Below are 57,671 nucleotides of genomic sequence, written 5' to 3'. Positions count from 1 at the left end.
GATGGCTTGAAAAGATTATCATTAAATCCTTAATAGGTAGGCCAAAGATATTACTTCTCCAAAGAAAAAAAATTTAATTTTTTCAGAAAAAGTCATAAGAAACCCGGTATATATATAGTAGAGGGTTTTCTATCAAAGACATCATTATGAATTATATAGCAGAAAGAAACATTAGTTTTTTTAATTTATTTTAAATATATCAACAGAATAAAAACTAAGTGGTTGACATGGTGAGTAAAATGTAGTAGAATTATAATAGAGTATTTTTTCTTAAAAGAAAGAAGATACTAAAACCTCACTTTTCACCTGAACTGACTTCCTTTATTTCTTAATACAGCCTTGCCAAAAGAACCCCCACCGTAGTTTTTACTTACACAATGAAAGAGTAAGACCCCAACCTTACTCAAAAACCTTTCAAACGCTTAATCTTAAAAGGAGCTCCAATTTATGGTACAAGATTTTTTAACTGATGTCAAACAAAAAAATACTTTAAATGATGAATATTATGATTTTAACAATACTGTCTCACATTTAGAACCATTAGAGCAATTTGATGTAGAAGAGATAAAAAGACAACTATTATTAAACATAAGATCATGCCTTTCTTATTTATTCCCAAGGGGAACTTTTCATGGAGATGAATTCAGAATAGGTGATGTGCATGGTAACAAAGGACAAAGCCTCAGAGTAGCATTAACTGGTGGAAAAGCTGGACTCTGGCAGGATTTTGCAACTGGGCAGAAGGGTGATGTTCTTGATATTTGGGCAGGTGCACAGGGAAAAGATACAAAGAGAGACTTTTGTGAAGTGATGGCCTCTATAAGTGAATGGCTTGGCAAAAAATGCGCAAAGGCTGACGAAGATTTCGAGAAATTTATTACCCACAGTTGGAATTATTATGATGAAAATGGTCAGGTCATTGTAAAAGTTTATCGTTCCGATCCTCCTGGAAAGAAAAAAGTATACAAGCCTTTTGATGTAAAACAATCTAAGTTTGCTGCACCAAAAATAAGGCCTCTATACAACATCCCAGGAATTTTAAAGTCTGATAAAGTTGTTCTGGTTGAAGGAGAAAAATGTGCTGAAGCGCTGATAGAACAAGGGATTGCAGCTATAACAACAATGTCTGGAGCAAACGCAGATGTTGATAAAACAGACTGGTCACCCCTAAAGGGTAAAAATATTATTATTTGGCCAGATAATGATGAAGCAGGTAATAAATACGCCAAAAATGCTGAAAAAAAGCTTTTAGAGATCGGAGTTGCATCACTTGCTGTTCTTGAGATTCCGCAAGGTAAACCTGAGAAATGGGATGCTGCTGATTGTGTAGAGGAAGGTATAGATGTCAAAGAGTTTTTAGCTTCAACTCTGTTACTTACTATTGATACTCCAGCTACTGATACTTCAAATATGAAAAGTTTAGAAAGATCCACAAAACAGCCACTTAACATTTTAGATTGGAGTGCAGAGCGCTTTGTAGGTCCGGTACCAGAGCAAAAGTTTCTTGTTGAAGGGATATTTCCTTTAGGTGTTACTTCAATAATAGCAGCAATGGGAGATACAGGCAAAGGAATGCTACTTCTTGATTTAGCACTTAAAGTTGCAAGTAATAGAGATCAAATGTGTGGCTTTGGTTCACTTGTTACTGAACATGGATCAGTAGTGATTTTTTCAGCAGAAGATGATGCAAGTGAGATACACCGCCGCTTAGAACGACTCGACCCTAAGTGTGAAAGGTTGAAACATAAAGATAAATTATTTATTGTACCACTGCCAAACGTTAGAGGATCACTTACAATACTCAGAAATGTTCGTGGTAAAATCGTCGAAGTTTCTCCTGAATTCGAATCCGTAATGAAACAGCTCGAGGAAATTAAAGATCTGAAATTGATAGTATTTGATCCACTTGCTTCATTTATCCATGCAGATATAAATGCTGATCCTGCTGTAGGGGATTATCTAATGTGCTTATTATCTGATTTAGCATGTAGTACTGGAGCTTCGATAATTACTGCTCATCACATGAGCAAGCCAAAAGGAGAAAAACCGATATTAACTGCTGAACAAGCACGCGATGCAATTAGAGGTACCTCTGCTCTTGTTAATGGTGTTAGATGCTCATACGCTTTTTGGCCAATAGAAAATACAGCTAGGCTAGAAATCTTTAAGGCAGTAGGAGAAACACCAAGACAGAATGCTTTGTTTCATGGGGCAGTTGTGAAGGCCAATGGTTTAGCTGATCGCACTGTAAGAACTTACCTAAGAAATCAGGAAACAGGGCTACTAGAAGATATAACAATACAACTAACAGTTAAAAATGCTAGTGAAAAAGACCTTAAAATATGTCTTACTGATGCAATTACACGATCTGCTGTTGCAGGACACCCATTTACTCACACAGGAAGCACAGGAGTATATAAGCAACGGCATAGACTACCTGAAGTTTTTCACAGCATGGGAAGGGATAGACTAGAGCGTATGGTACAGGAACTTTTACAGGTAAAGCAGTTAGTTAAAGTGATGTCTACAGGTTCAAAAGAGGATAAGTGGCTTGACATTCCAACTGGACCATTTGCTTGTGGTATAGGAAAGTTCACTCTTGGAGCTGAAGATTTTAGCTATAGGCAAAATTTAATGTTAGGATAAGTCTTTTTTTATGGGTAAAAATATTTTAGAGTTTACCCAGTTTTCTCTATTGCCCTTTCAATCTATAGCTACTATCAATTTACATCCACTCAACTAAAACGCTAATCTTAGCACTGAAGATTACGATATAATTTTCAACTAAAGATAGGTAGAATATATAAGAAATAGCACCGCCAATGATTGTATTACATTCCTAATTCCTAGGTTCCTAAATCAGTAATTAGAAATCAGGGATCTAAATTCTGCGTGAGAGCTAGCTTTTTTACCTACATTCCTAAAAGCGTTCCTAGAAATCATGTATCTAAAGTCAGCCATTATAGCGGATTCTACGTTCCTAAAACCCTTATATATTATATATATATAATAGTAATAAATAATAATAGTAACGATAATAATATAAAATAATAGTAAAACACAAATAGAGTACAATAACTTAAACAGCAAAAAAAAGAAGTCCAGAAAGGTTGCCACAAAACATTATTAAGATATTTACATTTAATGAAAGATACAATTAGCGCGGTTTTAAAACGATTCTACGACTTCAGGGTACAATTATACCACCAAGACCTAAGTTGCTCATGTAGAGTAGCTTAAAACTCGATTACAAGGCATTTCTAAATTATTTTTTACTTTAAACTTTTACTTGTTATAAAAAAATCCCTGCTTTAGTTTATCACGTTTTTTATTCGTTGTAAAATATTTTTTCAAAAAAGTGAACAGTTTTCATAATTTCGGTATAGCAAAGTATGTCAGTAGAACAGCTTTTGTTTAAAATCTCTGAGCAATTAATTGCAAAACTCTCAGTGATGAAATCAGCAAATTGTAGAGGTAGCTCAAGGAAAAAAGTTTGAAGTTACTGCCATAGAAGAAGAAACACCGGATGAGAGGCTCATGGAATATTTCGATGATAACAACAACCCTTTTAATGCAAAAGCAATAACAGGTTTCTTTGCTTAGGCGTCTTATGTTCATTATGCACTCTTCAACTCATGATAAAGATTTAAAGCAACTTAGACAAGCTTTTACCTAAAAAAACTAAAGCTGAGACTAACAAATATGAGAAATCATGCAGAAAAGGAACTTAGACTTTTTGCGCGACAATATTGATGTTTTTAGACTTTTAGAAGAGGCTGAAATCTATGGCTATGTAGAAAAAAGAAAAGAAGCAACGATTGAGCTCATAAGGCTATTGACAATACAACCTGAGCTGAATTATAGAGGAGATAAATTTATACTAGATCTTATTTTGGATTATATAAAAGTTTTTGGAAAAGAGGTAGAAAGCTTAGAATCTGATATTAATATCTTAATCAACTTGCTGGAAAAAAGTATAGAGAGAAGAGAAATAGAAGAAAACTTAGATTCTGATATCGAAACCCGGATAAAAAAAAGGATAGAAGAAAGTAAAGACAAAAAAGAAGTGGAAAACTTAAAATCTGACACCAATGCCTTCATTGACCTACTGGATAAAAGGATAAAAGGATAAAAGGATAAAAGGATAAAAGAGTCAGAAGAAAACTTAGAAGAGATTGAAAAATGTAGAAATGAAGTGGAAAAGACTGAAAAAGAAACAATGGATAAAAGAAATAAGGTAGTGGAGCAACTATCAAGATTTAGATTATCTCAAACACCTTTACCAAATTGTGCAATAAAATGATAATTAATACTGAACAAAAAGTTACATTTACTGTATATAACTATTAGGGGGAGGAAACTCAGCTTATTGGGCATTAGCAAGTTTTTGATTGTCAAACAGGCTACTCATAGTTTTAAACAGTAAAATTATAGCAAATGCTAACACTCGACCTCGGCAAACAAACTGGCTGGGCTATTCTTACAGATGGAGTAATTCAAAGTGGGAGCAAAAATTTTCATGGTAGCCGTTTCAGCGGAGGTGGCATGTGCTTCTTAAGTTTTAGTAATTGGCTTAATTCCTTGAAAGACATTTCTGTAATGTATTTTGAAGAAGTAAGAAGACACCTTGGAACTGATGCTGCGCATTGTTATGGTGGTTTCTTTGCTGTTTTAGCTACTTGGTGTGAAAAGCATCATATACCATACAAAGGTGTTCCGGTGAAGACGATAAAACGTTTCATAGCAGGCAAAGGCAATGCAAGTAAGGGTGAAGTCATTGAAGCTGTGAAAGGCAAAGGTTTTTTTCCTCAAGACGATAATGAAGCAGATGCTTTGGCATTAATGTTTTACATAATGAGTTTTAGCGAATGCTGTGATATTAATATTTTACATAATGAGTTTTAATACTAATTCTACTATAAATAACGATTTTCATAACAAAGGACCAGAGTGAAATATGGGTCCTTCCCGCCAGCCAGGCTGACTTGGTAGCAAAAAGCCCAAACCTTCTCTAGCGTCAGACGTATTTTGATTATTAACTTTTTAATTAGTTGTTAAGAATTTAAATATAGCAATTTAATAAAATATTAAGAATATGAATTTAGCAATACACTACTATCCTATTGAAAATCTTGTCGAATATGATCGCAACCCTCGCAAGAATGACGATGTAGTAAACAGAATGTGCGCTTCAATTCGGGAGTTTGGTTTTCGTATTCCGATAGTTGCAAAAAGCGATGGAACTGTAGTTGATGGTCATTTAAGGCTTAAAGCAGCAAGGAAACTGGGTATGGAAAGTATTTCAGTGGTGCTCAGTGATAACTTAAGTGATGCCCAAACCAAAGCTTTTCGGTTACTGGCAAATCAATCAGCTAACTGGGCAAAGTGGGACGATGATCTTTTAAAGGTAGAAATTCAAGAGTTAGAAGATTTGCAGTTTGACCTCAAAATGACTGGATTTGAGCTAGAAAAAGTCCAACGCTTTCTTGATAACCTTGATGGAAGGGAAGAACAAGGGGAAAAGGGAGAAAAATTTTCTGATTTAGCTGGTGATGACAAAAAAGTGGAAATAACAAAACCAGGGGATCTGTGGATTTTAGGTGGTCATCGAATCTACTGTGGTGATAGTTGTCTGGTTGAATCGTTTAAAGCGGTATTAGACGATAAAATGGCAGATATTACGGTGTGTGACCCTCCGTATAATGTAGCATATGGTGACAGTCAAGAGAGAGAAGACAAGAAGATATTAAACGATGATCAAGGTGAAAAATACGAACTTTTTCTGTATGACATTTGTACTCACGTTTTAGCATACACCAAAGGGGCAATTTACATTTGTGCATCATCATCTGAGCTTTCGACCTTGCAAAAAGTATTTGAAGAAGCAGGTGGAAGATGGTCGACATTCATCATTTGGGCAAAGAATCATTTTACGCTAGGAAGATCTGATTACCAAAGACAATACGAAGCAATACTCTACGGTTGGAAAAACGGCAATAAACGTGAGTGGCATGGAGGACGCAATCAAAGTGACCTATGGTTTTACGATAAGCCAACGTACAACTCGCTGCACCCAACGATGAAACCAGTGGAGTTAATGGAGAGAGCGATAGTAAACAGCAGTAGACCAGGACATAGTTCTTGATCCATTTAGTGGTTCTGGGAGTACATTAATTGCCTGTGAGAGGACAGGAAGAATCTGTAGGACGATAGAGCTAGATCCTACGTTTGTAGATGTAACGATAAAGCGTTGGCAGGTGTATACGGGAAGAGATTCCACCCTTTTTGGTTCTGGTAAAACTTTCGCACAAATTCAAGAATCAAGACAGTAAGGGATGAAATAAGGGAAAAAAGAGGGGAAAGAAAGGTGGAAAGAGGAAAAATCATGCAGACGGAATGGGCAAGAGAACTGGGAGTTTCAAAGCAGTACGTCTGTTACTTAGTAAAGAAAGGAATAGTTGAGCTGGAGGATGGTTTGATTGACCGAGAACAAGCAAATAGAGCAATAGAAGCAATTAGAGATCCAAGTCAACCACTGAGGAGAAAAGGTGGAGAAGAAGGGGAAAAAAGAGGAAATAATGAACTTTCCACGATGTTGCTTAAAACCCGGATAAAAAACGAGATGGAGCGGGGAAAACTGCTGGAGGCAAAAGCAAAAGCTGAAATTGGTGAACTTATCTCAGTAGAGGAAGTAAAGACTGAAGCATTTAACGTGGCAAGAGTAGTGAGAAACAATCTCCTCAATATCCCAGACAGAGTATCAGCATTACTAGCATCGATGAACGACACAGAGAAGATCCATAAAACGTTAACAGAAGAGATTACCAATGTACTCGAAGAATTATCGAAAAATACATTTTAATGACTACTGTTAATTTATATTCAAATAATTTAAAATTATTAAAGAAAATTAGTAGACGCCTTATAATAATAGGCTCAATAGCTATAAGCATCTCTATTTCTACAGCATATGCAGGAATAATTGCAGTCATTATTCTAAGTTGTTTTGCTAAAGAATCAACAGATGTCCACTGTAAACAACCAAGTTCTACTTTTACCGATATGGAAGTAGAAAATGTAGCAAAATTTTGGCAGGCAATGGTGTGATATATAGCAGTAGCTTTTATACAGGGTTAAAGCCAGATCCGCTACTTAAAGTATCAGAGTGGGCAGATAGAAATCGTCAACTTTCAACGATAGCATCATCAGAGCCGGGGAAATGGAGGACAGAGAGAACGCCGTACCTTAGAGAAATAATGGATTCACTATCTTCGTCTTCACCGGCTGAAAAGGTGGTATTCATGAAAGGAGCGCAAATTGGAGGAACAGAAGCTGGAAATAACTGGATCGGTTATATTATCGACCAAACACCAGGCCCTATGCTGGTAGTACAGCCAACAGTTGAAATGGGCAAGCGCTGGTCAAAGGGAAGATTTGCGCCGCTCATTGAAGATACCCCATGTTTAAGGAGTAAAATAAAAGATCCAAGGTCGAGAGATTCAGGCAATACTGTGCAGAGCAAAGAGTTTCCAGGAGGAACGGTAGTAGTAACAGGTGCCAATAGTCCAGTGGGTCTGCGTTCAATGCCGGTAAGATATCTTTTTTTAGATGAAGTAGATGCATATCCAGGAGATTCAGGAGGAGAAGGAGATCCAGTTCTTCTCAGTATCGCGCGAACTAATACTTTTGCTCGTCGAAAGATTTTTTTGGTATCGACACCAACAGTTCACGGAATAAGCAGAATAGAGAAGGAATTTGAGAGTTCAGACAAACGTTACTTTTTTGTACCTTGTCCACATTGTAATTACTATCAGGTGCTAAAATGGCCACAGATAAAGTGGGAAGATAAAGAACCCTCAACAGCCCACTACGTTTGCATAGAGTGTAGGGGAGAAATAAAAAATCATCAGAAAACGGAGATGCTAGCTAGAGGTGAATGGAGAGCTACAGGGAAAGAAGGAAAAAAAGAGGCAAAAATAGGATTCCACCTTTCAAGCTTGTATAGCCCAGTAGGCTGGTATAGTTGGAAACAAGCAGTAGAAGATTATCTACATGCAAAGGAAAATGAACAATTACTGAAAGTTTGGATAAATACAACACTCGGAGAAACTTGGGTAGATAAAGGAGAAGTACCAGACTGGAAGCAACTATTTGAGCGTCGAGAAAATTTTCCGATAGGTACGGTGCCAAAAGGTGGAAAAATAGTGTTAACGGCAGGGGTTGATGTACAAAAAGATCGTCTAGAGGCAGAGATTGTAGCATGGGGAAGAAATCGAGAAAGTTGGTCAATAGACTACCAAGTATTTGAAGGAGATCCGGGAGGAGAAGAAGTATGGGAAAAACTTTCAGAGCTTTTGAATCATCATTTTATCGGTGAAAATGGGCTTGAATACATGATAAGTATGATGGCGGTAGATGCTGGGTATGCAACACAAGAGGTATACAACTGGGTAAGGAGTCATCAAGGTAATGGCAGTGAAAGGAGCAAACAAAGCGCTAGTGCCACTTAGCAGCCCAAGTAGAGTAGATGTAACAGTTAGCGGACAAAAGCTAAAGAGAGGAATGAAGCTGTGGCCAGTTGGGGTATCGATATTAAAGTCAGAGCTTTTTCAGCTACTTAATGTTTTAACAGAAGGGGCGCCGGGGTATTGTCATTTTCCAGAGTATCCACCTGAGTATTTTAAACAGCTAACCGCAGAGCAACTAATTACCAAAGTAGTAAAAGGATATACCAAACAAGAGTGGCAAAAGATAAGAGACCGAAATGAAGTACTAGATTGCAGAGTTTATGCAAGAGCTGCGTCTATTGCCCTGGGAATAGATAGATGGCCAGAAAGTAAATGGGAGAGTTTAGCAGGTGAAAAAGCTAAAAAGTCAAAGAGAGTGAGAAGAAGTCAATGGTTGAGTGAGAAAAGTTGATGTACAACCAAGAATATTTAACTCAAGTAGAAGAAGCGATAAAGAAGCTACAGAGCGGAGAGAGAGTAGTATCAATTGCGTACGGCGATCATGTGGTTAGGTATGGGGAAGTTCAGATAAAAGATCTATTGGATTTAAGACAACGAATCAAAGCAGAGTTAAAAGTTGCAGGTGTGAAGCCAAAGAGAAAGATTGTTATTTCAACGAGTAAGGGGATTGACAAAATTGTGTAAAAATGTTATAGTCTATAGTTGATGTTTTCTGGTTAATCATATGGCTCAAAGTCAAAAAAAGCTCAATATTAATGTAAGTTTCGAGGGTGAATTTGCTCAGTATCTTACAGAGGTCGCAAAAGCATGGAATAAAACTATACCAGAAGTTTTAGTGTGTCTTGTGAAAGAAGAATTTGAAGCAGAGAAAGAGATGGCTGAAATTATAAAAGAACGTGATGTGCCAGATGCAAAGACGGTCAGAAGTGAGGATGTCGATTGGGATAAAATATTATCTGCAAAGACAATTAAAGATGAGTGAAATACAATATTATCTATTCAGAAAAGGTTCTTGAGAGAGATTTCCTTACTTTACCACCAACAATAAGATCAAGAATTAGAAGAGCTATAGACGAGCGGCTTACAATTGATCCAATTAATCTTGGTAAACCATTAAGTGGTAGATTAGTAGGAAGTAAAAGATTAAGAGTAGGCGATTATCGGATTATTTATAAAGTAGATAAATTAGAGAACACAGTAATCATCACAGAAATAGGACACAGAAGTACCATTTATTAAGAGGTAAAGGGAGTGTTAAATAAACTGTGTCAAACCGAAAAAAAAGTAATAAATTGATATAAAAAAATGGAGGTTTGACAATGAGTCAGAAAGTAGTAAACAGAACTACCGGTTTGGTAGATTATAAAGAATTAGAAACAAATATCCTGTCGTCTATACGAGAAGGAAGACCGTTGACAGGAAGAGATGGAGCATTAACACCGTTTATAAAAAAGTTGCTGGAGGTAAGCCTGGAAGGTGAAATAGAAAACCACTTGTCGGCTGAAAGCGAAGAGAATAATCGAAGAAATGGGAGGAATGCAAAGACTTTACGTACAAGCGCAGGGTCATTTGAGCTTTTGACGCCAAGAGATAGGGAAGGAAGTTTCGAACCACAAATAGTCAAAAAAAGGCAAACAAACTTACATCCAGAGCTTGAAACGAAGATTTTGAGCACATTTGCCAGTGGTATGGGCTATAGAGATATAGTGTCACATGTTGAGGAAATTTATGATCACAAAATATCGGTGGCAGAGATATCAAGTATTACTGACAAATTGCTACCAGTAATCAACGAATGGCGTAGTCGCCTGCTGCAGTCTGTATATCCGATAGTTTTCATGGTTTTTTAAAGTCAAAGAGGACGGGCATTGCGTAAGTAAATGCATGTATAACATATTAGGCATAGATCAAAATGGCAAAAAAGAAGTATTAGGTTTTTATTTGGCTGAAAGTGAAGGAGCTAACTTCTGGTTGGGAGTGCTAAATGACCTCAAAGAAAGAGGAGTAGAAGATATCCTTATTGCCTGCGTTGATGGGCTGAAAAGCTTTCCTGCAGCTATAAACAGTGTCTTTCCTAATGCGGAAGTGCAGATGTGTATAGTGCATCAGATACGCAACTCACTGAAGTATGTGGCCAGTAAAGATGCGAAGAGTTTTTTGAGCGATTTAAAGAAGGTATATCAAGCTTCAAGCAAGGAAATTGCCGAGAATTATCTGTTGGAATTGGATGAAAAATGGGGCACAAAGTACCCTATGGTTATAAAATCTTGGCAGAATAATTGGGAAAACTTGTCTGGTTATTTTAAGTATTCTGGTCCAGTTAGGAGGATAATCTACACCACCAATCCCATAGAGGGGCTACATAGGCAAATTAGGAAATTCACTAAGACCAAAGGCTCATTTACCAGCATAAATGCCTTGTATAAGCAGGTATATTGTGCTATAAAGAAGGCAGAGGAAAAGTGGACGATGCCTGTACATGATTGGGCATTAACTATCTCTCAACTTGATGTTTTCTTTCCTGGCAGATTGAAAATTGAGTTGAACTAAAAATGCGGTTTGACACAGTTTATTTAACACTCCCGAGGTAAATGCACTATAATGACCAAATTCTCCAGCAGCTTGCTGAAATTTCTCAATATTAAACTATAAATTTGTGCAACAACCTGCTGCATAATTAAAACAATCAGAGGCTAAATGTTATTGAAATCATTCAAACAATTATTCCGGAAACCAAAAATCAAGAGCTCAGCGTGGGATGCATCAGGTTCAGGAAGGAGATTATTGCACTTTCAACCAGAGTCAGGAAGTATAAACAATTTGCTGTCTCAAAGCCTTGAGCACCTACGTAGTCGGTCTCGTGATATGGTAAGAAAGAACTCCTATGCAGCAAACATAATCGATACGATAGTGAGTAATTGCGTTGGAACAGGGATAAAACCGCAGTCAAAGGCGAAAGATGCAGAATTTCGGAAAAAAGTCCAAGAGTTATGGCTGAGATGGACAGATGAAGCAGACAGTAGCGGAGTGAGTGATTTTTATGGATTACAAGCTTTGGTTTGTAGGAGCATGATAGAAGGAGGAGAATGTTTTGTAAGACTCCGAACAAGAAAACGAGAAGATGGACTTTGTGTGCCGTTGCAACTGCAAGTACTGGAATCAGAGCATTTAGACAATAAGAGCAATCAAACCCTTGCCAATGGTAATGTAATTAGAAACGGCATTGAGTTCAATAGACTTGGGCAAAGAGAAGCATATTACCTATTTAGAGAACACCCTGGAGAAGGATCATTTGGCGAATCAGTTCGTGTACCAGCAAATGATGTTTTACATATCTATAGACCACTAAGACCTGGGCAGATTCGAGGAGTACCGTGGTTGTCCAGTGTACTGTTAAAGCTCTATGAACTTGATCAATATGACGATGCGGAATTAGTGAGAAAAAAGACTGCAGCAATGTTTGCGGGATTTATTACCAGACTTGATCCTGAAGCGAACATCATGGGAGAAGGAGAGAGTAATGAACAAGGAGTAGCGCTGTCAGGCTTAGAACCTGGGACTATGCAATTACTTGATCCCGGAGAAGATATTAAGTTCTCGGAACCATCAGATGTTGGAGGAAGTTATGAAGCATTCATGAAACAGCAGCTCAGGGCAATAGCAGTAGGCATGGGAATAACTTATGAGCAGCTAACAGGTGACTTAACAAATGTCAATTATTCATCAATCCGAGCCGGGTTAATAGAGTTTCGCCGGAGGTGCGGAATGTTACAGCATAACATAATGGTATTTCAATTTTGCCGGCCAGTATGGGATAGGTGGTTAGAGTTAGCAATACTATCTGGAGAACTAGACATAGGTGAAAAGTGGGTAAAAGAAGCGGCGAAAGAGGTAAAATGGATACCACAAGGATTTGATTGGGTGGATCCGCTAAAAGACCAGCAAGCACAGCAAATGGCGGTAAGGAATGGGTTTAAGAGCAGGTCAGAAGTGGTATCAGAACTTGGTTATGATGTAGAGGAAATAGACCAAGAAATTGCCGAAGATCAAAGATGTGCTAGTTCACTCAACTTAAGTTTTGACTCGGACGTCAGTAGTTTTAATTCTAATACTGAAATAATATAAGTGAGCTGGCTCAATAAACCGATGATGATAGAGCAAAGAAGCTTTGATTTATTGTCATTACATGTAGAGAAGCATCCAACGTTTAAAAACATAAAACATGCAGTAAGAAATAGTGAAAGGGGAATAAAAGTAATACCAATACATGGAATCTTGACGAAGAATTCAGAAGCTTTTGATGATGTGTTGGGGATGACATCGTATGAGAAGATACGTAAAGAGATAGAAGAAGCTTTAATAGATGAAGAAGTAGAAATAATAATTTTGGACATAGACAGCCCCGGAGGAGAAGTAAACGGTTTATTCGACCTTGCTGACTTTATTTACGAAGCAAGGGCATTAAAAAAGATCATAGCAATAGCAAATGATGATGCGTATTCTGCGGCGTATGCAATAGCGTCAAGTGCCGAAAAAGTATTTGTAAGCAGAACATCTGGGGTAGGAAGCATAGGAGTAATAGCAAGTCATATAGATCAAAGTGGGTTTGATGAAAAACAAGGGATAAAATATACCACAGTATTTGCAGGAAGTCGAAAAAACGATTTAAACCCGCATGAGCCAATAACATCAGAAAGTCTGGAAAGCTTACAAGAGGAAGTAGACCGCCTTATATGTTAAAAACAAGTTCATAAATATTACAAAGTGGTAATATTAAGAACATGCAGAGAAGAGGAACCGTAGATCGCCTTGGTCATAAAGGACCGTAATTTAGCAAGGTTCTCTTCCCTGATTATTTACTGAAAAGTTCCGAACAACTGATTGAGCTTTTAGGCTCGTATATAAGTGTGGAAAATGCAGTATTACATGTTATTCTATGGAGGAATTATGAATTTATCAAATATCATTGCTGGCATTGATGTTAGCAAAAATAAACTAGATATCCACATTCATCCACTTGGACATTATAAAGTATTTGAAAATAACGTTCAAGCTATTGATCAAATACTCGACTTTTTGCATTTACATAATGTAATCAAAGTTGGACTTGAAGCAACTGGTGGGTACGAAAAATTATGTGCTTATACTTTACTAAGCCATGGTTTCGAAGTATATGTAATTCAACCTAGATGGGTGAGAGACTATGCAAAAAGCCTTGGTATTGCTACTAAAACTGATAAAATAGACTGCAGCATTATCTCACGTTATATTAATAATACAGATATGCGCGTTACTCCTTTAAAAGTTAGTAATGTTGACTTCTTGAGGCAAAAGCTATCTCGTAGAAATCAACTAGTAGAAATGGCAAAAATACAAAAAACTCAAGCTCATCAAGTAACTGATATATCCATAATCAAACAAATGGAAGAGCTACTTGTCATATTACAGAATCAAATTCAAGTTTTAGAAGATGAGATGATTGAGTTGATTGAACAAAGTCAAGAGCTTAAAAAAAAATACATATCAATAACTAGTATACCAGGTGTAAGTAAAATCACAGCTATTACTATTATTTGTTATCTGCCAGAATTAGGAACTCTTCAAAGAAAGCAAATATCTAGCATTGCCGGAGTTGCACCTTTTAATCGAGACAGTGGTTTTAATAAAGGAAAAAGGTGCATTCAAGGCGGTAGGTCACAAATTAGAACAGTCTTGTATATGTGTATTCTTAGTGCGCGGAAATGGAATTCTTTCATAAAAACTTTTTTTGATAGGTTACATAATCAATATAAAAAACCATATAAAGTTGCTTCCACTGCTGCTATGAGAAAGTTACTTTTACTTGCTAACTCTTTAGTAAGAGATGACAGGGTTTTTACTGAGGAATACAGCCCTAAGTCTGCTTAGATCCAACACTAGCAGATTAGTGTGGATGTGGATAAGTGCGCTTACACAGACTGAAAGCACTTATCCACATCCACACTTTTTAAAAGAATTTAAATCAAATATTACAACTTATTTTTCCAACAGTTGCTGGTGCTCCTGGAACTTGAGTTGGAAGTAGTGCTAAAAAACCGTTTTGTTCTTCAATGGCAATATGGCGAAACCTTACTGATTTACTCGGAAAAAGTTTTAAACTTTCAGTTCGACCAAAACTAATTGGTAAAATATTAATAGCTCCAGTTAATGCTGTCATATTGAATGCTGGATTTGAAAGTGGATTTTGCATAATGTTTAGCTCCTATTAAAAATTAATATAAAATTCAGATTCCTTTACGGACAATAATACCCCTCTCTTCAAGTTGTTTTATTGCTGCTGTTTTTTGCTCTTCAGTTATATTTGCTGGCCAGACAATTGCATGATCAGCAAGTAAAGCTACGCGAGTAATGATTACTGCTTTAATATCTGCATCTTTACTATTTACATCGTTTATAATCACACCTATTGCTGTTTGAGTACCATCTGTGCCTAGCGGATTTAGAGCTCTTATAAAGCCCCCATCATCTGTCTTTTTGCTAACCACTGCTCCAAGCTTTAGGTTTTGTCCCTTAGCAACAGTAATTTGGTCACGTGAGTATAGATTTGATGCCTCATATTTTAAGAGGTCACCAAGATTATTTGGTTCAGTTATACAAGACATGTCTTTCTCCTGGAAATTTTGGCTGATAAAGTTATTAATTTTGTTTTTTCCGCTGAATTTGTAGTTGCTATAGTCCGCGGAATAGCTTTAGCTTTGTAGGTTTATATATTTTGTCGTGCCTTGGCTGCCTGCATCAATAAATCCTCCGAAATTACGTAAAATATGTTAAAAGCATCTTTGGCTTTATAGCCCACCAAGTAAAAATTATTTTTCAGTATTTTTCATTTCTCTATTGACTTTTAACACAACTGCTTATATGTTAAACTAATTTTGCTTGCTAATTTTGCCTGAGTATACCCTTGTACTATCCTACAACCTTCTATTTTTTTCCCCAGCTCGTAGCTTACTGAGCCAATATGCTCTGAATTATCATAGATAAATCCTCTAAAAGCTGTTTTTCCTACAGAAGCAAACATATATTCTATCACAAAAAAATCCACTATTGGCTAAGTTTTTATGAAATCACAAAAATTTCTCAATCATATAATTTGATAAGCCTGTCGTTTGCAAGATAATATCAACAGAAATTCCTTCTTTCACTAAATTCCTTGCAACTTCAATCTTCTTTTCCTCTCTGACCTTTTCTCTATAAACATGTATACCTTCAAATAAAGACTTGATTAGCATATCGCGTAATTCCCGACTCTCAATCTTTTTGTATTCTTCTATCAACTTTGATAGCTTTTCTTCCGCTTCACTATCCTCATCTGATTCGGGAAGTAGATCTATGATACTGATTGATAATACCTTTGCTATTTCATCTAACATTTCAAGTGAGACAGCAGCTCTCCCTTGTTCATATTCGTATATTCCTTGATTTGTTATGCCAACTTTATTCGCTAAATCTTTTTGTGTATATCCTCGTATCAATCTCCACTCTTTTATCCTTTGCCCTACTTTGTATGGAACCGGAATTTTGTTCTCCTCATACTCACCAATAGATAAGTTAGTTGTTCGAGAGATAACATGAGCAGAAACTCCTACTTTCATCAAACCCCTTGCTACTTCTATTTTTACCGCTTTTCTGCTTCTTTCCTCACTCAAACGAATAAATTTGGTTAATAAATAAAATACCTCGCTTAATTCTTTATCTTTATAACCCTTTACTAAATTTAATATTTCTTCATCTTCAAAATATCTTTTTTCATTTGGTAGCGTCTCTCCACAAACTAGACCTTTAACATTTACTGATAATGCTTCTGCTATAGCATATAATTTCTTAATTGGAATTTTACGACTCCCTTTTTCATATTGCAGTATTGCCCAGTACTTTACACCAACCTTCTCCGCTAAATCCTTCTGAGTATACCCTCTCTCTAACCTCCAATTTTTTACTTTTTGCCCTACCTCACAGTCTAGACTTTTTTCCATACAAAGAACCATACATATAATATTTTCTACTATAGCTCAAAGGCTCCAGATATAATGGTAGACTCTGGAACCTTAAAATAAATGAATTAAAGCCCCCTAAAAGTTTCTTTACTATTTTCACGTACTTTATCTACCCATGAAGACAATTTTTCACTTGGGCTATCAACCTCCTTCATAAGCTGCTTGCTATTCCATATGCCACATCTCATAAAACTTCCCTTTTCTACTGCTTCTTTAAGTTTTACTCCAGCAAAAAGACAATTTTTTCCTATTTCTTCGCCTCTTTCTTGTAATTTAGACCACATTTCCTTATTTTCTACTCTGACTTGTACTTGATCATATTTTTTTACATCGTGGTACAATATAATATCTAGCTTACCAATGCTTGTAGGAAATTCTAATATAATAGAGCTTCCATCTGACATATCGATATAGTTTCTTATACCTCCCTTCTCACTTTTAACCTCAACTGCATCATTGCCAATTTTTAAAATATTACTTCCTAGCTCTCTTTTTGCTTCCAGTATTTTGGCTACCTCTACCTTGCTATCCCCAGAAAATTCTATATACGATGTTGTATTATCTATTTCAACATCTATTAATTCTCCTTCTTGCACAGCACTTTCGCCAGCTTTCTCTAGTTCTTCTAGTCTCTCATCTATATGTGGCTGAACTTCTGGTTGTAGCTCATTATAGATTTCACCTATCAATTTATTCTCCAATAAAGTATCATGAAACTCTGCACCGTTTAGCATTAATTTACGTATTAGCTTTTTACGATCAGCCTTATCAAATTTATGAAAATGTGTGCCCAGTATCACATATTCCGCGAGGCTCCACTCTCCATCATTACATGCATTTAGCCTTGCTCCAGCAGCTAGTGCTTCGTCTACAACCTTGTGCAGTTCATTTGGACTTTTTGCTCTTACCACAGCACTCTTAAACCAGCTCAACTTTTCTGCACTTGGCTTTATTTTTTTCAAAGCTGAAGCAAATGGATTTTTATCTTCTTGATCACTTACAGGTTTTGTGCCATAAACATAGTCAAATCCTTTCCCATAGTTGATTTTGTTTTCGCGAACTTCTCTACCAGGGAAAGGTGCTATTTCTTCAGGCTTTTTAGCCTTATTAATTTTGCTTACAAAGGTGGATTGCTCCTTAGTACGACCAATTCCTACAATAGCATTTAACACCTCACCTTTTGATAATCTATCAAGATCAATGTTTAACTCGTAAGTACCTCCTTCTTGATCATCAAAAGGTACAATTATTTTATTAACCATATTAGCCTCCGCTATTAAATATACTTTACTAAGTCTATAACCGACTTTATTACTTTATTATTAATTCAATATATACTTTCTCATTAATTATAAGCAATGATTAATGTGATTGCAAATACTTTCTTCATTCAAGTAGTTAAACAACTCATGAAAATCTTCAAACATCTGCTTTATAACAGTCCTTGCTCTTTAAAGCTAAAATACCCAACACTTGTGATGATAATGTGATCCAGCAACCTAATCCCTATAGTCTGACAAGCTTTAGCCAAGTCTTTAGTTACAGCTTCATCCTCATCAGATGGCTTTAACCTTCCTTCTGGGTGGTTATGCGATATTATTATTGACGTCGCTTTTCTTATTAATGCCTTTCTTGTTACTTCTCTTATGTAAAAAGGTACCTTATCCACTGTACCAGTGAACACTTCTTCCCCCTTTAAACGGCACTTTTGATCAAAATATATTATTTTCATCTTTTCCTCCTCTGAATAACCAATACTCACCCTCAAATATTTTACTATGGTTTCCAAGTTATCCATTACAGGTCCTTTCTTTAACTCTTCTCTTGGTACTCTCTTTGCAGCTTCCTTTAGGCATAAAATTACTGCTACTGTAGAGTCAGTTATCCCTTCTATAGTTTTCAAGTCATCTATTTCCTGGCCTAAAACTCCTCCTATTCCAAAACTATCTATTAGCTTTCTAGCAATAATTCGAGCTTCTTCCCTGTCATGCACTGCACTTAGAAACGTTTCTATTACTTCACGATCAAGTAGTGCTTTACCGTTGCTTTCTAATGCTCTGAATTCTATTTCTTCTCTACGATCTTTACTGTTTTCCTTATTATTCATAAAAATTACCCTTCACTAATAACAAAATGTTTTTATATATTTACTGCTGTTTTTTGTCAGCATTGGCATAAGGCCATAGCTTTTGAGTGAAGTCAAATCAATTTTTCAATCTTTTTTACTTATTTTTTCATCAAAAAGTAAAGATATTAATAGATACTGATTTTTTATTTTAAATTTGTTGAATTTCGTCTAAAGAGATGCCCACTGTTTTTAAAATAATATTGATAGAAATTCCTTCCTTAACTAAATTCTTTGCAATTTTCATCTTTTCTACTCTCTTCACTTTCTCTTTGCAAACTTGTATGCTTTCAAACAGAGATTTTATTAGTACATGACGTAATTCTTGGCTTTTAATCTTTTTGTATTCTTCTATTAACCTTGATAGTTCCACTTCACTATTCTCATTTTCTCTTGTTTCTGGAAGCAGATCTGTAATATTAATTAATAGCATCTTTGCTATTTCATCTAACATTTCAAGTGAAACAGCAGCTCGTCCTTGTTCATATTCATATATTCTTTGATTTATTACGCCCACTTTGCTTGCTAAATCTTCTTGAGTGTATCCTCGTATCAATCTCCATTCTTTTATTCTTTGACCTACTTTATACGGAATAGAAATTTTTTTCTCATCATTATCATATTCATCAATAGATAAACTGGTCGTTTGAGAGATAACATGAGCAGAAACTCCTTCCTTAACTAAACCCTTTGCCACCTCTACTTTTACTGCCTTTCCACTTTCTTCCTCACTAATACGGATGAATTTAGTTAATAAATAAAACGTTTCACGTAATTCTTGGTCCTTAATCTCTTTATGTCTTCTTACTAGATTTAATATCTCTTCTTCCTCATACCTTTCCTCATTTGATACTTCTTGTCCGCAAGCTAGATCTCTAGCAGTTGTTGATAATGCTTCTGCTAATTCATATAACTTCTTAATTGAAATTCTGCGTGTTCCTTTTTCATATTGCAGTATTACCTGATATGTTGTATCGATTTTTTTTGCTAAATCTTTTTGAGTATATCCCTTTGCTAACCTACGATTTCTTACTTCCTGTCCTATTACTTTGTAATCTAAAAAATTAGAGCATTTATTCTCTTTTTTCACATTTTATACTCCATAACCAGAAGAGCTGTTACGTATACTTAATTGGGAACCTTTTTGACAAACTGAACTCATCTCCTTTCAAACAATTTTTCTATATCAATTAGTTTCATTTCTATATAAGTTGGTCTTTCATGACCAGAATATGGAGTTTTCTCAATTTGTCTTAGTATCTCATTCATCTCTTCCAATTTCATTTTTCTTCCTGCTCCATGGCAAGCGATTGTGGCTGATATTTTATTCACCTTATCCTCTATTGGCAACGTATCTTCCATTTCCATTAACTTATCTACTATATCAACTAGCATCTCTTTTATATCTATTGTTCCCAAGATTGCAGGTATTTCTTTTATCGTTACTTTATCTTCTGATTGTATTTCAATATCAAAACCCATTTCAAAAAGCTCATCTTTATAAGTTTTAACCATCCCCATTCCAGCTTGGTTTTTAATTTCAACTGTTTCAGGAAGAAGTTTTTGTCTTTTTATGCTTGATTTTTGCTTTAAGCACTCGTATATCAACCTCTCATAGGCTGCATGTTGATCTACTATAATCAGCCTATCTCCAGCCTCAGCAATAATGTAAGTATTGTGGACCTGACAACGTGCATATCCTAGGGGATGATCCTCTACCAAATCAATTTGCTTCCTTTCTAAAACCATCGTTCCCTTTTGGGGTGGGGATTCTCCATACTTAAAAGTTTCTGGTAAGCTTTGCCTTCTTTCATTTGGTGCATTGAATTCTTTCATTAGACGATTTTCTAAAAGACTTGGTCTCTTTTCATAAAACTCTTTTTGATCTTTTTTCTCTTGACTATCAACCTGCTCTTGGCTTTTACTATCATTAAAAATTAGCTCCTCTTCAATACCTTGATTACCCGCTGCAAATCTCGTTGATAGTGTTTTTATTATCCCTCTTCTCACTATTTCATATATTAGCCTTTTATTCTGAAATCTTACTTCCGATTTATTTGGATGCACATTTACATCTACTTGGTCATATGGTACTTCTAAATGCAACACTGCAAAAGGATACCTATTGTTTGGAATAAAATCGTGATACGCATATCTAATTGCACCAACAAGTAGATTGTCTTTTATTGGCCTTCCATTAACAAACGTATAAATCTGAGTTGAGTTGCCACGATTGACATTAGGTTTACAGATGTGTCCCTTAAGTTTGATGCCTTCTTCTTCCTCTTTAACTTCCAGTGAATTGCTTTGAAATTCTTCTTCTATTTCACATAATCTGTTGAACAGCGAAGTTTGCTTAACATATTTTAAGAGCTTTTTATTACCAGAAGTGAGAGTAAACCCAATACTATAATTAATCATCGCTAAGTTATTCACAATATCAACAATACTTTGTGTTTCTGCCCTTTCGGTTTTTAGAAACTTTAGTCTATTTGGTGTAGCAAAAAATAAGTCACGAACTTCAATATATGTACCTTGCAACAAAGAACAAGGGGTAATCTCTCTTATTTTTTCTCCTCCCTCATACCTTATAGACCATGCTTCCTTTGCTCCACTTGCCTTAGACGATAATTTCATTCTGCTTACTGCTGCAATTGAAGGTAAAGCTTCTCCCCTAAACCCAAGGTGCTTGATTTCTATTAACTCACTATCGCTTAATTTTGAAGTGGCATGCCTCATAAATGCTAGTTCTAAGTCGTCCTTTTCTATTCCATTTCCATCATCTGTCACAGTTATAAGGTTACGTCCACCACTTTCTATTTTGATCTCTATCTCTGAACTTCTAGCATCTATTGCATTTTCTACTAATTCCTTTACTACACTCGCTGGCCTTTCTATTACCTCTCCCGCTGCTATACGATTTATAGTTTTTGTGTCTAAAAGAATTATTGCCATATTTTCAACTCTCAGTCTGATCAGTTTAATATCAATTAAAATCAGATTGTCTATTAAATTCTATTCTAAGCCCTTTCATGAAGATCATTAGAATTATGTATAATTATTAATGCTTTTTAAGTGGATTTCCTATTGTTCTTTCTAAGTTCCTTGGTGCACGTAACGATTATTCTTTAAAAAGAATATTGGCTACTGAGAAGAATGAAGACATCTTCATCAGAAAAAAAAGGGGCAAAAACAGAGAAAATTGACGTAGCTACTTAAGGCAGGTGTCTCTATTGCAGCTGAGACAACTGATCTACTCATGATCAAATGAAAAAGTTATAAGCATACAGATTGGATTACAGTATCTTTTTTAAGAAGAAGATTTATCTTGCTTAAAAACTTGTAGATACTATATTTTACATAAATTCTTCATGCGAGGCCTTTATGTTTACTAATAGAATATCTAATAATCTGGATCAGCTGCAATTTTTTGTAGAGTTTTTAAATGAAAATTATGAAATTCAGAAACATCTTAGTCTTACACCACTACATTTAGCAGCAGGAAATGGTCAGTTGGATTTAGTCAACACTTTATTAGGAGAAGGTTTAGATATTAATTCAGAGATTAAGTACGATGGCTTTACGCCACTGTATTTTTCAATTGCAAAAAATCGCTTAGAGATGGTTAACTTTCTTATTGCTCATGGAGCAGATGTAAACCATAAGACCATTCTAGGCTTTACACCTTTAAGTTTTGCATCCCAGCAAGGATATTTAGATATAGTCAACACCTTGATTGCAAATGGAGCAGATCTTAGTACTAAAACAGATAAACTTAATACACCTTTACACCTAGCAGCAGAGAATGGTCATCTAGATATAGTAAATGTTTTTATTGAAAAGGGATTAGATGTTAATGCTGTAAATAATGATCAAGCAAGACCTTTGCATTCTGCAGTACAAAATGGTAACCTCGAAGTAGTTAAAGCTCTTATTTCACAAGGGTCTAATATTAACGCTGGATCTTCAGGCATAGGTAATCATAAAGTTGATGCAAACATTACACCTTTACATCTGGGAACACAAACTGGTAGGTTAGATATAGTTAAAGTTCTGCTTGAAGCGGGAGCAAACGTTAATGCAAAAACAGATGATAAGATTACACCTCTACATTTAGCGTCTCAAAATGGCTTTTTAGAGTTAGTAGACATTTTACTAAAAGCAAAATCTAATGTTAATGCTAAGGATTATGAGAATCTTACACCTCTACATTTAGCAGCAGAACGTAATCACTTTGGAGTAATTAAGTCTCTATCTTCTCGTAAGGGGAATTGATGTTAATGCTAAGGACCACGATAATTCCACAGCTTTACATATAGGATCTCAGAATGGTCACTTAGAAGTAGTGAAGCTACTAATAGAGAAAAAAGCCAATGTTAATGCTAAAAAAAACGAAGGTTTTACACCTTTGCATCTAGCAATTCAGCAAAGTCATTTCGAGGTGAGTGATTTTTTAATTAAAAATGGAGCAAACATTAACACCGTGGATGATCAGAATTGGACTCCTTTACATAATGCAGCATATAATGGTTTTTCTTTAAAAATAGTAGAGAGCTTAATTGTAAAAGGAGCAAATATAAATGCAAAGATGGATGATGGTAGAAGAGCTCTACATTTGGCAGCAGAACATAATCGCTTGGAAATAATGAATTTCTTGATTGAAAATGGAGCAGATATTAATGCTCTAGATAACAGAAGTTGGACTCCTCTACATTGTGCAGCATATGATGGTAATTTAGAAGTTGCTAAATCTTTGCTTGATAAAGGAGCAGACATTAATGCTAAAACAGTTAAAAGTACTACACCTCTACACTTTGCAGTAGACCATGATCATTTAGAGGTGGTTGAATTGCTCTTAGAAAAGGAAGCAGATATTAATGCTTTAGATCACACAAATTGGACTCCTTTACATTTTGCAGCAGAAAAAGGTTATGATCAGATAGCAACCGTTCTATTGAAACATGGTGCTGATGTAAATGTAAAAGAAAATCAAAATAAAGGCACAGCCCTACATCTTGCAGCTCAATATGGTCATCCTAAGGTAGTTAAAACTCTTATTATAAATGGAGCGGATGTTAATGCAAAAATGGATAAAAATGCTACGCCTTTACACTTAGGGGCACAAATTGGTAATTTAGATATAGTTAGGTCTCTACTTATGAGCGGAGCATACTTTAATGCTAGAGCTGAAGGAGGTAGATATGTTTTACCATTACACTTTGCAGAAAGAAGAGGAAACCCAGAAGTAATAAAATTACTAAAATTGGTTGAGAAGTTATTTAAGGCTATAGAAGATAATAATTATTTAGGAATTGAGAGTTCCATTAGAGATGGAGCAATCATTGATTCGAAGAACGTGGATGGAAGAACGCCATTACATTATGCTGTTAATAATGGGCACATAAAAGTTGTAAATATCTTGCTAGCAAATGGAGCTGATGCTACTCAAGTTACTAACAAGGGTAATACACCATTACACACTGCTGCTTCCAAAGGTCATAAAGAAATTATTGAAGCTTTGTTACAACGTGTAAGCCACAATAAATTGAGTGATTTTATTAATGCTAAAACAATAGTTAAAGGCACTACATCGTTGCATGTTGCTACTGAAAATAGCTTTTTCGAAGCTGTAAAATCTTTGTTGAAACATGGTGCAATTTATAACATCAAGAATAAAGAAGGTAAAACACCACTTGATCTTTCTCGAGACCAGAATATTACTAACCTATTGAAATTAGTAGAAGAGCTATTTGAAAATGCAAAAAATGGTAATGTTGAAATTATCAGTAAGCTGAGAGCAATAAAACCCGATGAGCGCGTAGCTGTAACAAATGCTCGTGATGATCAAGGCAAGTCATTAGTCCAGGTTGCAGTAATCAATAAACACTCAAACCTTGCAAGTAGATTATTAGAAATATTAAAAAGTCCAGATCAGAGTTTACAAGATGTCAGCGTAGAAAATCGAGTAAAGAGTTTAAAGTTATAGCTCTCTTAAATGAAACTCTAATGAGGGTGCCAAGATCTAGAAAATATACAAAAATTTTGTTACAAAATAGTGAAATTTAGGAAGATTTTAAAAATATGCTAAATAATAATATTAACAAAGAATTAGAAAAAGCAGTCTATGAGCGAAACTTAGAAAAAGTTAAAGCTCTTTTGTCTGCAGGTGCTAATGCTAACCTTAGAGTAGAAAGGAATAGAGATACGTTACTTCATACTACTAGTAGTGTAGAAATTACTAAAGAGCTTTTGTTAGGTGGTGCCGAAGTCAATTCAAGAAACATGTATAGTGAAACTCCACTACATTCTGCTATAACACTGGGGAAGGAATTAGAATTAGTTAGAGAACTTCTGAAACATGGTGCTGATGTAAATGCAACAAACCGTAAAGGCAATACTGCACTGAACCATGCTGTAAAAAAAAGTGGTAAAAATCTGGAAGTAGTTAAAGAACTATTAGAATATGGAGCTGATATTAATATAAGAAATCGTGAACGACGGCTTTATGATAATTGTTCCACATCTTTAGATAACGCTGTAAGTGATCTAGCATGCGCTAAATTGTTGATTAAATTTACTTTAGTAAGGAACTTCAATAAGGATTACGGAAAAATTATTGACTTATCTCCTTATAAAGGATGCAGTAATTACAGTAAATTATCAAGTTATCTAGATGACTGTGTTTGTGAAATTCTTCAAATGAAAACAGATGAAATAAAAGATAGCCTTCCACTATATGAATTTGTTACAAATAACTTCAACATACATGTACTATATAATAATCAATTATCTGTAAGACTAGCAAAAATTGATTATTCCATACGCTATCCTATATATAATGATATCATATTAGATAAGGTAAAACCTTTTTTAGAAAGAGCAGATTTGTTAAATAAGTTAAGTAAGATACAATTTTATACTAAATTAGATGTGGCAGATCAAGATGCCAAAGAAAAGAAAATTATTCTGGATCATGATTCTACATATAATATAACTGAATATCTATCTAATGATAACTTGTTAAACTTTATAGTAGCGTTTGATGATTCCAATAAACGTACTTTTCAATCTTTAAGTTCCTTAAATAATCTCGTAGAGCCTGGTACAAGACTTTATGAAACTTCTATAAGTAATGATACCAAACGTGCAAGATTAGAATAAATACATTTTTTGTCAGTACTAGAGTTTTTTATGAACAACAATTAGTCGTATGGTTCCAGAGAGGTGATACATAAGAGATTGCTATAATGCCAAAACACTAAACTTAGTGCTTTTTTATGTAAGTTGATCATCATTTCTCTTTGTTGTTTTCAAACGGGTTATTATTAGTAGGTGTTACTAAAAATTTAAACAACCAACACATTTCCCACACCCAAAATCAAATGTTGTGAAGGCTTTTCGTCCTGAAATTGCAGGATTAGTAGATATTCTCTCAAAAATATTTTATTAACAAAAGATGCTATTTTAATTTTTGCCATATTAAGTAAACTTTGCTATTCTAATACTGATGTAAATATATCTCAGAGAGGGTTTATGCATGTACCTAAACAACAAACCAGTTTTTATCAAGAAGATAAACAGTTTTTATCACGTTCTTACACATCAAAAGAGGAGTTTATTAGAGAATATAAAAAGCTCTACCGCAGAAAAGCAAAAGCTGAAGAACTTTATCTCCTGGTTTTAACTGAACTCGAAGAGGCAATATCAGATGGTAATGTCGACAGCTTAAAAAAATTAAGCAATTTTATTGATTACATAAGTGATGCAGAAGATCAAGTAACTTTGAGAGACTATTATGATAATGCTAACAATCCTGTTAAGAGTACTAACTTAGTTATCTTAGCTTGTAAACACAATAAGGTAAAGATTTTAGAATACCTACTTGGCAATAATAGTAAAATTCTCAGTAATTTATCTGTTGGCATCAGAGAAACTACTATATTACCAGATGATGAGGATGAAACATGCCATAATGCGTTTTATTATGCTATACGTTCAGGTAATGTTGAACTTCTTGATACACTCATTAATAAATGGCTAGGTAATTATTTTGCTGTTCATTTCAGGGAATTAGATGAAATTCTTTCACGAGCTTATGAGGAATTAAAACTAAAGAACGTATTCTTGTCAGAAGAGATAGAAATTTTTGTTGAAAATAAGTTGATAAACCTCCGTTTTTTCTCTAGTGCTTCTGGACAAGATCAGAATGTGAAGAGTTATCTTAATAACATAAGAGAGCGGATTGAGTTAGTACTTCAAAATATTAGCCTGTTAAAGGCAGAGTATTCAAACACAGAAAAAGTAGATGAAAAGTTTTTATTCATAGCAAAATTTATTGCACAAAATATTCATATATTAAAGCGGCAGTTGAAATCAACCTACGATAGACTACCTTGGGAAGAAATGGAATTTTGTTTGATCAGTTTTGTTTCTTCTCACATAAAACGACAGGAAATGAATCTATTCTATAATGCCACATTGAATAAAAGTAAAATACTAGACCACTTGGAAAATTTTGCAAAGAAACTTAAAGAAGAAAAAGATATTATAGAAGGTGTGGACATTGGTAAATTTGCTGATCTCCCGAAGTTAAAACGTGAGAGGGTTGTTGCAGAGATCGTTAGCAATTATCCTCAATTTGGAGAGTTGTATAGCGATTATCAACAAATTAGGGATATTCATTCTTTAGAGAAAATAAGTGATTATATAAAGTTGGCATTATCAGCTAATCCTAAAGAAAGGGAAGGAAAGTTAATTATTACAAGGGTTTTACAGGTTATTGGTGAATATTTAAAAAACACTCTAGAATCTCCCAAGTTATCTAGCACTACAAGCGAGCTTCTTCTACTATCATTACCAAAGAACACAAGAGAAGTCATTATAGATTTACGTAATTCACTATCACATGCTTACTCGCTCTCTAAAAGAACAGAGATTGAGGAAAATACAGATGTTAACTTTTTTATTGGTGTTCAAAATGATACTAAAAGAATCGATAATGTAATTACTGATATTCTTTACAATAACAAGATTAAAATAGTCATAATGTTGCTAAAGAAAATTACCAGTAGTGAAAACTTAGACGAGATAAAAGAAGTTGCTGGAATATTTAGTAACGTTGAATTAGATGAAATGATTACAGAGAGTTTTAAAGTGATGGAACATGATAAGCTTGAAAAACTCATAAAAGAATTAAGCAATAATATAACTGAAAAGACGAATTATGAAAAGGAGCTGTTTAATAAAATTGATAACATAATCAATTTTGCAAAAACTAAATCAAAAAATATCAGAACTGATTATGTTACGGCGTTTATATCATTAAAGAGCTTAGATGTTGGTTTGAATGACAATAAGATTGACCATAATGTTATTAGAGGAATAAAATTCTTTGCTAATAAAACACTAGAGAATATTCCTTCCCAAATAGAGTCTCACAATCTTAAAGAAATAGCCGAACTATCAATGAAAATTTCTCATAGTGTTAGGTCAAGAATACAGGATGACAACCTTGATAAAGTAAATAGATTAACTTGTGAGATTTTTTACATTGCTGAACTTGGAACAGGTGACCTTAAATGGATTGAGGAATTAAGAAACAAGTTGAATGAGAAAGGTTCGTTTATTCCTATACATAAACAAAGGAAGGCTTACAACATAACAGAAGAAAAATACAATAACCAGCTTGAACTGAAGTTATCTGAACTGAAAAGTATTTTGAGGAATAACGCATTAAGTGGCAAGTTAACTGAAAAGCTTCCTTCCTACAAGAGGAATAAAAAGTTGCAAGCAGTAGTAGAAATGCTTGTTCTGGATATAATGTCAATTTTAGGTAGATCAGAGAAGCATCTAGAAAACAATCTACTTTTTTTAGATGATAACACTCCTTTATTAACTGGAAAATGTTTGCGTAATCATTTAGCACACGATAATACCTTAGTTGATGTATTGTTATCTGATCCCTCAATAGCAGTTATCTTGAACGCTAAAAAACTTATTTCAGAAAATGTAATAAAAAGTAAGAAGAAAATTGGCAAGTCGGTAAGAGATGATCCTTCCAAGCTGAAAGATAAATACGATCAAAACCTTATCACTATTACTAATCAGGAAAAAATGTTTGCTGCGTTGGAAGAAGGAAATCTTGAAGACTTAAAGAGTTATCTCAAAAAAGGAGCAGACATCAATGCTAGAAGTATTAACTCATGGACTACATTACATTTTGCTGCTAAGGGACCTAGTCTTGAAATTATAAAATTTGTTCTTAATCAAAATTTAGACGTTAATGTTAAAGATATTAATGGTCAAAGCCCACTACATATTGCTGCTGCATATGGAAGGAAAAATATTGTGGAATTTTTTATAGGAAAAACAGGTGTATATGTTGATGATCTAGATAATAGTGGCAAAACATCACTACATATTGCAGCTAAAAATGGTCACAAAGATGCTGTTGAAATTCTACTAAAAAATAATGCTAATACTAATACCAAAGATATAGCTGGTTTTTCACCTTTACACTATGCAATAAAAAACAATCATATTGATGTTGCTAAGATTATGCTGGAAAAAGAAGCGAATGTTGACATCAACGAAACTATGGGTGGCTTTACTTCACTACATATAGCTGCAGAAAGTGGTTATCTAGGGCTAGTTAATTTTTTACTGAAAAATGAGGCAAATGTTAATGCAAGAAACGATAAGGAGGGAATACCATTACATACAGCAGCACTAAATGGCCACCTAGAAGTAGTGAATGCTTTAATTCTCAAAGGAGCCGATGTTAACTCCAGAGTTATAGATGGTTGTACACCATTACACTATGCAATAGAAAACGGTCATGAAAAGATAGCTAATATTTTATTGAAGCATGGAGCTAATGTTAATGTTGTTGACAAAACCTATAATAACACACCTTTGCACTACGCAGCAAAAGATGGACATGAGAAAATTGTTAAGGCTTTACTGACAAATAAGGCAAATGCTAGTATTGCCACTGTGGAAGGTATAACCCCACTACATTTTGCAGTGCAGAGTGGCCACTTGAAGATAGTTGTTGCTCTTCTCGAGCATGGGGTTAACATTCGCGCTAAAGATAAAAATAATGCTACGCCATTACACTATGCAGCAGAGAGTGGTCATAAGGCAGTTGCTGAGCTTTTAATAAAAAATGGAGTAGAAATCAATGATAAAGCCAATAATAATCTAACACCATTACATGTAGCTGCTCTGAAAGGTCACAAAGATATTATTGAACTCCTAATAAGAAATAAAGCTGAAGTTAGAGCTCAAGACATTAAGGGTAGTACACCATTACATGCAGCTGCGATGAATGGTAGCAAAGATATTATTGATCTTCTAATAAAAAATAAAGCTGAAGTTGATGCTAGAACTAATGATGGCATGACGCCATTGCATGTAGCTGCTCTAAGTGGACATAAAGACGCTATTGCTTTTCTAATCAAAAGTAAAGCTGAAGTCAATACTAGTGCTAATTATGGTCTTACACCTTTACATGCAGCTATTGTAGGGGGTCACAAAGATATTGTGAACCTTTTAATAAAAAATGAAGCCAAAGTTAATATGGAAGGTATTGCAGGTAGTACACCATTACATGTAGCTGTGGAGGAAGGTTATAAAGAAATCGTTGGAATTTTGGTAGCAAATAGAGCCAATGTTAATGTTAAGAGTAACAACCTAACACCATTGCTTTCTGCTATTAAGCATAATCATAAGGAAATCGTTGAAGTTCTTGTAGAAAATGGAGCTAGTGTTAATGCAGAAGGTGGTGAACCTTTATCATTAGCAGTGCTCGCTGGTTATAGGGATATTGTAGAGATTTTGCTAAAAAACAAGGCCCGTACTAATATGAAAGGTCCTGAAGATGCTACACTATTACATTTGGCTGCTAAAAGAGGCCACAAGGAAATAGTAAATGCTCTGATAGCAAGGGGAGCCAATGTTGATGCTATGACTATTAATAGTACAACACCATTATATCTTGCGGCACAAGAAGGCCATGAAGAAGTTGCTGAAATTTTGATAGCAAACAAGGCTAACGTTAACTTTGTAAATGTTGAAGGTGCTCCACTACATATAGCTGCAGGACACGGCCATGTTAATGTTATTGAAGTCCTATTAAGTAATGGAGCAAAAGTTAATGTTAAGGACAATAAGAGCAGAACACCTTTAGAATTAGCAGTTGCACATGGTCATTTGCAAGTGGTTAAAATGTTACTGCAGTATAAAAAAGTAGATATGAATGCTAAAGGCAATGATGATTGGACTATACTGCACATTGCTTCACAGGAAAGTAACTTGGAAATGGTAAAATGTCTAGTAGATGAAGGGTCTAATATTAATGCTAAAAATGCCTCTGGATCAAAGCCTATACACATTGCAGCTAGAGAAGGTTATAAAGATACCGTAGAGTTTTTCCTTAGCAAGGGGTTGAGTATTAATGAGCTTGGTACAGCTAACCAGACATTACTACACTATGCTGCAATGAAAGGTCGGTTAGAAGTTGTAAAGTATTTGATAGCACAAGGTGCTGACGTTAATGCTAAAGATACTAATGGCTTAACCCCTATGCATATTGCTGCTAATTTTGGTTATAAAGACGTTATTGAAGTTTTATTAAAAAATGGTGCAGTTTATAACGCTGTTGACAAGCTTTGTAGAAGACCATTAGAAATGACTAACGATAAAGACGTTATCAATCTATTAGCATCAACTGAGAAATTATTTGAGGCTGTAAAACGTAATAGCTCTTCAGAGGTTGAGAATTACATTAAAGCAGGAGCGTTTGTTAATGCCAAAAATGCTGATAGTGTAACACCATTATATTATACTGCATGGAAGGGCTATGATGGAGTTGTCAATATTCTATTACAAAATAAAGCTAATCCTAATGTGGTTGGTAACAAGGGGTTTACTCCTCTGCATTATGCTGCTAAGTTCTCTCACTTAAAAGTTGTAAAGGCCCTATTATCTAATGGTGCAGTATACAATGCTGTCTCTGACAGTGGGAAAACACCATCAGATTTTACTGTGGATAAAAGTATAACTAGCTTATTTAAACTAGTCAGTGAATCATTTAAAAAGGTTAAAGATGGTAATGCTCAAGTTATTAATGACCTAAATAAGATAAAGGATATTGATACAGTAAAAGCAGTGATGAGTGCTCGTAATAGAGAGAACAAAACGTTAGTAGTTGCTGCAGTACATAGTAACTTTTCAAAAGTCGAGCAGTTGAAGCAGATATCGCAAAGTGACGTATCCGCTCAGATTGATACAGCTTTAGTGCTCTTGAATCAAGGCAATTACCAAAAAGCCTTAAGTATTTTCAGAAGCGCATTTGAAAGAAGAAAAGAAATACTAGGACCAGACAATCCTGGTACTTTAGATATTCAGACATATATAGCCAAAGTGCTATATAAGCAAGGAATTTACCAAGAAGCTTTAAATATGCTTAAAGAGATTTTTCAGAAACAAAAAGAAATGCTGGATTTAAACGATAAGGATACTTTAAGTACAAGAAGTACAATCGCTTTAGTGCTGCATAGACAGGGGAAAGATGAAGAAGCTTTTAATATTTATCAAGAAGTCTATCAGAGACAAAAGGAAATACTAGGGTCAAATCATTCAGATACCTTAAATACTCAGTTTCACATGGCATTAGTATTAGATAAACAGGGAAAATATGAAGAAGCGTTAAATATCAATAGGGCAGTTTTTGAAAAGAGGAAAGAAACACTAGGTACACATGATCTAGCCACTGTGAGTGCCAAAAATAATATAGCAATGGTACTAGCTAACCAAGGTAAATACGAAGAGTCCTTAAAAATCTATAAAGAGGTTTTTGAAAAGAAGAAAATAATTTTAGGTATTAATCATGCTGATACCTTGAGAACGTTACATAACATTGCTGGGGTACTCTTCAATCAAAATAAATATCATGAAGCCTTGAAAGCTTTTCAAGAGGTTTTAAATATCCAGAAAAAAGCTTTACAACAAAATCACCCAGAAACCTTGAATACTCAATACAACATAGCAAATGTACTTTTTGCTCAAGGGAAATGGATCAGCGCACTTAAAGTCTACAGAGAAAGTTTTGATCAAAGAAAAGCTGTTTTTGGACCAAGTCATCCGAGTGTTTTAGATATTTTAAAAAAGATAGAGATGATTAATTTTAGATTTAAGCTTGAGGGTAGCGAAGCATCAGAGGTTCTCCAGCATCTGCAGAAAGATATCAACATTGCTGCTAGTAAAGGTGATATACGAACTGTTCAGCGTCTGTTAAAAGATGGAGCTGATGCCAACGATAAAGATATTGATGGAAGAACACCGTTGCATTACGCTGTTAGCAATGGACACATAGATATTGTAAACATCTTACTAACAAATGGAGCTAATGTTAGTCAAGTTACTAATAAAGGTAATACACCATTACACACTGCTACTTCCAAATGTTACAAAGAAATTGTTGAGGTTCTGTTACAACATATCAGTCGTGATAAATTAAATGACTTTGTTAATGCTAAAACTACTTCTAGTGGTACTACATCACTTCATGTTGCAGCTAAAGGTGGCTCCTTGGAAGTTGTAAAATCTTTATTAAAACATGGTGCAATTTATAACATCAAGAATAAAGAAGGTAAAGCACCACTTGATCTTTCTCGAGACCAAAATATTACTAACCTATTGAAATTAGTAGAAGAGCTGTTTGAGAATGCAAAAAATGGTAATGTTGAAATTATCAGTAAGCTGAAAGCAATAAAACCCGATGAGCGCGTAGCTGTAACAAATGCTCGTGATGATCAAGGCAAGTCATTAGTCCAGGTTGCAGTAATCAATAAACACTTAAACCTTGCAAGTAGATTATTAGAAATATTAAAAAGTCCAGATCAGAGTTTACAAGATGTCAGCGTAGAAAATAGAGTAAAGAGTTTGAAGTTATAGCTCTCTTAAATGAAACTCTAATGAGGGTGCCAAGATCTAGATCATTTAGAAAATTATAGTGGGCTTTACATCTTATTAATTATAAATTAACTTACTATCTAATCAATCCCTAAGTCATGTATGAGTAACATTTTGATAATATTAGCAGCAGGAAAGAGCAGTAGAATGAATTCTGAATATTCAAAAGCGTTGCACCAAGTGGGAAATCTTACTCTTTTAGAACATATAATTTCTAATGCAAAATTGCTGAGTCTAAAAAGCTTATCAATTGTTGTTAACAACTCCCTTCTAAAAGATTTAGAAAAGTTTGATACCCTAAAAAGTATAATCGATCAATACAATATAAAACTAATAATTCAAGAAGATATTACAGGTACTGGCACTGCAGTTAAAATTGCTCTAGAAAATCTGGAGGAGTTATCTGATCAAGACATAGTTTTAATACAGTATGGAGACACTCCCTTTATATCTAGTGATACAGTTATGAAAATGACTGATTGTTTAAAGTATAATAATTTAGTTCTTCTTGGATTCAATAGTCAAGATGAACGATATGGAAGATTAGTAATTGATAATTACGGAAATGTTCAAAAAATCCTAAAAAATGGAGATAAAATGCTTCTTGCAAACTCTGGAATAATAGTTTCATATGCTAAAGATCTTTTTACCTTAGTAAAAGAAATAAAATTTAATAATTCGACCAATGAATATTGTCTTAATGATATAGTACCCATTGCAGCAAACAATAACTTGAGTGTAGGTTATGTAGTTTCTGATGAAAGAGAAGCAATGGGAGTAAATAATAAAGAGGATTTGATTAAAGCCGAACACTATTTTCAAAAAAAAAGGCGGCCAACTTTTCTTTCATAACTACATTTTCTTATTCATTAATTTAAGTTGACATTTGTTTTATACTGGTTTTATAATACCTTTTGATTCTTACTTGTAAGATAATTGGTACGACAAATTTTCCTAGTTGTAGTGAGAGGGTATACATGGGGATATTAATAACAGGTGCTGCAGGTTTGATAGGGTCAACCTTGGTGAAAAAGTTAGAAAACCAGGGCCATGAAGTAATAAGCTGTGATATTAGGTTTCACAACAATCCACTCAGTTTTTTTTCAGAAGATATAGTACCACTACTTGCTAAGTGTACAGGAATTATTCATCTGGCTGCAATTTCTCGAGTTATACATGGTGAACTTTATCCTGAACTGTGTAGAAAAATTAATGTTGATGGTACAATGCAGTTTTTAGGGTTATGTAAGTCACTTTCAAATAAACCATGGTTTATATATGCAAGTAGTAGGGAAGTCTATGGAGAGCAGAAGGAACTGCCAGTTACAGAATCTGCTAGTATCGATCCAATAAATAATTATGCCAAAGGTAAAGCATTTATTGAGGAACAAATAACAAGTTCAAAAGATTTTAATGTAGCAATATTACGCTTTTCAAATGTATACGGTGGTTTACTAGATCATAACAGTAGAGTAATTCCTGCACTCTGTATTAATGCATTAAGAGGTGATCCAATTAAAATAGAAGGTAAAGAATGTGTTTTTGATTTTACCTATTTGGATGATGTTATAGAGGGTATATGCTTAACTGTTAAATATTTACAAAGCGAAAAATCTTCTCTTCCTGCTATTCATCTTACTACTAATAGCCCATGTACTTTAGAAAACTTAGCAAAAACAATATTAAAAGTCACGAAAAGTGATTCTAGAATTGATTTTTATCCTCCAAGAAATTTTGACGTAACTAAGTTCTATGGTGATTTTACTAGAGCTAAAGAGCTACTTGGTTGGTCTCCAAAACATTCATTAAAAGTAGGATTAAGTAAATTTATAAAAAGTCTACAAAACAATACACAAGAATATCCTAACAATATAGATATGGTAATATATGAAAATATTAAAAGTTATTCATGGTTACCCTCCTTATTATAGTGCTGGTTCAGAGGTTTATAGCCAAACTCTTGCTCATGAACTAGCAAATAACAATGAGGTACAAGTATTTACTAGGTATGAAAATAGCTTTTTACCTGATTTTTATTACACTACAGTCCTAGATCGTAGTGATTCTCGAATCTTACTGCATTTAATTAATATACCCATAGCTAAATATCGTTACAAATTTATCAATGAAGAAGTAGATATACAATTTAAAAGAGTAATAGATAACTTTCAGCCAGATCTTATACATTTTGGTCATCTTAATCATCTATCAATTACTTTACCAGAAATTGCTTTTAAAGAAAATATACCTACAATTTTTACGCTACATGACTTTTGGTTAATGTGTCCAAGAGGAAGGTTTATTCAACGCAATTCTGAAGATTTGTTACGGCTTTGTGATGGACAAAAGGATCAAAAATGTGCAACCCAATGTTACAAAGGATATTTTACAAGAGATAAAGAATTCCTGAATTTAGACATAAATTATTGGGAACAATGGGTTGCAACTAGAATGAAGCACACAAGGAAAATAATAGACTATATAGATTACTTTATTTCCCCATCGAAATTCTTGATGGACAAATTTACTCAGGATTTTAATGTTCCGATAAACAAAATTTCTTATCTTGATTATGGTTTTGATCTCAATCGTCTTAAGAATAGAAATAGAGCACAAGAAAAAGAGTTTATTTTCGGTTATATTGGTACTCATACTCCCGAAAAAGGTATTGATCTATTATTGAAAGCTTTTTCTCACTTATCATCTAAAGTAAAACTTAGAATTTGGGGAGCAGCAAGAGAAGAAACTAAAGCCTTAAAAGCGATTGCCAATCAGTTTTCACCTGTTGTTAAAGAAAGAATAGAGTGGATGGGAAGTTATGATAATAAGAATATAGTTACTGACGTATTTAATAAAGTTGATGCAATAGTCGTTCCTTCAATTTGGGGTGAAAATTCACCGTTAGTAATACATGAAGCACAGCAACTTAGAATACCAGTTATAACAGCCGATTATGGTGGCATGGCAGAATATGTAAGAGATGGACTATTGTTTAAGCACAGAGATGCAAGTAGTTTATCAGAAAAAATGCAAGTCCTATCTACAAATCAGGAGTTATACAATAAACTTACCCAAAAAGGCTATCCTTATACTGAAAATGGAAATATACCTTCTATAAGTGAGCATACTGAAAAACTTAACAAGATTTACCGTAATGCTATTGAAAAGAAAGGCAAATCAGTAGCTGTTAAACCCGGTCCTTGGAGAATTACTTTTGATACTAATCCAGATTACTGCAATTTTTCTTGTATAATGTGCGAATGTTTTTCACCATACAGTAAAGTTAAAGAAGAGAAGAAAGCTAAAGGAATAAAACCTAAGATACTATCAATAGAAACTATCAGAAAAGTAATTAAAGAAGCAGCTGGTACACCTTTAAGGGAAATCATTCCTTCTACTATGGGTGAGCCTTTAATGTACAAAAGCTTTGATGAAATAATCAATTTGTGCCATGAGTTCGGCCTGAAGCTTAACCTCACGACCAATGGTTCTTTTCCCATTAAAGGAGCTAGAAAATGGGCTGAACTATTGGTACCAATTTTATCTGATGTTAAGATTTCCTGGAATGGGGCAACTAAAGAAACTCATGAAAGAATCATGAAAGGTTCAAAATGGGAAGTAGTGACAGAAAACTTAAAAACTTTCCTTGAAGTTAGAGATAAATACTTTAGCGATACAGGTGAAAGGTGTACCGTTACTTTACAATTAACATTTTTGGAAAGTAATTTACATGAACTCTATGACATAGTTAAGATGGCCATAAAAAACGGCATAGATAGAGTTAAAGGACATCATCTTTGGGCACATTTTGAGGAAATTAAGGATCTATCTATGAGAAGAGATGAGTTAGCAATTAGTAGATGGAACACGGAGGTGAGAAGGTTATACGAACTTAGAGATAATATGCTATTGCCAAATGGTAAAAAGATAAAATTAGAAAATTTCACAATCCTTTCTCAAGAAGGTATTAAGGATTTGGCTCCAGGTGGTCAATGCCCATTTTTAGGTAAAGAAGCATGGATAAACAATGAAGGAAAGTTTAGTCCTTGCTGTGCTCCAGATGAACTCCGTAAGACATTAGGAAATTTTGGTAATGTTAATGAGGTTAAACTCGAGGAAATATGGCAGAGTAGTGAGTACCTAAGCTTACAAAAGAATTATTTAAATTATAAATTATGCAAAACATGCAACATGAGAAAACCTTTGATCAATTAATCAAAGATAATCTTAAATCTATTAAAATTTCACCGTGTGAGAGTTTTCACGAATTACTAGGAAATCCTTTGTATAAAAATAGGTTTATAAAGGCTGGTAAATTTCATGAGCCCGGTCTTGCACCGGTTTATGATCAGACAGGTGCTTATCATATCAATGTAAGAGGAGAAGCAGTTTATCATCATAGATTTCTAAAAACTTTTGGATTCTACTTCAATAGAGCAGCCGTAGAAGATGATACAGGGTGTTACCATATTGATTCATCGGTATGTAGAGTATATAAACAGTCGTATCAATGGGTTGGAAATTATCAGGAAGATGCTTGTATAGTTAGAAGACATGATAAATGTTTTCATATTAATTTAAATGGCAACAGGATTTATCAGGAGGAATATGATTATGTTGGAGATTTTAAGGATGGTATCGCTGTAGTCTATAAGGATGGTAAAGCTACACATATTAATCATCATGGAAAGTTAGTACATAATAAATGGTATAAAAAACTTAATGTTTTTCATAAAGGATATTCTATTGCAGAAGATCAACATGGTTGGTTTCATATAGATATTAATGGTAATCCTGTTTACCAGCAGAGATTTAAAATGGTAGAAGCATTCTATAATGGCATGGCAAAAGTTGAAACTTTTGAAGGTGTGTTAGGACAAATCGATATTACCGGAAATGTAAAGTTTAGTATTTTTGATTTAGGTAAAGAATCTCAAGTGCATAGGATTTCTGCAGAACTTTCAGCCTTTTGGAAAACGTACCTAACAAGCGTTGCTATTGAACTTGATTTGTTAAATATTTTACCTGCAACTATGCCGGTTTTATCTAAAAAGTTAAACATTATCGTACCAAATCTAGAAAGGCTGTTAAGGGCGTTGTGGGAAGTAGGGTTTATTGATTATGATAAGAACAACGACTTGTGGCAACTATCATTAAAAGGTAAGTGTTTTAAGGAAATACCATTTTTGCCAAAAGCATCAATAATGTGGGCGAGAGTTGCCGCTGAAAAGAATTGGTTAAAGATTGCCGATATACTAAAACAGAAGTCAATCTCTTCATTTGAATCTTTTAAGGAAAGAGAAGCATCAGAAGATAAGAAAATAGCGTTTTACCAAGCATTGCTAGGATATTCTAGGTTTGATACTAAAGAGTTTAATTCTAGGATTAATATAGATGGTGCTAAGAATATATTGCTATTTGGTGTACACTCTTTATTTCTTGCTTATTCTGATATACACAATAAAGGTTCCATAGGCCTATATAACGAACATAAAGTGCCAAGACAGTTAGTAGAAAATTTAAAAGTCAAACTTATAACTCAGGAAGAACTATCAGCTACAAATTATGAATTAGGTGTCTTTTGCCGCTTTCTACAGCATTATGATGATGATAAAGTATTATCTTATTTAAAATTGGTCAAAGGAATATCTCGTATTTTATTGATAGAAACTATTTTAGATTACCGCTCTCCAGCTGGAGGCTCTGTAGATATTAATGTAATGGTTGAAACAGGAGGTAAACTAAGAACATTAAGCGATTGGGAAAAAATACTCAAACAAGTAAAAGGATTCAAAATTTTTGCTGTTATACCTTTAACAGATTACTTATCAGTTATTGATGTCAGGTGTTAATCATATGGAAACATTACAAAAAAATGGTTTTTTTATTATCAAAAATCTGGTTCCTTTAGAGCTAATAACTCAGTCTTTAAGTGATATAACAAATAAGATATCAAAGCTATCCCAAGAACTAAGTGTTTCAACTTCTGACTACTTAAACTGTACCGGCAGATGGGGCACGTCATCTCAAGTAACTAGAATTATCTCTCAAGCATTAGATAAAATTATTAAAAATTACCTTGAAAAATCACTTCAGTGTCAGATACTGCAGAAAAAATCAAATGTTATATGTAAAACTGCTGATTTAATAGATGCAGTTCCCTTCCATCAAGACATCTCCTATAGTTTTAATGATCCTTACCACTTTTCCGTTTGGTTAGCTTTGAATAATGTCAGTGAAACTTCAGGTACACTACAAATTATAGAAAACAGTCATAAATGGGAAATACAGCCTTTAGTTGATTTTTGGTACCCATATTTTTTTGATCAGCACTCAAATAACCGAGAAAATTACAAAATTAAGTCACTACCTATTTCAGCAGGAGATGCAATAGTTTTTGATTCCCGGTTATGGCATGGTAGTGATAAGAATACAGATGCTAAAGATAGATTTGCTTATGTAACAAGGTGGATTATAAAAGATCAAGACCTTCCCTATGTGCCAAAACCTCAGCCTTCAGTTTTTGGTATACTCAATTGTGGTGAGTTAACAGAATCTATACTGAGAGAATGCTTGTCATTGTTTGGCTACCAGGAAAGTATAAAAGCAAAAAACATGGAAGAACTTATCAAGAGCTGGTTAGCCTTTATTGCAGACACAACTAAAAATATCTCTGAGATCGACACTACTGAGGCTAAGCGAGATTTATATAAGCTGCTTATTCTAAATCAAGCATCAGCACTACATGATGCTTGTGACATCTCAGGAAAAATATACAAAAATTTATGGTTTTCACTACTTGTATTTCTCAATAAAAAAGTCAAAGTAGTGGAGCTAGCATTGTAAATGAACAGAAGTAGAGTTGATAGCTTCAAATGTGTATTGATGTTCATCTTGAATATAGTATCTAAATTCAAGCTTAATGTACTTATAATGTCTTTAGTTGCTCTGGTGGTAGCTGTTGATTTGTCTTTTAGAAAGTATTTAGTAAAAAATATTCTAGATACAGCTGTAAAATATCAGGAAGGTAATGTAATTGAAAATCTTTTATTACCTGTAAGCGCTTATCTTGGCATGGCATTACTTATCACTACTGCTTTTAGATTCTATGGCTATTTTGTTGACATTCGAATGTTTACCTTAATGCGTCAAAAAATAGCTGATATATCTTTTTGTAGGCTACTCCAACAAGACCATTCCTATTATCAGAACAATTTATCTGGAAGCTTAGTACATAAGGTCAGTAGCTTAATGGATAGTGTGATAGAGTTAATAAGATTGCTTATAGATTGTTTTTTCGGTTACAGTATAGCATTAGTCTTAGCTATTTATACCTTATCATTAGTAAACATAAAGTTTGCAATCGCTACATTCACTTGGGTAAGCATTTTTATTTTAGTCTCGATTTTCAGCTTTCGTGTACTTACTGAACTAGCTGATAATTACTCTAAACAAAATTCAAAAGTAATAGCTAGTATAGCAGATAGTATTTTAAATGTTATATCAGTAAGGTTATTTTCTCAGCAAGCACATGAGAGACACAAATTTTTTCAAATATGCAAGAAAAGAACTATTGCAGAGAGAAAATTACAATGGGCATACTTTTGGCTTTGGTTTATATATGGCTATTCATTTGATATACTCCAAGCAGTAAACTTGTATTTTTTAATTCATGATTATCAATTGAACAAGATCGCAATAGGAGATATTGCCCTTGTACTTGGAATTAATATATCGATTATAGAGTTTCTTAACCATCTAACTAGAAATCTTACCCAATTTTCTACTCATTTCGGCAAAGTTTCAGATGCATTGCCAATCTTGAATACCGTACCAGAAATTCAAGATAAGGAAAATGCTAAAGAATTAAATTTATTAAGTGGAAGAATAACGTTTAACAATGTTTCTTTTTCTTATGAAGGTCAGGAGCCATTATTTCAAGATTTCTCAGTTACCATTAATCCTTGCGAAAAGGTAGGTCTAGTTGGTTATTCTGGAGGTGATAAATCTACTTTTATAAACTTAATCCTAAGGCTATTTGATGTTAAAAAAGGTAATATAGAGATTGATAATCAAATAGTATCAGAAGTTACACAGAGTTCTTTGAGGCAACAAATATCTGTAATACCTCAAGACCCATTGTTATTTCATGATACTATTTTAGCAAACATCATATATGGTAGACTTCAATCTACTATCGAAGAAATAATGAGAGCTGCAAAGCTGGCTGGTATTCACGATTTCATTATGACTCTACCAGATCAATATGGAACTACAGTCGGAGAAAAAGGCATCAAACTATCTGGAGGAGAAAGACAAAGAATAATAATAGCAAGGGCATTTTTAAAAAACGCTCCAATATTATTTCTTGATGAACCAACTAGTCAGTTAGATTCTATAACAGAAAAAACAATTCAAATGAGTTTATTTAAACTGATGCAAAATAAAACTACGATTACTATAGCACACCGTATTTCTACACTTTTACACATGGACCGAATTCTAGTATTTAACAAAGGAAAAATTGTCCAAGATGGTAAACATGCTGAACTAGTTTCTAAGCAAGGTCTTTACAAGGAACTTTGGAATGCTCAAATTGGTTGTTTGAATGGCAAAAAATAAGATGGAAAAAATTATTGATCTGAGAAGTGACACTACAACTCTGCAGAGCTCCAACGTTATACATGCAATAAGTAATGCAACTGTTGGAGATTTTGCTTATGGTGAAGACAAAAGCTGTAATGACTTATCAGAATATTGCAAACAATTATTCAAAGTAGAAGAGGCATTATTTGTAACCAGCGGTATGCTTGCAAATAGATTAGCCATTGCCAGTCAAACAAGTCCTGGTGATGAACTAATAACTCATTATAATTATCACGTTAATTTTTTCGATAGTGCAGGCAATGCAAAAGTAAATAATATCGTATTTAATTGTATTAGAAATAATAGCGGAATCTTAGATGTTGCTGAAGTAGAATGTGCTATTAATTCTAAGCCGAGGTATAAAATTTTTGCTCAGGTGAGTCTTGTTTCTATAGAAAATAGTATAAATGGGTTTAATGGTAAAATTTATCCTTTTGAAAAACAAGTCGAGTTATATCACTTTTTAAAAGCTCACAATGTAAATCTTCATTTAGACGGTGCAAGAATATTTAATGCTCATATCGAAACAAATATTGCTTTAGCAGATTATGCTAAATATGTGGATACAATGAGCTTTTCTTTTACTAAAGGACTTGGCGCTCCTTTTGGTTCAATGCTTATGGGTAAAAGAGAGATAATTGAAAGGGCTAAAAAGCTACAGGTTTGGCTAGGTAGTGGTTATCATCAGATAGGGTATTGTGCTAATGCAGCAAAGTATGTACTACAGAACAATATTTCTAGGCTTAAAGAAGACAATAAACTCGCCAAACTGTTTGCAGACAAGATTAAGGAAATTCCACACATAAAACTGGTACTACCTTATCCAGAAACTAATATAGTAAGCTTTAGTATAAAAGCACTAAATGTAACTAATGAGGTTTTCTTGAGTAAGTGCCAAGCTTATGGTTTATTACTTTTTCCTTGGCTCGAGTCTCATATAAGAGCAGTTACCCATCTTGGCACAAAGGAAACAGACATCATGAAAGCTGCTGAAATTATAAAGGAGGTTGTGTTAAATTTAATATGAGAATAAAAATAGATTTCTTTAGCGATTCAAACACTGACCCTTCAGCTAAAATGAGAGAAGCGATGGCTAAAGCAAAAGTTGGAAACGAAGCTGCATGTGAAGATCCAACTGTGAACGAATTAGTGGCAACCGCATGTAAAATATTAGGTAAACCTGCAGGAATCTTTTTGATTTCAGGAACAATGTCCAATGTAATTGCTTATAAAGTACACATTCAAAGACCTGGTGATTACTTGCTGCTTGATGAAACTTCACATCCGCTCATAGTACAATCTGGCTTGATCGCAGCCCAGGCACATGCCACTCCTTTGCCAATCAAAGGTACGAGAGGAATATTTACTGGAGAACAAATTGTTGAGTTTATTACTCGTCCTAGTTTAAGAAATATTCCGAGAGTTGGGCTTGTTTCTATCGAACAAACGACAAATTTTGGTGGTGGAGCTGTGTGGCCTTTAGAATATATTCAAGAGATCTCAAGTCTCTGCAAAGAGAATGACGTATTCACTCATTTAGATGGAGCAAGACTGTTCAACGCTTGTGCTCATACTAAAATATCTCCAAAAGAGTATGCAAGTTATTTTGATTCGGTATTCATTGATTTTAGTAAAGGATTAGGTGCTCCAATGGGCGCAATATTGCTTGGAAGTGAAGAGTTTATTGAAAAAGCTTGGTACTATAAGTTTCAAATTGGCGGAGGTATGCACCAAGCTGGCATTATTTCAGCTGCATGTTTATATGCTCTACGTAATAATGTAAATTCTTTAGAAGAAGATCATAAAAAAATGCAGCACCTTATAGAAGGCCTAGACTCCATAGATCAAGTTATAATTGATATTGACCTATACAAAACTAATATAGCGTATTTCTCATTACGTAATAATTGTATATCTACTCAAGAATTAATAAACGTACTAATAACAAATTATGGAATTAGAATGGCTAACATCAAAGGTAAAATCAGAGCTATAACACATAGAGATATAAGCTATGAAGATATTAATATTACTGTATCTGCTATAAGAAAGATACTAAGTAAGTAATTTTCTGCACTAATTGTTTGCAAACTTCTTGTCAAATAATATTATACCAATATAGTATTATGCTGGCATCTGCATAGAGCTATTTGGGAATAGGTGTGAACTTTGTCTTCTTTCAATATTTACTATTCTTCTGTGGATATATGCTGCTTTATTTATCAAGACAAAGTATACCAATTGCTCTACCACTGTTAATAGATACTGACCATGTAAAATTAAGCTATTTTTTTGCCTGCTTTTCTTTTTTTTATGGAGTATCAAAATTCGTTAATGGAATAGTCATGGACTCCAAAAATAATCCACTATTTATGTTTGGGCTATGCAATATTGCAACTGGGTTATTAACCATTGGTATAACTTTATCATATAATAATCTAACTTTATTACTGTTAACATTAATATTATTAGCTTGGACACAAGGGTTAGGTTGGCCAGCTATTACCAAGTTTATGGTTACAAACTCTAGCCTCTCTTCAATTGCATCATCATGGGGAGTTATGAGCGCATCTCAGCAACTTGGTTCTTGTATTACTTTAATTGTATTACCAAGTATAATAAAAATGTATGATGCAAAGAGTGCATTTTTGTACTCTGGTCTCTTATGCTTACTTTTTGGAATTTATATAATATTAAAAGCATATTACAAAGAAAGTGCCAACTTTACTACCTATTATAAGGTGCATAAATCTCAAATAGGTATCAAGGTAACAAGTTCCATATGGTTTCTATGTTGTGCTACTTTTTGTGCTTATATTATAAAAATGGGAATCTTCTTTTGGTTTCCTATAATTTTAAGGGATAAATTACAAATTTCTCTTGTACAATCCTCACTAATAACAGGTGTATATGATTTAGGTGGAATCCTTGGAATTTTAATCACAGGAAGAATTAGTGATATGTACTTCTTTCAAAATAGAAGCTTGCTGGCATTACTTTACATGTTGGGTATAGCACTCACTTTTATTGCAATGAACTTTGGTCAAAACATAATTCTTATGAACCTTGGTGCAATCTTATCAGGATTCTTTATATTTGGAGTTCAAGTACTGACAGGTGTTATAGCTGTAGAAATTGCTTCACAAAATAATGTATGTGCAATTGTAAGCTTAACAGGATTATTTGGGTATATTGCAAGTTCAATATTTTCATGCGTGCTCTTAGGAGTACTTGTTAAGCACTGTGGTAACAGTATTATGTTTTCATTTTTTTCCATTTGCTCTGTTGTTGCACTCGTTTGCTTTTCCATATTATCAAGCAAAGACCTTAAAAAACTAAGTAAAGCGGTGTAAAAAATATTTCTCAACAGTTAAACTTTGTAGATAGATTTTTTACCCAAGGAATAAACATGGTAACCATATCTTAGTAACAGCTCGCTATCTAATAAATTACGGAAATCAAAAACATTAGGTGCAGTCATAATACTCTTTAAACTTGCAAAATCTTGATTTTTAAATTCTTTCCACTCCGTTAACAATAACAAGGCTTCCGCGTCCCTTGCAGCCCCTATAGCATTGTCCGCGTACTCTATATCCTTTAGAACTTGCCTAGCATTATCCATCCCCATTGGGTCATATGCAGTAATTTTAGCCTTGTTATTCACTAACAATTGTGCAATATCTATAGCTGGGCTATTTCTTACATCATCAGTACCAGACTTAAAAGTTAGCCCCCATATTGCTATTTTTTTATTTTGGACTCCATTTAATAGATATTCTACCTTTTTAGCAATGTTTGTTATATGATTATAGTTAGATTCCTTAACTGAATTTAAAATTTGTAGCTTGACATTGTGATCTTCAGCAAGCCTTATTAAGGCCGATAAATCTTTAGGAAAACATGATCCTCCAAATCCTGGACCAGCTTTGAGAAACTCCTTACCTATTCTATGGTCCATTCCCATACTGTTAGCTAAAAGGTCAATGTCTGCTCCTAATAGCTCACATAAACCTGCCATCTCATTGATAAAAGCAACCTTTGTTGCTAGAAAAGCATTAGAAGCATATTTAATCATTTCAGCAGTAACTGTATCAGTGACCATTAACGGAATATTCTTATCTATAAATGATTTATATATAACTTCTAGTTTTGCCCTAGCTAGCTTAGTTTTTACTCCTATTATTATCCTATCTGGGTATAAAAAATCTGATACTGCAGAGCCTTGCTTGAGAAACTCTGGATTAACCCCCAAATCAAAGTTATAGCCCTTATTAGATAAATAATTATATATATTTTCTGCAGTACCAGGAGGAACAGTTGACTTTATCACTATTAAGCAATCTTGATTAACTCTCTCAGAAACTTCACTTACTGCATTATATACATTCTTTAAATTTGCATTTCCTAGGGAGTCTGATGGAGTATCTACAGTTATAAATACTACTTCTGTATTGGGATTTATTTGAAAATACGAATCGAAAAATCTTATCCTTTGTGACTTTATATTATTCTCTAAATAATCTGCTAATCCAGGTTCATATAGAGGAATGTTCCCTGATTTCAAAAGTTCAATCTTCTCAGTATTTATGTCAATGCAATCAACTTTATGGCCCTGCTCCGATAACATTGTACCAGATACTAATCCTACATACCCTACTCCTATAATAGTTATGTGCATTTTATTATCACCTTAAAAATATAGCTTAGCATCTAAAATAAATACCATTAACAATTATAAACTTTTGTTGTTACACTATTTTTCTTAATTGCCTTACCTTCCGAATAAGCTATAAATAAGGTTGATGGTATTAATATCAAAGTACCATATAAAGCACTTTTATCAGGTAATTCATTAAATATAACGTATGCTACTATTGCAGAAATTATTAGCTCTATGTACCTATAAGGTGCAAGTGCAGTAGCATCAGTAAGAGTAAAAGCTTTTAACATAAAGAGCAAAATTAGATTTGAATTAATTCCCAAAATCAGCAGTAATACTAATTCCAACAAGGAAGGCATATGCCAATAAAATAACAAAGGTGGAGTAGAAAAAACAGTTGTCATTAGAGCTGAATAAAATAACATACTTATTACTGACTCTTTTATCACAAGTTTCTTATTAAGTATGTCTAATATAGCAAAGATTAATGCAGATACAATAAAAATAAGAATTTTAGGATTAAAGTCTTCACTATGAGCTTTGATAGTAATAGCAATACCAACAAAACCAATAATAGTTACTATCCATCTTTGCCAAATTATATTTTCGTTTAGTAAAGGGATTGCAAGAAATATAACAAATAATGGTATAGAAAAACTTATAATCGTTGCAGTTACTATGGGGAAAGTACTCAATCCATAGGTCCATAAGACCATTCCACAAAACAACAGTGCTCCTCTAGTTATTTGAATAGATATTTGACTTGTTTTAAAAGCTTCTATTCCATAGTAAAACATAAAAGGTACAAGGGTAATAGTGGTAAACAGAAAGCGGAAAAAAATTATTTCAAAACTCTGAAGATGTAAACTTAGATATTTTGATATAGTATCATTAGCTACACTACTAAGTAAGCTAAGTATAAACCAGATAACCCCAAACAAATAAGCTCTCAATCTGTAATCCATAAAGCTTCTGATTTAATAGATACGATGTACTCATATAATTTTACTACAAAACTAATAATATAAAAGTTTTCTGATGTACGTCCCCAGAATGTGATCGTAAGGGTCCATTATAAATAATTCGGGAAATTTCGTCTCTGTAGACATATTAAGAACTACGTAACGAATGTTTATATTTGTGAGTAATAGTAAGGTTCAAGGTAAGGAAAATGCTAGTGAGGTAAAGTAGAATAACGTTGATTTGATAATTTAAGCTCATCTTCCCTCTTGCTACATCTCTCTTTAAATATCTCCTCTTTTGCAGCAGGTCTATAGAATTATACAGAGTATTTTATCTTCCAATACAGGCAATCTTGACGTTCTTCCATGGCATTTCTTCTATTCTTGAACTTTTTCCCACTCTGGGCGCACTTTTTCTACAACCTTTTCGAATTCTTCTATTTTCAAACCTGTTACATCTCGAAAATTTCTCGGATGTTCTTTTAGATTATGGTAGTTTAAGCTCATCTTCCCTCTCTATTCTCTTGCTATACCTCCCTATTTTATAACCATTCCTACTCTTTTGCAGCAGGTTTAAAGAAATACTAAAGGCAAAAGATACGCTTGCGTAGTTCGAAAGCTTTCTATAGGATAAGTCTCACCTGATTTACAAATAGAATTGTTATGTTAGATGTTTGCTATTTATTCTTAAGCTCATTTTAACAGCATTTTGCTTTTTTTAGTATGTAGGGGTTTTCTAGGAATTATCCTATTGAATTCTATGATATTATTTTTTGTAACATTGTTATACATATCATGAAACTGAAGGTATTTTATTATCTTCAATCTGTGCAGATTAAACGACAACAGTATTACGTGATTGGCGTCTTATTTTTAATTTTTTGCACTATGTGCACCTTATGTCTTCACAACCTTTCTGGGTTTTTACCCATATAAGCTGAAACGCGCTTACAAAGCGTTTAAGACAGTATAGAACGCCGATTTGCAGGATTAGAGAGTGACAACTAGTTAACACGGGATATCTTTTGCCTTTTTTTCTGCTTAGTAAATTTCTTAAATATTAAAGCTAAGGTTAGTTGCACTTAAAAGCAGCTAAATTGCAGTGTTTAAGACTTAAAAAAACGCCAATACTGAAAATAAACAGTGACCGGGGTTTCTTTTGCCTTTTTTTTATTTGCTTGATATTTATAATAGACCCACACCATCACACTCTGGGACCATACAAGAGAAGGCTACTCGGATGACAGGGAGGAACGGTTGTCGGTAAACTTAGAGCTATAATAACTATTTGCCTTTTTTCTATGCAAGAAGTCTATTGATAAGTCCGTTACAATACAGTATTATAAATAATATAAACCAAGTGTTACTTAGAGCATGGGGATTTTTTTTGAATTTTTGGGAAAGATGCTAGGTAAGGTTTTTCCTGCCAAAACAGTAAGCTCTTTTTTGGGAATAGGATATTTACCAGGTTGGCAGAACTATTGGTCTTCTTTTTTAATATTATTTATTGTCGATGTTATATTGATTTTTACATATGGAGGCGAATATTTACTATATAAAATGCCAAATTCAGGAATAGTTGTAGCTGCTGTTTTTACAAAATTGGCAATAGTTATGTTAGTAATACAATTAATTGGAATATTTATTTTTCATGCTCAGGGCCCTTCAGCAAACAGTGGTGAAGAAATAGTAATACAAATAGCGTCAGGGCAAGTATTGACTGTAGCACTTTCAATGCCAGCAATAATGTCAATTTATTATACTGTAAGTAAACTCTATGGGAGTATATGTAAGCAGATGTTTCAATGCCCATTTTGGTTTAATGATTTTATGCACTTTTTCTTTTTTCTTATGATACCTTACGTATTTTTTAATGTCGTAGAAGTGATAAAACCATGGCCAATAAGTTCAATACAACTCAGCTATAATAATGCAATTTCAATTACATTTGAGGGGATTTTTCACACATTTTATGCGGTGATTTTACTGTATTTAACAGCATTTATATTCTGCGATTTAACTATGCATGATGCAATTGTCCTAAATAAAAGCATAATTCAGTATGTGAGGGAAAGTTCAGCAGTTTTAGGTGATTATTTACATAGTGCTGCAAAAAAAAATAAATATTGAATAGTACTTATTTATTTATATATTTAGTATAAAAAGTGTGCAATTTGTGTGAATTTACAAAGTATAATAAAAGAGTTGCAAGATTTTTGGGCTGGTGAAGGGTGCGTTATACTTCACCCATACACATCTGAAGTTGGTGCTGGTACATTACATCCTGCAACAATTATGTCTGCAATTGATACAAAACCGACAAAAATTGCATATCTACAACCAGTAATTAGGCCAGCAGATGGACGCTATAGTGATAATCCTAATCGCTTGTATCAACATCACCAATATCAAGTTATAATAAAGCCATCTGGTAATAATTTACAAAACGTCTATTTAGATAGCTTAAAAGCTCTTGGCATATCTACAGAAAAATATGATATTAAGTTTGTTGAAGATGATTGGGAAAACCCAAGTGTTGGTGCATCAGGACTTGGATGGGAAGTTACATGCAATGGAATGGAAGTAACACAGCTTACTTATATACAGCAAGTTGGAGGGATTGACTGCAAGATGATTCCTGGTGAGGTGGCATATGGGTTGGAACGTTTAGCAATGTGCATACAAGGTGTAGATAATGTTTACGATATAACTTGGAACGATAACGGTGTAACTTACGGAGATATTTTTAAACAAAGAGAATATGAATTTTCTTATTTAGCGTTAGATTATTATGATACTAAAGTGGTACAGCAGCAATTTGAAGATACGGAAAAATTATGTAAGTTCCTTATTGAAAAGGAGCTACCAATTGCAGCTTATGACCAATGTATTAAAACTAGTCACCTACTTAATCTGCTTGATGCAAGAGGTGTGCTTGGTGTCAATGAACGTACAGCGCATATTGGTAGAGTTAGAGAGCTGACAAAAAAATGTTGCGAATTGTACATGAGTAAATAGCGTATGTCGTTGCAGTTGTTATTTGAGTGCCTTTCAGAAGAAATACCATCGAGAATGCAGAATGTAGCTGCAACTCAAGTTAAGAGCTGTATTGCCAATGTTTTTAACAAAAATAATGTAAAATTTACATCAATGGAGGTTTTTGTAACGGCACGTCGCATTATCCTATTTGTTGACAACATAAATGCTTTGGAGCTAAAGGATTCCAATAACGAAGTTAAGGGACCAAACATTAACGCACCAAAAAGTGCTATCGAAGGTTTTTTAAGAAAATATCAGAAAAATGAAGAAGATTTGCTCGTTCGAAAAGTAAATAATGAGGATTTTTACTTCATTAAAAGAGAAAGCTGCTCATTTAACATCAGAGAATTCCTCAAAAATCAACTGGAGGAAATGCTCAAAAACTTTTCTTGGTTGAAGAGCATGAGATGGGGCGAAGGAAAAGAAAGGTGGGTTAGGCCAATTAAAAACATTTTATGCATTTTAAATGACGAAATAATACCTGTGTCTTTTGCAGGGATCACAGCATCTAACACAACATATGGCCATCGATTTCTCTCAAGTGATGCGACGTTAACTATTAAAGCACCTAAAGACTATTTTGAATTGCTAGAAAAAAACAGCGTAATTCTCCAGCTGGACAAAAGAAAGCAATTTATACTAGATCAGATTAATAAATTCACAAAAGAGCAGAATTTACAACTTGAGAAAAATGATTATTTACTAAATGAATTGACAGGGCTTATAGAGTGGCCAATCGTACTGTTTGGTGAAGTGAATCAAGAAAAGTCATTTGGATTACCGAAGGAAGTAATTCTTAGTATAATTAATACGCAGCAAAAATATCTTGCTTTAAGTAATGGAAAGAGAATTTCACACTTTGTCACTGTTGTCAACGTCAACAATGGTGAAGTTGTTAAAGGACACGAAAGAATATTAGAAGCACGTCTTGCTGATGCACAATTTTTGATATCTCAGGACAAAAAGGAAGATCTGGATCATTATGTCAAAAAATTGGGTTCGATATTATTTCATGCTTTTCTTGGCAGCGTGGGGGAAAAGGTGAAGCGTATTACGTCTCTGTCAAAGTATATAGCTATATTTATTCCACATGCTTCGCTGATAAAAGTTGAACGTGCTGCATATTTGGCAAAAGCTGATTTGGCAACATCGATAGTAAGAGAGTTTCCAGAATTACAAGGAGTAATGGGTGGATATTATGCTTCTTATTTTCAAGAAGATAGAGAAATAGTGGAAGCTATAACTGAACACTATAAGCCAATCGGGCCAGAGCAGGAGTGTCCTAAATCCCCTTCAGCAATTGCTGTGTCAATTGCAGACAAAGTGGATAGCTTAGTTGGTTTAATTGCAGCAGGTGAGAAAATCTCTGGTTCGTATGATCAGTTTGGTTTGCGGAGAATGACAATTAGTATAATTAGAACAATACTTGAAAATAATTTGCATATTCCAATTAGGCTATTGATAGATAAGTCAGTATCTTTATATTCAAGGCTTCTATTTAATGAAAATACAACGTCAGTTGATAAGCCAAATAGAAAACAAATTTCAGAACTAGTATTTAGATTCTGCTTAGAAAGATTCAAGGTTATTTTAAAAAATAGAGATATAAGGCAAGATGTCGTAGATTCAATACTATATAAAATCGATATTAATGATCTGCTGACAGCAGAAAAGCAAACTGTTATATTGGATCGTTATCTTAGTACGCCAGAAGGTGAACAGATTCTAAGCACTTACAAAAGAGTCAGTAACATGATGAGCAAAGTAAGGAAAAGTGATGGCACTACTTATAGTGCATCTTACGGTAAGAGATTTTTGATTGAAAATGAAGAAATTGCGCTATCAAATTGTGCTATAACTGCTTGTAAAAACATAAAACAAGCGATAAAAAATAACCACTTTAATGCAGCGCTTGATGAACTTGCTGGTTTTGCTCCGTTTATCAATCAGTTTATGGACAGTGTAAAGATTAACTGTGATTCTGATAAGCTGAGAAGAAACAGATTATCTTTGCTTGAAAATGTAGTTTCCGTCTTTCATTTAGTAGCAGATTTTAACCTCATACAAGTCAAGTAATGGATAAATGTTCAAGCAATATAAAGAACAGATAAAATTATCTCCGCAGTCTTGTGGTGTGTATAAGATGATTGGAGATAAGGATAAAGTTTTATACATTGGTAAAGCAAAAAACTTGAAATCGAGATTATCTGACTACCTTCAATTCGAAAACCTTTCTGAACGAATTAGAGTTATGCTCTCACAGGTTGTTAAGGTTGAAATATTCATCACTGAGAATGAAATCGAAGCACTGCTTCTTGAAGCACAGTTAATAAAATCATTGAAACCACTTTATAATATTGTGCTCAAGGATGGAAAATTTTATCCTTATATAACAATTTCCAAGCACGATTATCCAAGAATAGCAAAATATAGAGGCAAATTTAAGAAGAATGAGTTTCATTATTATGGTCCCTTTACATCTGCCGCTGCTGTTAAGCAAACTATATTGTCATTGCAAAAAGCTTTTCTCCTAAGAGTATGTTCAGATCAATACTTTTCCTCAACAAAAAGACCATGTATTGAATATCAAATTAAGCGCTGCTCAGCACCATGCATAAACAAAATCACAAAAGACGACTACTGCCAATCAGTAAAACAGGCACGAAATACATTGCTTGGAAGAAATAAGGAAGTGAAAGAACAGTTACTTTTCACAATGAGAAAGTGCAGCAGTGAAGAAAACTATGAGCTTGCTGCTATATATAGAGATCGGGTAAAGTTTCTTGAGCAAATTCAAATACAGCACACGGATTTTTCTTTTGAAAAAGATGCAGATTTCTTCAGTATTGTACGTGAAGAGGATCTAGCATGTATTAGTGTGTTATCGTTCAGAAATAAAGACAACTACGGCAGCACTCCTTACTTTGCCGAGAACTGTGGTGATCACTCAAATGATGAAATTTTATCCACCTTTTTGGTCAATTTTTATAATTCAGCTAACATACCTCCAATACAAATTTACGTTCCAGATTCTATTGTGGATAAGGAAATTATAGAACAAGCACTATATAAGGTTGCTCAAAAGCCAGTAAAAGTTCTGCATGCAAAGAATAAAAAAGAGCGTGATTTATTGAAATTTGTTTATGATAACTCTCAGCATAGCTTAGAGCAGAAGCTTATCGATTATAGAAATAACCTAGAAAAGCTTGAGGAGCTTAGCAAAATCTTCTTGTTACCAAACATTCCAAAGCGTATTGAGGTTTATGACAATAGCCATATATTTGGAAATCAACAAATTGGTGTAATGGTTGTTGCAGGGCAGGAGGGTTTTTTAAAAAGTGAGTACAGAAAATTTACTATAAAGGAAAAATTTTCAGGCGATGACTATAAAATGATGAGGGAAGTGCTAACCAGACGTTTCTCCGGCAATATAAAAGGCATAATACCTGATTTTTTACTGATTGATGGTGGACCAGGACATGTTTCCATAGTACAGAATGTACTGGAAGTATTGAATATAAACGTTCCTTTTGCTTGTATGGCAAAAGGTCCTGATCGTAACGCAGGAAATGAAACATTTTATATGCTGGGCAGGGAAGAATTCAGTCTGGCAAATGACAGCAAAGTCATGCTTTACTTACAATTGCTGCGTAATGAAGCCCACCGTTTTGCGATAACTTCACATAGAAAAAAACGCGATAAACAGTTTATAGTTTCACAATTAAGCAAAATACCCGGTATTGGCAACAAAAGGAAAAAGGCGTTGATGTCTTATTTTGGTTCAGTGAAAAATATAAGCAAAGCTTCTCTGGCTGAAATTCAAAACGTACATGGAATTAGTAAAGGTTTAGCAGAAGTCATTCTTAAATACGTGAATTATAAGAGAGGAGTGCTCTTAACCTGACACATATGGCTTTTTGAATACTCCTAATGAACATATTTATAAATAAATATTTACTCTTCTTTTTTATTGTTTTTGGGTTTTTCTTGATCAACCATTTCTCCACCGATCTCTTTTATTTTTAGTATCAACGACTCTGGTACATACATGTCAATTACTTCTTCTGCTGTCACAAATAAAGCCTGATAAGAGTGTGAATTTATTATCCAATTAGGCAATATGTCTTCTGCTTTTATTTCAGAATGTTCCTCTTTTTTGCCATATTCTTTTTTGTCATATACTGTGTAGCAATATAAGTGCACAGCAAAAAATAATACATAAGAGAGCAATATTCCTTTAAGCACTCCGAGAAAGATTCCAGTAACTCTATCGATAAACCCCAACCTTATGGGTGATAATATGTACATTAGCCAGTTGTTTATTATCATGAATATAAGATTAAGTATAATAAATACAGAGATTGTAGAAAGTATGTTTAGTATAACTTTAGAATCAAAATATTTACTATAATTTGGAGTGAAAAAATCATAGTGATTAGCTGTCAGAAAAATTGATAAAAATAGAAACATCAATGCGCATAGCTCTTTTATAAAACCTCTAGTTACCGAGATTATTACGCATAGAACAACAATGAAGATAATTAGGCTATCGAAAAGCATATTTTATATCTATATGGTTTTCAAGATATAATAGTTGTAAATAACAAGGTTGTAAAATTAATTGTATTTATGCTGCATCAATTGATCTAAATACCTAGCGATCATGTCAATTTCTAAATTCAGATAATCATTTATTTTGTTGTACTGAAAAGTTGTATTTTCCCATGTATAGGGAATTATATTTACTATAAATTCCTGATTAATAACTGAATTCACTGTAAGGGAAACCCCGTCTAGTGTAACGGAGCCTTTTTTTGCAACAAATTTAATTAATTCTTGTGGGCACGATAGTTTGATTTCATGAGAATCTAAATTTCGCTCAATTGTTAAAATTTTTACTATCCCATCAACATGACCCTGAACCAAGTGGCCATCGATTCTGTCGCTTAGCCGCATTGCTTGTTCTAGGTTTATTTTTTTTCCTATTCTCCACGTATTTAAGTTAGCAACCTTCATAGTTTCTTGAGACACTTGAACTGTGAATACATCGTTCAGTATGTTCACAACAGTTAAACATACACCAGAGCAAGCTATTGAATCTCCTTTGTTTATAGAGGGTAAATTTTGTGTTTTGATATGGAAAATTTGATCAGAGTTGGAGTGAGTGGTAGTATCAGTTATAGTCCCGATATCCGTGATAATTCCTTTAAACATATGGTGAAAATAAATAATTTTACCATGAAAATTTTTTTACAACAACTTACTTCTATTTTGTTATAGCTAAAGTAATTCTGGTTTACCAACGATTTAAAAAATGACAAATTCGTCATTCCGCTGCTTGCTAGTGGGATCTATGTGAGATACCGTGACGGTATGACGTAGGACTGCTGTCATCCCGCTGCTTGTTAGCGGGATCTATCCGCGGCGGTATGACGTAGGAAAACTGAGCCTGCACTAGCTATAGGCACGAGAAAGGGGATCGTTTTCACTTACTTGCTTAACAGATTCTATAGAATATTCAGAATATATAAAGTAAGCTAAACTCAAAACACATAATGTAATCAATGTCGGTAACCCTATGTTCAATGCTAACCCAATATTTTCTCTTTTTTCTGGTGGCACTAATTCTTTTAACATTGACACTTTTCCTAATGGAAAATGCCATAAGCAAAGTGTTGATGCAGATGCTACTATTATAAATAGACAAAAATAAGCCTTTTTTGAGGAAAATACAGTTTTTAACGGTGATTTGAGTGTAATGTTAGTAGGTGGTAGAGTTTTAGCTTCATTTGTTGCTGGTGAAGGATCTTTAGATTTATTTATTGGTAAAGGGTTTGTAGATTTATGAGGAGTATTTTCATGTTGCGTAGGAGGTTGTTGTATATAAACACCTGAAACTAATTTGAGCAATTGCTCTTTTTTTTTATATACTTGCTTATGTAAATACTCTTTTGGAAAAGAAGACTTGCCAGCTGGTTGTGGTATTTCTAGTATTTCTAATACTTCTGATATCTCACCTGACTCCAATATTTCATGTAATTGTTTATCTTGAAAATAAACAATATTGAATATTGAGTTAAAAACATTGCGAAATGTTTCTGGATCTTGATTTTTGTATCCATTCATCACTTCAATAAATATTTCATCGAGTTTTTTTCCCCTGCGCTCAATCTGGTTATCTAACATAGCTACTCTAGCATCATTTTGTGCTTGTTTTATGGCTAATTGTTTTTCTTTCTCTGATAGTTCTTTGGTCTGCTTTTTTGACTTCTTTTTTCTGTTAGCCTTAAAATACTCTGTGTGCGAAGTAGTTTGACCTACATTCTGTTCTGCTCCTTGAGGTATTGGATTTCCTATACTACTTGTCATCCAAGTAGCTGACACTGGGGTCCATTTTTCTTTTTTTTTCTGGATTCCAGCGTCAAGCGCTGGAATGACACCAAATGGTATATTGTTGCTCTGTATAGAAGGTTTTGGTGTTCTTAAAAGGGATAACCTTATTACATCATTAAAAAAATTGGATAAGGGAAGGAAGATTCTATATTTTGGTATATTAGCTTTTATTGCAGCAGTAACCACTGGAGCTTTACAATTTACTTTGCTTGCTACGTTAAAGCCAAACGAGCCTGTAAATGGTACAATTTGTCTATTTTGTGCGTTTTTTTGCTTAGTTTCACTCTGTTCTTGTCTGTCTTTATTTTCTGCTTCTTTTACTTGTAGTGTAACTTGACTCTGTTCCTCATTTTCAGTTTTTTCTGCATG

40 protein-coding genes and 5 pseudogenes (1 of these 45 cut by a window edge) are annotated in these 57,671 nt (G+C 34.0%); 31 read left to right on the top strand and 14 right to left on the bottom strand.

Features of this window, described 5'->3' with window-relative positions; translation table 11 throughout:
* Nucleotides 1-447: 447 nt before the first annotated feature.
* The 14 genes and pseudogenes from ABWU36_RS04270 to ABWU36_RS04205 all read left to right on the top strand — a co-directional run bounded on the left by ABWU36_RS04270 (nucleotide 448) and on the right by ABWU36_RS04205 (nucleotide 14,375).
* Nucleotides 448-2,646 (top strand): AAA family ATPase, encoded by a 2,199-nt coding sequence (locus tag ABWU36_RS04270; RefSeq protein ID WP_353273050.1) that lies wholly within the window; start codon nucleotides 448-450, stop codon nucleotides 2,644-2,646.
* A 1,066-nt stretch (nucleotides 2,647-3,712) separates the two neighbouring features.
* The gene (locus ABWU36_RS04265) at nucleotides 3,713-4,132 is read left to right on the top strand and encodes a hypothetical protein (RefSeq protein ID WP_264688160.1); all 420 of its coding nucleotides are present in this window, start codon (nucleotides 3,713-3,715) and stop codon (nucleotides 4,130-4,132) included.
* Between the two features lie 305 nt (nucleotides 4,133-4,437).
* Nucleotides 4,438-4,905 (top strand): crossover junction endodeoxyribonuclease RuvC, encoded by a 468-nt coding sequence (locus ABWU36_RS04260; protein ID WP_353273049.1) that lies wholly within the window; start codon nucleotides 4,438-4,440, stop codon nucleotides 4,903-4,905.
* Nucleotides 4,906-5,095: 190 nt separating this feature from the next.
* Nucleotides 5,096-6,332 (top strand): annotated as a pseudogene (locus ABWU36_RS04255) (DNA modification methylase).
* Nucleotides 6,333-6,385: 53 nt separating this feature from the next.
* A complete protein-coding gene (locus ABWU36_RS04250; protein ID WP_353273220.1) occupies nucleotides 6,386-6,862 on the top strand; it encodes a hypothetical protein in 477 nt (158 codons plus the stop codon).
* A complete protein-coding gene (locus tag ABWU36_RS04245) occupies nucleotides 6,862-7,107 on the top strand; it encodes a hypothetical protein (protein WP_253308919.1) in 246 nt (81 codons plus the stop codon). The genes ABWU36_RS04250 and ABWU36_RS04245 overlap by 1 nt, the downstream gene beginning before the upstream one ends.
* Nucleotides 7,104-8,919 (top strand): annotated as a pseudogene (locus ABWU36_RS04240) (phage terminase large subunit family protein). Before ABWU36_RS04245 ends, ABWU36_RS04240 begins: the two are co-directional and overlap by 4 nt.
* Nucleotides 8,919-9,152: a gpW family protein gene (locus ABWU36_RS04235; RefSeq protein ID WP_265017265.1), complete on the top strand. Its 234-nt coding sequence runs from the start codon at nucleotides 8,919-8,921 to the stop codon at nucleotides 9,150-9,152. The pseudogene ABWU36_RS04240 and the gene ABWU36_RS04235 overlap by 1 nt, the downstream one beginning before the upstream one ends.
* 40 nt (nucleotides 9,153-9,192) lie before the next feature.
* Entirely contained in the window at nucleotides 9,193-9,450 is a 258-nt protein-coding gene (locus tag ABWU36_RS04230) for a hypothetical protein (protein WP_264688165.1), read from the top strand.
* Nucleotides 9,447-9,707 carry a type II toxin-antitoxin system RelE family toxin gene (locus tag ABWU36_RS04225; protein ID WP_253303276.1) on the top strand — a complete coding sequence of 87 codons (261 nt, stop codon included), beginning with the start codon at nucleotides 9,447-9,449 and terminating at the stop codon, nucleotides 9,705-9,707. The genes ABWU36_RS04230 and ABWU36_RS04225 overlap by 4 nt, the downstream gene beginning before the upstream one ends.
* An 80-nt stretch (nucleotides 9,708-9,787) precedes the next feature.
* A pseudogene (locus ABWU36_RS04220) lies at nucleotides 9,788-11,018 on the top strand (IS256-like element ISWpi15 family transposase).
* Between the two features lie 147 nt (nucleotides 11,019-11,165).
* Complete coding sequence (locus ABWU36_RS04215; protein ID WP_353273048.1) at nucleotides 11,166-12,593, top strand: phage portal protein; 1,428 nt, start codon at nucleotides 11,166-11,168, stop codon at nucleotides 12,591-12,593.
* Between the two features lie 21 nt (nucleotides 12,594-12,614).
* Nucleotides 12,615-13,199: pseudogene (locus tag ABWU36_RS04210) on the top strand (S49 family peptidase); the annotation flags it as partial.
* A gap of 216 nt (nucleotides 13,200-13,415) precedes the next feature.
* Nucleotides 13,416-14,375 carry an IS110 family transposase gene (locus ABWU36_RS04205; protein WP_253308968.1) on the top strand — a complete coding sequence of 320 codons (960 nt, stop codon included), beginning with the start codon at nucleotides 13,416-13,418 and terminating at the stop codon, nucleotides 14,373-14,375.
* A gap of 112 nt (nucleotides 14,376-14,487) precedes the next feature.
* Here the strand turns inward: ABWU36_RS04205 and ABWU36_RS04200 are convergent.
* From ABWU36_RS04200 to mutL, 8 genes and pseudogenes are all read right to left on the bottom strand, one after another.
* Nucleotides 14,488-14,697 (bottom strand): annotated as a pseudogene (locus ABWU36_RS04200) (major capsid protein); the annotation flags it as partial.
* A gap of 34 nt (nucleotides 14,698-14,731) precedes the next feature.
* On the bottom strand, nucleotides 14,732-15,109 hold the full coding sequence (locus ABWU36_RS04195; RefSeq protein WP_264687786.1) for a head decoration protein: 378 nt from the start codon (nucleotides 15,107-15,109) through the stop codon (nucleotides 14,732-14,734).
* A gap of 239 nt (nucleotides 15,110-15,348) precedes the next feature.
* Nucleotides 15,349-15,537, bottom strand: coding sequence for a hypothetical protein (locus tag ABWU36_RS04190; protein WP_353273047.1), 189 nt, complete (start codon nucleotides 15,535-15,537; stop codon nucleotides 15,349-15,351).
* Nucleotides 15,538-15,571: 34 nt separating this feature from the next.
* Nucleotides 15,572-16,480 carry a helix-turn-helix domain-containing protein gene (locus tag ABWU36_RS04185; protein ID WP_006013992.1) on the bottom strand — a complete coding sequence of 303 codons (909 nt, stop codon included), beginning with the start codon at nucleotides 16,478-16,480 and terminating at the stop codon, nucleotides 15,572-15,574.
* 86 nt (nucleotides 16,481-16,566) lie between these two features.
* Entirely contained in the window at nucleotides 16,567-17,763 is a 1,197-nt protein-coding gene (locus tag ABWU36_RS04180) for a hypothetical protein (protein WP_213863739.1), read from the bottom strand.
* A 170-nt stretch (nucleotides 17,764-17,933) separates the two neighbouring features.
* Nucleotides 17,934-18,608 (bottom strand): RadC family protein, encoded by a 675-nt coding sequence (locus tag ABWU36_RS04175; RefSeq protein ID WP_250777646.1) that lies wholly within the window; start codon nucleotides 18,606-18,608, stop codon nucleotides 17,934-17,936.
* 169 nt (nucleotides 18,609-18,777) lie between these two features.
* On the bottom strand, nucleotides 18,778-19,716 hold the full coding sequence (locus ABWU36_RS04170) for a helix-turn-helix domain-containing protein (protein ID WP_226079672.1): 939 nt from the start codon (nucleotides 19,714-19,716) through the stop codon (nucleotides 18,778-18,780).
* 68 nt (nucleotides 19,717-19,784) lie between these two features.
* Complete coding sequence (mutL, locus tag ABWU36_RS04165; protein WP_353273046.1) at nucleotides 19,785-21,581, bottom strand: DNA mismatch repair endonuclease MutL; 1,797 nt, start codon at nucleotides 21,579-21,581, stop codon at nucleotides 19,785-19,787.
* Nucleotides 21,582-22,010: 429 nt separating this feature from the next.
* On the opposite strand from mutL, the gene ABWU36_RS04160 reads away from it, so the two are divergent.
* From ABWU36_RS04160 to ABWU36_RS04100, 13 genes are all read left to right on the top strand, one after another.
* On the top strand, nucleotides 22,011-22,901 hold the full coding sequence (locus tag ABWU36_RS04160) for an ankyrin repeat domain-containing protein (RefSeq protein WP_353273045.1): 891 nt from the start codon (nucleotides 22,011-22,013) through the stop codon (nucleotides 22,899-22,901).
* The gene (locus ABWU36_RS04155) at nucleotides 22,897-24,612 is read left to right on the top strand and encodes an ankyrin repeat domain-containing protein (protein WP_353273219.1); all 1,716 of its coding nucleotides are present in this window, start codon (nucleotides 22,897-22,899) and stop codon (nucleotides 24,610-24,612) included. The genes ABWU36_RS04160 and ABWU36_RS04155 overlap by 5 nt, the downstream gene beginning before the upstream one ends.
* A 95-nt stretch (nucleotides 24,613-24,707) precedes the next feature.
* Entirely contained in the window at nucleotides 24,708-25,787 is a 1,080-nt protein-coding gene (locus ABWU36_RS04150; RefSeq protein WP_174516910.1) for an ankyrin repeat domain-containing protein, read from the top strand.
* A gap of 372 nt (nucleotides 25,788-26,159) precedes the next feature.
* Nucleotides 26,160-33,584, top strand: a complete 7,425-nt coding sequence (locus ABWU36_RS04145; RefSeq protein ID WP_353273044.1) for an ankyrin repeat domain-containing protein — start codon at nucleotides 26,160-26,162, stop codon at nucleotides 33,582-33,584.
* Nucleotides 33,585-33,704: 120 nt separating this feature from the next.
* Nucleotides 33,705-34,454: an NTP transferase domain-containing protein gene (locus ABWU36_RS04140; RefSeq protein ID WP_353273043.1), complete on the top strand. Its 750-nt coding sequence runs from the start codon at nucleotides 33,705-33,707 to the stop codon at nucleotides 34,452-34,454.
* Nucleotides 34,455-34,579: 125 nt separating this feature from the next.
* Nucleotides 34,580-35,533 (top strand): NAD-dependent epimerase/dehydratase family protein, encoded by a 954-nt coding sequence (locus ABWU36_RS04135; RefSeq protein WP_353273042.1) that lies wholly within the window; start codon nucleotides 34,580-34,582, stop codon nucleotides 35,531-35,533.
* The gene (locus ABWU36_RS04130) at nucleotides 35,490-37,817 is read left to right on the top strand and encodes a glycosyltransferase (protein WP_353273041.1); all 2,328 of its coding nucleotides are present in this window, start codon (nucleotides 35,490-35,492) and stop codon (nucleotides 37,815-37,817) included. The genes ABWU36_RS04135 and ABWU36_RS04130 overlap by 44 nt, the downstream gene beginning before the upstream one ends.
* The gene (locus ABWU36_RS04125) at nucleotides 37,778-39,454 is read left to right on the top strand and encodes a WG repeat-containing protein (RefSeq protein WP_353273040.1); all 1,677 of its coding nucleotides are present in this window, start codon (nucleotides 37,778-37,780) and stop codon (nucleotides 39,452-39,454) included. The genes ABWU36_RS04130 and ABWU36_RS04125 overlap by 40 nt, the downstream gene beginning before the upstream one ends.
* Before the next feature lie 4 nt (nucleotides 39,455-39,458).
* A complete protein-coding gene (locus ABWU36_RS04120; RefSeq protein ID WP_353273039.1) occupies nucleotides 39,459-40,448 on the top strand; it encodes a phytanoyl-CoA dioxygenase family protein in 990 nt (329 codons plus the stop codon).
* Entirely contained in the window at nucleotides 40,449-42,224 is a 1,776-nt protein-coding gene (locus tag ABWU36_RS04115) for an ABC transporter ATP-binding protein (RefSeq protein ID WP_353273038.1), read from the top strand.
* Nucleotide 42,225: 1 nt separating this feature from the next.
* Nucleotides 42,226-43,275, top strand: coding sequence for a threonine aldolase family protein (locus tag ABWU36_RS04110; protein WP_264687713.1), 1,050 nt, complete (start codon nucleotides 42,226-42,228; stop codon nucleotides 43,273-43,275).
* A complete protein-coding gene (locus ABWU36_RS04105; RefSeq protein ID WP_264687714.1) occupies nucleotides 43,272-44,315 on the top strand; it encodes a threonine aldolase family protein in 1,044 nt (347 codons plus the stop codon). The genes ABWU36_RS04110 and ABWU36_RS04105 overlap by 4 nt, the downstream gene beginning before the upstream one ends.
* A 95-nt stretch (nucleotides 44,316-44,410) precedes the next feature.
* Nucleotides 44,411-45,601, top strand: coding sequence for an MFS transporter (locus ABWU36_RS04100; RefSeq protein ID WP_353273037.1), 1,191 nt, complete (start codon nucleotides 44,411-44,413; stop codon nucleotides 45,599-45,601).
* A gap of 17 nt (nucleotides 45,602-45,618) precedes the next feature.
* Here ABWU36_RS04100 and ABWU36_RS04095 read toward each other — a convergent pair whose 3' ends face one another.
* From ABWU36_RS04095 to ABWU36_RS04085, 3 genes are all read right to left on the bottom strand, one after another.
* Entirely contained in the window at nucleotides 45,619-46,926 is a 1,308-nt protein-coding gene (locus ABWU36_RS04095) for a UDP-glucose dehydrogenase family protein (RefSeq protein ID WP_265017298.1), read from the bottom strand.
* A gap of 47 nt (nucleotides 46,927-46,973) precedes the next feature.
* Nucleotides 46,974-47,873, bottom strand: a complete 900-nt coding sequence (locus ABWU36_RS04090) for a DMT family transporter (protein ID WP_265016739.1) — start codon at nucleotides 47,871-47,873, stop codon at nucleotides 46,974-46,976.
* Nucleotides 47,874-48,248: 375 nt separating this feature from the next.
* The gene (locus tag ABWU36_RS04085; RefSeq protein WP_353273036.1) at nucleotides 48,249-48,377 is read right to left on the bottom strand and encodes a hypothetical protein; all 129 of its coding nucleotides are present in this window, start codon (nucleotides 48,375-48,377) and stop codon (nucleotides 48,249-48,251) included.
* A gap of 867 nt (nucleotides 48,378-49,244) precedes the next feature.
* Here ABWU36_RS04085 and ABWU36_RS04080 point away from each other — a divergent pair.
* The 4 genes from ABWU36_RS04080 to uvrC are packed head-to-tail and all read left to right on the top strand — an operon-like array spanning nucleotide 49,245 to nucleotide 54,813.
* Entirely contained in the window at nucleotides 49,245-50,000 is a 756-nt protein-coding gene (locus ABWU36_RS04080) for a phosphatidylglycerophosphatase (RefSeq protein WP_353273035.1), read from the top strand.
* A 48-nt stretch (nucleotides 50,001-50,048) separates the two neighbouring features.
* A complete protein-coding gene (locus ABWU36_RS04075; protein WP_253307313.1) occupies nucleotides 50,049-50,888 on the top strand; it encodes a glycine--tRNA ligase subunit alpha in 840 nt (279 codons plus the stop codon).
* A 3-nt stretch (nucleotides 50,889-50,891) separates the two neighbouring features.
* The gene (gene glyS / locus ABWU36_RS04070; protein ID WP_353273034.1) at nucleotides 50,892-52,985 is read left to right on the top strand and encodes a glycine--tRNA ligase subunit beta; all 2,094 of its coding nucleotides are present in this window, start codon (nucleotides 50,892-50,894) and stop codon (nucleotides 52,983-52,985) included.
* A 7-nt stretch (nucleotides 52,986-52,992) separates the two neighbouring features.
* Nucleotides 52,993-54,813, top strand: a complete 1,821-nt coding sequence (gene uvrC, locus ABWU36_RS04065; protein WP_253307315.1) for an excinuclease ABC subunit UvrC — start codon at nucleotides 52,993-52,995, stop codon at nucleotides 54,811-54,813.
* 50 nt (nucleotides 54,814-54,863) lie between these two features.
* On the opposite strand, the gene ABWU36_RS04060 is transcribed toward uvrC, so the two are convergent.
* The 3 genes from ABWU36_RS04060 to ABWU36_RS04050 all read right to left on the bottom strand — a co-directional run.
* The gene (locus ABWU36_RS04060; RefSeq protein WP_253307316.1) at nucleotides 54,864-55,469 is read right to left on the bottom strand and encodes a CvpA family protein; all 606 of its coding nucleotides are present in this window, start codon (nucleotides 55,467-55,469) and stop codon (nucleotides 54,864-54,866) included.
* 57 nt (nucleotides 55,470-55,526) lie between these two features.
* The gene (locus ABWU36_RS04055; RefSeq protein ID WP_264687809.1) at nucleotides 55,527-56,123 is read right to left on the bottom strand and encodes a riboflavin synthase; all 597 of its coding nucleotides are present in this window, start codon (nucleotides 56,121-56,123) and stop codon (nucleotides 55,527-55,529) included.
* Nucleotides 56,124-56,363: 240 nt separating this feature from the next.
* Nucleotides 56,364-57,671, bottom strand: partial view of a hypothetical protein gene (locus ABWU36_RS04050; RefSeq protein WP_264687810.1) — the 3' portion only. The gene runs 480 nt beyond the window's last position; 1,308 of the gene's 1,788 nt are visible here — the last part of the coding sequence; its start codon lies off the right edge, out of view; the stop codon is at nucleotides 56,364-56,366.

It is taken from the genome of Wolbachia endosymbiont (group A) of Portevinia maculata, assembly GCF_964028525.1.
Taxonomy (GTDB): domain Bacteria; phylum Pseudomonadota; class Alphaproteobacteria; order Rickettsiales; family Anaplasmataceae; genus Wolbachia.
This window is presented reverse-complemented; position numbering and strand designations above follow the sequence as displayed.

What these genes read in the sequence shown, in the direction of transcription:
- ABWU36_RS04270 (WP_353273050.1), top strand. Translation starts at nt 448, where the DNA reads ATGGTACAAGATTTTTTAACTGATGTCAAACAAAAAAATACTTTAAAT.
- ABWU36_RS04265 (WP_264688160.1), top strand. Translation starts at nt 3,713, where the DNA reads ATGCAGAAAAGGAACTTAGACTTTTTGCGCGACAATATTGATGTTTTT.
- ABWU36_RS04260 (WP_353273049.1), top strand. Translation starts at nt 4,438, where the DNA reads ATGCTAACACTCGACCTCGGCAAACAAACTGGCTGGGCTATTCTTACA.
- ABWU36_RS04250 (WP_353273220.1), top strand. Translation starts at nt 6,386, where the DNA reads ATGCAGACGGAATGGGCAAGAGAACTGGGAGTTTCAAAGCAGTACGTC.
- ABWU36_RS04245 (WP_253308919.1), top strand. Translation starts at nt 6,862, where the DNA reads ATGACTACTGTTAATTTATATTCAAATAATTTAAAATTATTAAAGAAA.
- ABWU36_RS04235 (WP_265017265.1), top strand. Translation starts at nt 8,919, where the DNA reads ATGTACAACCAAGAATATTTAACTCAAGTAGAAGAAGCGATAAAGAAG.
- ABWU36_RS04230 (WP_264688165.1), top strand. Translation starts at nt 9,193, where the DNA reads ATGGCTCAAAGTCAAAAAAAGCTCAATATTAATGTAAGTTTCGAGGGT.
- ABWU36_RS04215 (WP_353273048.1), top strand. Translation starts at nt 11,166, where the DNA reads ATGTTATTGAAATCATTCAAACAATTATTCCGGAAACCAAAAATCAAG.
- ABWU36_RS04205 (WP_253308968.1), top strand. Translation starts at nt 13,416, where the DNA reads ATGAATTTATCAAATATCATTGCTGGCATTGATGTTAGCAAAAATAAA.
- ABWU36_RS04195 (WP_264687786.1), bottom strand. Translation starts at nt 15,109, where the DNA reads ATGTCTTGTATAACTGAACCAAATAATCTTGGTGACCTCTTAAAATAT.
- ABWU36_RS04185 (WP_006013992.1), bottom strand. Translation starts at nt 16,480, where the DNA reads ATGGAAAAAAGTCTAGACTGTGAGGTAGGGCAAAAAGTAAAAAATTGG.
- ABWU36_RS04180 (WP_213863739.1), bottom strand. Translation starts at nt 17,763, where the DNA reads ATGGTTAATAAAATAATTGTACCTTTTGATGATCAAGAAGGAGGTACT.
- ABWU36_RS04175 (WP_250777646.1), bottom strand. Translation starts at nt 18,608, where the DNA reads ATGAATAATAAGGAAAACAGTAAAGATCGTAGAGAAGAAATAGAATTC.
- mutL (WP_353273046.1), bottom strand. Translation starts at nt 21,581, where the DNA reads ATGGCAATAATTCTTTTAGACACAAAAACTATAAATCGTATAGCAGCG.
- ABWU36_RS04160 (WP_353273045.1), top strand. Translation starts at nt 22,011, where the DNA reads ATGTTTACTAATAGAATATCTAATAATCTGGATCAGCTGCAATTTTTT.
- ABWU36_RS04150 (WP_174516910.1), top strand. Translation starts at nt 24,708, where the DNA reads ATGCTAAATAATAATATTAACAAAGAATTAGAAAAAGCAGTCTATGAG.
- ABWU36_RS04145 (WP_353273044.1), top strand. Translation starts at nt 26,160, where the DNA reads ATGCATGTACCTAAACAACAAACCAGTTTTTATCAAGAAGATAAACAG.
- ABWU36_RS04140 (WP_353273043.1), top strand. Translation starts at nt 33,705, where the DNA reads ATGAGTAACATTTTGATAATATTAGCAGCAGGAAAGAGCAGTAGAATG.
- ABWU36_RS04135 (WP_353273042.1), top strand. Translation starts at nt 34,580, where the DNA reads ATGGGGATATTAATAACAGGTGCTGCAGGTTTGATAGGGTCAACCTTG.
- ABWU36_RS04130 (WP_353273041.1), top strand. Translation starts at nt 35,490, where the DNA reads ATGAAAATATTAAAAGTTATTCATGGTTACCCTCCTTATTATAGTGCT.
- ABWU36_RS04125 (WP_353273040.1), top strand. Translation starts at nt 37,778, where the DNA reads ATGCAAAACATGCAACATGAGAAAACCTTTGATCAATTAATCAAAGAT.
- ABWU36_RS04120 (WP_353273039.1), top strand. Translation starts at nt 39,459, where the DNA reads ATGGAAACATTACAAAAAAATGGTTTTTTTATTATCAAAAATCTGGTT.
- ABWU36_RS04115 (WP_353273038.1), top strand. Translation starts at nt 40,449, where the DNA reads ATGAACAGAAGTAGAGTTGATAGCTTCAAATGTGTATTGATGTTCATC.
- ABWU36_RS04110 (WP_264687713.1), top strand. Translation starts at nt 42,226, where the DNA reads ATGGAAAAAATTATTGATCTGAGAAGTGACACTACAACTCTGCAGAGC.
- ABWU36_RS04105 (WP_264687714.1), top strand. Translation starts at nt 43,272, where the DNA reads ATGAGAATAAAAATAGATTTCTTTAGCGATTCAAACACTGACCCTTCA.
- ABWU36_RS04095 (WP_265017298.1), bottom strand. Translation starts at nt 46,926, where the DNA reads ATGCACATAACTATTATAGGAGTAGGGTATGTAGGATTAGTATCTGGT.
- ABWU36_RS04090 (WP_265016739.1), bottom strand. Translation starts at nt 47,873, where the DNA reads ATGGATTACAGATTGAGAGCTTATTTGTTTGGGGTTATCTGGTTTATA.
- ABWU36_RS04085 (WP_353273036.1), bottom strand. Translation starts at nt 48,377, where the DNA reads ATGAGCTTAAACTACCATAATCTAAAAGAACATCCGAGAAATTTTCGA.
- ABWU36_RS04080 (WP_353273035.1), top strand. Translation starts at nt 49,245, where the DNA reads ATGGGGATTTTTTTTGAATTTTTGGGAAAGATGCTAGGTAAGGTTTTT.
- glyS (WP_353273034.1), top strand. Translation starts at nt 50,892, where the DNA reads ATGTCGTTGCAGTTGTTATTTGAGTGCCTTTCAGAAGAAATACCATCG.
- uvrC (WP_253307315.1), top strand. Translation starts at nt 52,993, where the DNA reads ATGTTCAAGCAATATAAAGAACAGATAAAATTATCTCCGCAGTCTTGT.
- ABWU36_RS04060 (WP_253307316.1), bottom strand. Translation starts at nt 55,469, where the DNA reads ATGCTTTTCGATAGCCTAATTATCTTCATTGTTGTTCTATGCGTAATA.
- ABWU36_RS04055 (WP_264687809.1), bottom strand. Translation starts at nt 56,123, where the DNA reads ATGTTTAAAGGAATTATCACGGATATCGGGACTATAACTGATACTACC.